We start from the raw sequence: 57,671 nt of genomic DNA, 5'->3' as shown, positions 1-57,671 counted from the left end.
TCGACGCGGGCGCCGAAGCGGGCCTCGTGCTCGACCTGCGCCTGCGCGCCGCGCACCGCTCCACCGGCGATGCGGTCACCACGGCCGACTCGCCCGTCGAGAACGACGTCCAGGCGAAGGTCGCCGACCTCGGCGGTACCGACGAGGACAAGCCGACCGCGACCGACGACGCCGCGATCGTCCTCACCGGCACCGACCTCACCGTCACCGCCGGGAAGTCCTTCAGCCCGCCGCAGGTCGTCGAGCCCTCCCACGGGCCCGTCACCATGACGATCACCGGCAGGCCCGGCGGCAGCACCCGCACGAACCTGATGACGCTCACCGACGACGAACCGCGGCTGTGGAACCAGTACGACTTCAACGGCTTCGGCTCGTTCGGCTTCACCGCCCCCATCGACCGCGTCCAGGTCGACGCCTTCACCGGCGGGACGTTCACCGACACCGGCTCCGGCGTCACCGTCACCGGCGGCTCCTGGACGAACGGCACGCCCGCCACCGCGCTCGCGCTGCCCGCCGGGGTCGCCGCCGCCGACGTGCAGGGCCTGCGGTTCACCTTCACCCGCGCCGACGGGAAGATCTGGGAGAACCCGGCGAACCCGCTCCAGGCCGTCAACGTCGCCCTCGTCCGCCGCGACGAGCTCCGCTCCGGCGGCGAAGTCCAGTCCGACCTGACGGGCAACGACCCGGCGCCCGGCGAGACCGCCGCGGGCATCGCCACCAACACCGTCGACGTCGTCGCCAAGGGCGCGGTCCTCGTCGGCGGCGAACCGGTGAGCGCCGAGGACAGCGCGACCGCCACGGTCCTGTACCAGCACGAGCGCAACGCCGTCAAGGTCGTCAAGCTCGCCGCAGGCGCCGTCGACGGCGGCGTCAAGGCCCCCTCCGCGGCCGTCCCTTACACGATCCAGATCACCAACACCGGCTCCCACGCGATCGTCGACCCCGTCGTCACCGACGTCCTCCCGACCGACGCCACAGGCGCGCAGCTCATCTGGGACCAGGACCAGCACCCGGACGGCGAGAACGCCTTCGCGTACGCGCTCGCGGGCGCCGCGCCGCAGCCGCCGAACGGCACGGCCCTGCCGACCGACCCCGACGAGGTCACCGCCGACGTCACCGGGAACGTCGAGCAGATCCGCTTCACGTTCCCCGCGGGCTCGGTCCTCGAAGCGGGCCAGACCTACACGATCACGATCCAGCTCACCGTGCGGCCCGGCGTCGCCGCCGGCACGGTCGTCGCCAACACCGCGGGCGTCACCGGCGACCGGCCCTGGGACGCCTGCGACGGCACCCTCGACCCGGACACCGGCGAGTGCCAGGCGAGCGCCTCGATCCGCGTGACCTCGGCCGCGTCGATGCGCTCGGTCAAGACCGTCCGGGCCGAGGACGACGAGCTCGGGAACCTCTCCACCGACCCGAACACCGACCCCGCCGACTGCGCACCCGACACGGCCGGGTTCTACAAGTCGCCGTGCGTGCCGGTCCTCAAGCCCGGCGGCGACCACTGGTGGCGCTTCGAGGCCACCAACACCGGCAACCTCGCGCTGAACCAGGTCACCGGCTTCGACCAGCTCCCCTCGCCCGGCGACACCGGCGCGATCAACCCGAACCAGCGCGGCTCGCAGTGGCGCCCGCTGTTCGAGGGCACCGCGCGCCTGACCACGCCGGTCCCGCCGGGCACGGTCCTGCGCCTGTACTGGGCCGACAGTACCGACCCGTGCACCTACACCCGCGTGGTCGCCTGCCCCGAAGGGAACTGGACGCTGTTCCCGCAGTTCGGCGGCCCCGCGTTCACCGAGGCGATCCTGGCGCGCATCACGGCGCTGCGGTACGAGGCGTTCTTCCCCGACGGACAGCGGTTCCAGCCGCTCGACAAGATCGGGTTCGAGTTCCGCATGACCGCGCCGCCCTTCTCGGCCACCGCCGGGCCCGACACGTTGGCGTGGAACTCCGCCTCGGTGGGCGGCACGACCGAAACGGGCACGAACCTGCCGCTCACCGAAGGCGAGCGCGTCGGCGTCGCCCTCGCCACCGGGCACCTCTCGCTCACGAAGGAGGTCGCCGGCGACGGCGCGGCGTTCGCGCCCGACGAGTTCGTCCTGAACCTGACGTGCCGCTCCGCGATCGGCACCCGCGTCGAAGGGGACGTGCCGCTCGGCGACGACGCCGTCCAGACCCTCAGACCCGGCGAGACCGTCACCGTCACCGACCTCCCGTACGGCGCCGAGTGCACCGTCACCGAGGACGACGCGAACGGCGCGACCTCCTTCGACGCCACCACCGTCACGGTGACCCGTGAGTCGGAGGACCCGCAGACGATCACCGCGGTCAACACGTACGACCTCGCCGGGATCGTCGTCCGCAAACAGGTCGACTCGACCGCCGTCGACCAGAACGGCGACCCGATCACTTACGGGCCCTTCGGCGTCCGCGTCGACTGCACGTTCCTCGGCGAGCCCGTCTACGCGACCGGGCACAGCGCCGACGACCCGATGACCGCGGTGCTCTCCGACGGCGGCAGCGCCGAGTTCACCGGCCTGCCCGCGGGCGCGGAGTGCACCGTCGCCGAGACCGACGGCAAGGGCGCCGACCTCTCGATCACCGTGGACGACGGCGGCAACTCGACCACCACGCACGGCCCCAGCGCCGACATCACGCTGTCCCCGGACGCGGACGGCACCGTCAACATCGCGACCATGTCGAACACGTTCGGCACCGGCTCGCTCCGGCTCCTGAAGAAGGTCTTCGGCTCCGGCGCCGGCCCGGTCACGCCCGGCCCCTTCACGATCGAGGTCACCTGCACGCTCGACGACGCCACCGGCAGCCGCACCGTCTACGAGGACACGCTCCTGCTCGGCGGCGCCCGGCCGCTCCAGGCGACCGTCCCGAACCTGCCCGCGGGCGCGGTGTGCAGCGCCGTCGAGACCGGCACGGGCGGCGCCACGTTCACGGCGATCCGGCCGGAGTCCGTCACGATCGGCGCCGGGACGACCTCGACCCTGTACGCGATCAACGTGGTCTCCTCCGGTTCGCTCCGGATCGTCAAGGAGGTCACCGGGGACGGCGCCGACGCCTACGGCGCCGGGCCCTTCACCGTCTCGCTCGCCTGCACCTTCGACACCGGTGAAGGCGTCCTCGACGTGACCGTGCCGGGCGGCCCGACCCGCGAGTTCGATGTGGACGAAGCCGCGCTCTACGAGGGCCTGCCGACCGGATCGGTCTGCACCGTAACGGAGACGGAGACCGGCGGCGCCACCGAGGTCACCGTCGCCGGCGACCACCCGGTCGCGATCCCGCGCCGCGACACCGCCGAACTCACGATCGTCAACCGCTTCGACCTCGGCGGCCTCGCCGTCGCCAAGCGCCTCGACGGCGAAGGCGCGCCCGGCCACGAGGACGACGTGTTCACCGTCGACCTCGCCTGCACCCTCGACGGGTCCGCAGTGGACATCCCCGGCGGACCGGAGCGCACCATCACCGGCGAGGGCACCGCCGCCTACACCGGGCTCCCCGCCGGAGCCGAGTGCACGCTCACCGAGACCGACGACGGCGGCGCCGACCGGACCGCGCTCGCCGTCAACGGCGCCGAGGGCGGCACGTTCACCGTCGCCGCCTGCGACACCGCGACCTGCGACGCCGCCGAAGTCGTCAACGCCTGGGACGGCGCGGTCCTGTCCGTCACCGGCGCCGACCTGCGCTCCGCCGCCGCCGCGGCCCTCGTGTTCCTCACCGCCGGAGCCGGACTCCTCCTGGCCGCCCGCCGACGCGCCTGACCCGAAGGAGCAAGCCATGGACGACCGCGCACCGGCCCTGCCGCCCTGGGTCGACCTCGTCCTCACCGTGGTGATGGCGCTCGCCGCCGTCGGCACCGCGTGGGCGGGGTTCCAGAGCGCGAAGTGGAGCGGCCTCCAGGCGATCTCGTTCGCCGACGCCGGGGCCGCCCGCACCGAGTCCGCGAAGGCCTCGACCGACGCCGGACAGGACCGGCTCAAGGACCTCGTGGCCTTCACCTCCTGGACCGGCGCCCTCCAGGAGGAGATCATCGCGGGCACCTCCCCGCGCCCGGCCGGGGACTACACGCCGAACCCCGCCGAGCTCTCCGGGTTCCTGTACGAGCGGTTCCGGCCCGAGTTCCGGCCCGCGTTCGACGCCTGGATCGCCACGCAGCCGCTGGTCAACCCCGACGCGCCCGCCACCCCGTTCGAGATGCCCGAGTACGAGCTCGAAGCCGACGCGCTCGCCGCCGACCTCGTCGCGCAGGCCGAGGCCGCCACCGCCGACGCCCACGAGGACAACCAGCGCTCCGACGACTACGTGTTCATGGCCGTGATCCTCGCGCTCGCCCTGTTCTTCGCGGGCGTCGCCACCCGCATGAAGACCGCCCGCTCGCAGTGGCTCCTCTCGGGCGCCGCGGTCGTCGTGTTCATCGGCGCGGCCGTCGTGATCCTCGCCCTCCCCAAGACGTTCTGACCGCCGCGAGCGTTCTTCGGAAACCGGCGCCCGGGGCGGCACCGCCGTGTAGCGTCCCCGGCAGGACGACGTCAAAAGGGGGCGGCATGGACGGGAAGGCTCCAGTGGACCTGGTGCTCGTCGAGTTCTCGGGGAACCGGTTCGACGGCAGCGTGCTCGCCGAGCTCGAACGGCTCAGCGAGCAGGGCACCATCACCGTCCTCGACGCGCTCGTCGTCAGCCGCGGCGCCGACGGCGCCGTCGCCTGGCTCGAAGCCTCCGGCGTCGACGACCGCCTGGCCGCGCTCGTCGGCGAACCCGCGGGCATCCTCGCCGCCGAGGACGCCGAAGCCGTCGCCGACGAACTCCAGCCCGACACCGCGCTCGGGATGCTCCTGTTCGAGCACACCTGGGCCGGGGCCCTCGCCGGGGCCGTCCGCGGCGTCGGCGGACGCCTCCTCGACTGGGAACGCGTCCCGGCCGCCGCCCTCACCGAACTCGCCGACCACTAGGAGGCCCGCCATGATCCGACGAGTCGGACGACCCGGCCTGCTCGGCACGATGGCACGCACCGCCGTCATCGCCGGGACCGCCGGAGCCGTCAACCGCTCCATGGAACGCGCCTCCCAGAACCGCGCGCAGACCAGGGCCGACGCCGAGGCCTACCGCCAGGCCCCGCCCGCACCCGCACCCGCACCCGCACCCGCAGGCGGCGACGACGTCATCGCCCAGATCGGCCGCCTCGTCGACCTCCACGACGCGGGCGCCCTCAGCGACGCCGAGTTCGCCGCGGCCAAAGCCAAACTGCTGGCCTGAACCGGCCGTGCCATGCGCTTCCTCGTCCGCACGCTCGTCACCGCCGCGGCCCTCGCGCTCGCCGCGGCGGTGGTCGACGGCATCGACGTCGGCGGCGCGGGCCCGCTGCGCAACACGCTCACCCTCATCGGCGTGGCCCTCGTCTTCGGCCTCGTCAACGCCACCCTCAAACCCCTGATCCGCAAAGCGGGCGGCTGCATCTACTGGGTCACCCTCGGCATCGCCGCCCTCGTCGTCAACGCCCTGCTGTTCCTGCTCACCTCCTGGATCACGTCGAAGCTCGGCCTGCCGTTCACCGTCGACGGCTTCTGGCCCGCGTTCTGGGGCGCGCTCCTCGTCGCCGTCGCCAGCTGGCTCATCGGCCTCGCCGTCCCCGACCGGAAACGCCGCGAATAACGCACTTGTGGACCCCGGGCCGGTGTGAAACCCGCGCCGCCGGGGAACAGAGCAGACAACCCGACACCGAGACCACAGGAGGTCGCCATGATCGGATTCATCATCGCCGGACTCGTCATCGGCGCGCTCGCGCGCCTCATCAAGCCCGGCAAGCAGTCGCTCGGCATCCTCGCCACCCTCGTGCTCGGCCTCGTCGGCTCCGTCATCGGCGGGACCATCGCGAACCTGCTCGGCACGGGAGACGTCTGGGAGTTGAACATCCTGGGCTTCATCGTCGCGGTGATCGCGTCGGTGCTGCTCATCGGCGTCGCCGAGGCCATCACCTCCGGCAGGCGCAAGACCGCGCACTGACACCCGCCGGACCGCGGCCGGGGCGGCGATGGGGGAGAATCCCCTCGTGCTGCACGTACGAGTCATCACCCCGGCCGCCCTGGCCCCAGAGGTCCTCAAGACCGCCGTCGACTGCCATGCCGTCGCGAACGTCGTCCGCCTGCCCGGCGCCGCCGTCGACCCGGCCGGCGACTGCATCGAGTTCGACGTCGCCCGCGAAGGCGCCAACGAGATCCTCGCCGACCTGCGGGCCATGGGCCTCAAGGAGACCGGGGCCATCACCATCGAGGAGATCGACCTGTCGATCTCCGACGGCGCCGACGAGGCCGAGGCCGCCGCGCCCGGCCACTCCGAGGACGCCGTCATCTGGGAGGAGCTGGCCGCCCGCACCTCCGCCGAGACCCGCCTGACCTGGTCCTACCTCGTATTCCTCGCGCTGGCCGTGCAGATCGCGGCCATCGGCGCGCTTCTGGACCAGCCGATCCTCATCGTCGGCGCCATGGTCCTCGGCCCCGACTTCGGGCCCGTCGCGGCCTTCTGCTTCGGCGTCATGCAGCGCGACCTGCCGCTCATCGGCCGGGCCGCCCGCACCCTCGCGGTCGGCTTCGCCGTCGCCATCGCCGTGACCCTCGCATGCGCGGCCGCCAGCCGCCTCGTCGGCTGGATCGAGCCGACCATGCTCGACGACCGGCCACTGACCAGCTTCATCATCCACCCCGACCGGTGGTCCTTCATCGTCGCCGTCCTCGCGGGCGTCGCCGGCATCCTCTCGATGACCGCCCGCAAGTCCCAGGCCCTCGTCGGCGTCTTCATCTCCGTCACCACCGTCCCCGCGGCCGGGAACATCGCCGTCGCCATCGCCTTGGCGCACTGGGACGAGGTGGGCGCGTCCCTCGTCCAGCTCGGCGTCAACCTCGCAGGGCTGGTCGTCGCCGGGATCGGCACGCTCCTGGTCCAGCGGTTCCTGTGGAGCCGCTTCGAACTGGGCCTCAACGCGAGCGCCATGTCCCGGGAGCCCTGAGCCGCGCTACGACGCGTCGCCTCCAGCAGGTTCGCATTCGGCGAGGATGCCGAGGGAGACGGCCTCGCCGGGGCCGTGCCCGGTCTCTCGGTGGATCAGCAGGGCCTCGCGGGCCCGCGCGGCGGCCGCGGCGGGCCGCCCCGCCTCCAGGTCGACCGCGGCGAGCACGTTGAGCGCGCGCCCTTCGAGGAACCGGTAGCCCGCGTCCCGCGCGGTCCGCAGCGCCTCCGCGGCGGCCTCCGCGGCGCCGGGGTCGCCGTTTCGGAGCATCGCGGACGCCCTGCCCGCCATGGCCTCCACTCGGTGGAACACCGTGGCGTCGTGCTCGGTCATCGCGAGCACGCGGTTGTAGAGGGCGACGGCCTCCGCTGAGTCGCATTCGGCGTCGCACACTGCGGCAAGCGTGACCATCGCGGCGGCCCTGATCCGGTGGTCGGCCTCGTCGGCCCGGTCCGCGACGACCTGGGCCGCCAGCTCCCGGGCCTCGCCGGTCCTTCCTTCTGCGAGGAGGAGCCGGGCGCGGACGCCGGGCAGGTCGCTGGTCCTGTCGATGCTGGCGGTCGCGCCGAGGAGCGCGACCGCCGCCTCCAAATGGGCGTTCGCGGCGTCGAGCCGCCCGCGGAAGCCCTCGATCTCGGCGAGGTGGCCCAGCAGGGTCACGCTGATCGTGGCGTTCCCCGCCGCGGTGGTGAGCTTCAGGGCTTGTTCGAGGAAGCCGACGCCGGTGTCGAGCTCGCCGAGCAGGGAGTGGAAGAGGCCGAGCCAGTGCAGGTTCGTGGACTCGGCGCGCTGCTCGCCGATCTCGCGGAAGGCGTGCAGGGCGGCGTAGGCGTGCTCCAGCCCCTCCCGCATCCGGCCGCGGTGGTAGCAGGCGACGGCCAGGTTGCCTTCCGCGGAGGCCACAGCTGCGGGCCAGTCTGCTTGCCGCGCAAGAGAGGCGGCGTCGCGGAGGTGCCCGATGGCCTCGTCGTAATCGGTGAGGCGCAGCAGCGAGCAGCCGAGCGCCATCGATGCGGCGGCTCGGCCGAGCGGGTCGCCTGCGGCGGTCGCCGCGGCCAGTGCGGTGCGGTCGAGCCGGGCGCTGTCGGCCCCGAGCATGTGCAGCCACGCGTATCCGCGGAGCACGTCGGACATAAGCCATGTGAACGGCGCCCGTCCTTGCGCCGCAGCGTATCCGACGATCGCGCAGAGGTTCTTCCACTCCGATGCGAGCCACTGCGCGGGGTCCTGCGGCGCGGGCCATTCGTGCAGTGCCGGAGGCAGCGCCAGTCCGACCATGGCCGGGTACAGGGCCGCACGGCAGGCCCCGGCGCTCTGGAGGTACCAGTCGAGGAGGCGGTCCAGGGCCGCGTCGCGCTCGGGTTGCGGCGCTTCGGCTTCGAGGAGTTCGGCGGCGTAGAGGCGGAGCAGGTCGTGGAGGCGGAAGCGGCCGCGGCCGTCGGGCTCGACCAGGTGGCCTTCGACGAGCGAGCGGAACGCCTTCGCCGCCGCGGGGCCGCCGTGCAGCGCGGCTGCCGCGTCGGGCTCGAAATCGGGTCCGGGGATGAGGCTCAGCAGCCGGAACAGCCGCGCCGCTTCGGGATCGAGGGCCCGGTACGACCAGGAGAACACCGCGCGGAGGTCCACCGAGTCCTCGTCCACCGCGAGCGCGTCGAGGCGCGAGCGCTCCAGCTCGTCCGCGACGGCGCTCAGTGTCAGGCCCGGCGCCGCCGCGGCCCTGGCGCCGGTGATGGCGAGCGCCAGCGGCAGGCCGGTGCACAGGTCCGCGATCCGCTGCGCCGCTTCGGGTTCGGCGGCGACCCTCGCAGCTCCGAGCTGCCGTTCGAGCAGCTCGGCCGCCTCGTCGGAGTCGAACGCCTCGACCTCGACGACCGCGGCCCCGTGCGAGGCGGCGAGCCCGACGAGCCTGCGGCGGCTGACGACCACCGTGCGGACCTGCGCGGGGTCGGGCAGGAGCGGGCGCACCTGGGCGGCGTCCCGCGCGTTGTCGAGGACGAGGAGCCGCCGCCCGGCGCCCATGACGCTGCGGTACAACGCGATCTGCGCCTCCGGGTCGGCCGGGAGGCGCCGCTGCTCCACGCCCAGCGAGGCGAGCAGGTGGCGGACGGCCTCGTCCGGTTCCATCGCGGTCCCGTCGGGGCCGAAGCCGCGCAGGTCGATGTAGAGGCGCCCGCCGGGGAACCGCTCGGCGGCCCGGTGTCCCCAGTGGAGCGCGAGCATGGTCTTGCCGACGCCGCCGACCCCGGAGAGGACGACCAGCGGCGGCGCCGCGTCGAGGGCCGCGAGCGCCGCGGTCCGGCCGGTGAACACGGCCGTCGCGGACGGGAGGGTCACCGGCGCCGGGGCCGCGGCCGCCGCGGGCTCCCCGTTCAGCTCGGCCAGGCCCGCCTCGTCCAGGCCCAGCGCGTCGGCGATGAGCCGCAGCGTCTTCGGCTGCGGCCGCACCCGACCCGACTCGATGTCCCGGACCGTGCGCGTGCCGACGCCCGCCTTCAGCGCCAGCTCCTCCTGCGACATCATCGCCCGCAGGCGCAGCGGCCGGAGATTGACGTGGGCTTCGGGCATGCGGCAATGATAGGCCGCCGCAGCCTGCGGTCCGCCCTCGTTCCGCCCCGCGGACGGGTGGCCCGCCCGCCATAGAATCCTTCGCAATCTGTTGGCCGCCGCTTCACGCCAGCGCTCGGTGAGCGGGGGAGCATCGGAGCCGGAGGTGGGAATGCTGCTCGTGATCGCCGACGACGAGGACGCCGTGTGCGACTCGCTGTCGCGGACCTTCCGCTTCGAGGGCTACGCGGTCCGCACCGCGAAGGACGGCCGCGAGGCGCTCGACGCCATCCGCGAGCACCGCCCCGACGGCGTCGTCCTCGACGTGACCATGCCCGTCCTCGACGGACTGGAGGCGTGCCGGATGCTCCGCGCCGAAGGGAACCTCGTGCCGGTCCTCATGCTCACCGCGCGCGACGACGTCAACGCCCGGGTCGCGGGCCTCGACTCCGGCGCGGACGACTACCTCGCCAAGCCGTTCGCCCTGCAGGAGCTCCTCGCGCGCGTGCGGGCCCTGGTGCGCCGCACCAGGTACGAGGCCCTCGCCGAGGAGCCCCCGGAGCACCGCTTCGACGACCTCACGCTCAACCCCCTCACTCGCGAGGTCGCCCGCGCGGGCCGCCAGGTGCGGCTCACGCGCACCGAGTTCGCGATCCTCGAACTGTTCATGCGCCACCCGCGGCAGGTGCTCACCAGGTCCGTCCTGTTCGAGCAGGTCTGGGGCTTCGACCACGGCGGCGGCTCCAACAGCCTCGACGTCTACCTGGGCTACCTCCGCAAGAAACTGGAGGCCGAGGGCGGGCGGCGCCTCCTGCACACCGTGCGCGGCGTCGGGTACGTGCTGCGCGAAGAAGCACTGTGAGGACGGCCCTCGTGAGGACCGCGCGGTGAGGCTCCGGCCGCGGCACCGCCCGGGCCGGCTCAGCATGCACGCGCGGGTCGCCCTGCTCACCGCGATCGGCGTCATGTTCGCCGTCGCCGTCGTGTCCCTCTCGGGCTGGTACATGATGCGCAAGCGCATGTACGAGAACCTCGACGCGCAGCTCCAGAGCGACGCCCAGACCGCCGCGCAGGCCGAGACCCCCGACGACGCCCTGCACGACATGTACGCCGCCGACCTGCCCGCGAGCGACTGGCGCGACGAGATGGACGACCTGCCCGCCGAGGCCCAGCGGCTCCTCGACGCCGACGGCCCGCCGCCGCCGATCATCGTCCGCTTCCTCGACGCCGACGGCGTCCCCGTCTCCAGCACCGAGGGCGCCGAATGGCTCGGCAGCGCGCACCCGCCCCCGATCCTCATCGCCGACCGCCGCATCGGCGTGGACCTCGACGACGCCGGGCCGGGGGAGCTGCGGGTCTACCGCGTCGCCACGGTCGCTACCGATGACGGCGCCGTGCAGGTCGCGCGCCTGGTCACCGGCATCGAAGGCGTCCTCGAAGACCTCCTGTTCCTCGTCGCGTACGTGGGCTTCCTCGGCGCGCTCCTGTCCGGCGTCGTCGGCTGGGGCGTCGCCCGCACCGGCCTGCGCCCCCTCCACCGGCTCACCGGCGCCGTCGAGGACGTCGCCCGCACCCAGGACCTCCACTCCGTCATCACCGTCGACGGACAAGACGAGATCGCAAGGCTCGCAACGGCCTTCAACCGCATGATGACCGCGCTCAACACCGCGAAGGCCGCGCAGCAGCAGCTCGTGCAGGACGCCGGGCACGAGCTGCGCACCCCGCTCACCAGCCTGCGCAACAACGTCGAACTCCTCACCTACGCCGAGACGCAGGCCGACTCCGGCCGCACCCTCGCCGCCGAGGACCGCGCCCGCCTCCTGCGCGACCTCGGCACCCAGGCCGAAGAACTCACCGCGCTCACCGCCGAACTCGTCGAACTCGCCATGGAGAACACCGACCCCGAACCGCTCGTGCCCCTCGACCTCGCCGACGTCGTCCACGGCGCCGTCACCCGCGCCCGCGCCCGCTGGCCCGGCATCGTCTTCGCCGTCACCATCGCGCACGCGGTCATGGACGGCCAGCCCGGCGGCCTCGCCCGCATGGTCCTCAACCTGCTCGACAACGCCGCGAAATGGAGCCCCCAGGGCGGCGTCGTCGAAGTGCGCCTCCGCATCTCGCCGAGCGGCGGCCGCGCCGTGCTCACCGTCGCCGACGAAGGCCCGGGCATCGGCGAACCCGACCGGCCCAAGGTCTTCGAGCGCTTCTACCGCGCCGCCGAAGCCCGGTCCATGCCCGGCTCCGGCCTCGGACTCGCAATCGTGGCACAGGTCGTCGCCACCCACGGCGGCGACGCCGAAGCGGGCGCGTCCCTTTCCGGCGGCGCGGAACTGCGCGTGAGCCTCCCGGTCAGCGGGCGCCAGCGCCAGTTCTTAGGGAAACCGGCGACCGCCTCTTAAGAAGTTTTCATCCGCGGACACGACAGTCGGATCACGGGTCGCCGACCCGCGCGCCCGCCGCCCAGCGCCGTGATCCGAGAGGACCCCATGCTGATCCTGGCCATCGTTCTCGCCGCCGCCGGAGCCGCCTGCATGGCCGGCGCCGCCTGCCTCCAGCACGGCGCCGTCCACCGGTCCGCCGCCGGCCCGGTCCTGCGCCTGTCCGCGCTCCGCACCATCCTGCGCACCCCCGAGTGGTACGCCGGGAACGGCCTCGTCGTCCTCGGCGCCGGACTCCACATCATCGCCCTGACGCTCGCCCCGATCACCGTCGTGCAGCCGATCGGCATGCTCGCCCTCGTGCTCACCGTCGCCTTCTCCGGCACCGCCCTCACTCGCACCGTCGCCGTCGCGCTGGCGATGAGCGTGGTCGGCGTCCTCGGCATGACCGCCCTGTCCGCCACGGGAACCGGCACGGTCGTCCCCGCCCCCGACATCGGCGCCGCCCAGTGGGTGCTGCTCGCCGCGGCCGCCGCCGCACTCGCCGCCCGCTTCGCCTCCGGCACGGGCCGCGCGCTGCTCCTCGCCGTCGCCGCGGCCGTCCTCTTCGGATTCACCTCCGCGCTCGTCCGCGCGGCCGCCGTCGCGCCGATCGCTCCGGAACTGCTCGTCGCGATCCTCGTCGAAGCGGCCGTCGCCGCGCTGGCCGGGGCGTGGCTGCTGCACAAGGCCTATGCGGCCGGGCCCGCGGCGACCGCCGTGGGCGCCGCCACGATCGTCGACCCGCTCGTCGCGGTCCTCATCGGCGGCCTCGCGTTCGCCGAGACCTCCGGCGCCGTGCTCGCCGCGATGGCCGCGCCCGCCGTCCTCGCCGTCGCCGGTCTCGTGGTCCTCGCCCGCGCCCTCCCCGCGCGCACCGCGCCCCAGGCTCCGCGACGTGAAGGGCCGCTGCGCATCGCGATCACCGCCGAGACGTACTGGCCCGACGTCAACGGCGCGGCCAACTTCGCGCACCGCCTCGCGACCGGCCTCGCCTCGCGCGGCCACGAAGTCCACGTCATCTGCCCCTCGACCAGGAACGAGCCGTTCACGGAGACCGTCGGCGGCGTCACGGTCCACCGGATCGCCTCGGTCCGCACCCCGTTCCACCCGACGTTCCGGTTCTGCCCGCCCTGGCGCGCGGGGAACGCCGTCCCGGCGCTGCTCGCCGAGATCGAACCCGACCTCGTCCACACCCAGGCGCACTTCCTGATCGGCCGCAGCGCCGTCCGGGCGGCGGTGTCCGCGGGCACGCCCCTGGTCGCCACCAACCACTTCATGCCCGAGAACCTCATGGGCTTCGGACCCGCGCCGCGCTGGACGCACCGCCTCATCGCGGCCGCCGCCTGGCGCGACCTCGCCCGCGTCTACGACCGGGCCACGGTCTGCACCACGCCGACGCCGCGCGCGGCGGAGCTGCTGGAGCGCAACGGACTCGACCGGCCCGTCATCGCGATCTCCTGCGGCATCGACCGCGGGCGCTACGCCGGGTCCACCGGGCCCGCCGCCGCGCCGACCGTGCTGTTCACGGGCCGTCTTGAAGCGGAGAAGAACGTCGACGAGCTGCTGACGGCCGCCGCGTCGCTCCCCGACGACGTTCGGATCGAACTCGTCGGCGACGGCAGCGCCCGCCCGCGCCTGGAGCGGCAGGCCGCCGATCTCGGCATCGCCGACCGGGTCATCTTCCACGGATTCATCACCGATGACGAAGTGGTGCAGGCGTACCAGCGCGCGCACGTGTTCTGCATGCCGGGGACGGCCGAGCTCCAGAGCATCGCGACCATGGAGGCGATGGCCGCGGGCAAGCCGGTCGTCGCCGCCGACGCGATGGCCCTCCCGCACCTGGTGCGCCCGGGGCGCAACGGCTGGCTCTACCCGCCCGGCGACACCGCCGAGCTGGCGCTGCGCCTCGGCGAGATCCTCGCCGACGAGGCGGTCCGCACCGCCATGGGCAAGGCGAGCCTCGACCTCATCGCCTCCCACGACCTCGACGCCACGTTGGACGAGTACGAGCGCGTCTACCGCGACATCGCGAACGTCCCGGTCCCGGCCCCCGAGCCGGTCGCGGTCTCGGTCGCGGTCTCGGTCGCATAGCGCCGCAACGCGAAAGGGCTCCGCGGTGGTCCGCGGAGCCCTCAACGCTCCATTCGGCGGCGGGGGAGGGCCCGCGCGCCGGGTCCGGTCACCAGTCCCATCGCTCACCGCGCGGGGAGCGGCCCCGGCCGCCCTCGCGTCCGTGTCCGCGCTCGCCGCCGCGCCCGCGTCCGCGGCCGCCGCGGTGCCCCGGGCCGTCGAAGCCCGGTCCGAACCCGCGCCCGAACCCGGGTCCGCCGCGGCTCTCGAATTCGAACGCGATCTGCTTGAACTTGCGCATGCGCGCGTCGGCGGCCCCGGTCAGCTGCGACTCCTTCGCCTCGATGACGCGGTCGAGGAGCCCGGCCAGCTGGTCCCGCTCCTCGTCGCTGAGCACGCTGAACGGGTCGTCGCTGGGAGTCTCCTCGCGCTGCTCGGCGGCGGCGCGGCCCGCGTCGGTCAGGTCGACCATGCTGGTGCGGCGGTCCTCCGGGCTCGGCTCGCGCCGCACGAGGCCGGCCTCTTCGAGCTTGCCCAGCAGCTCGCCCAGCGACTGCGAGCGAATGCCCAGCAGGTAGGCGAGGTCCTTCTGCGCGATCGGCGACTGGAGCGAGAGCAGGTGGAGCACCCGCCCCTGGCCCTGGAAGGCGCCCGCCCGCGGGCGGTCCCCGCGGCGCAGGTGCGCGTCGCCGCGCCGCAGCAGCAGGAACAGGTACGAGAGGCGCCAGCCCAGGTTGCGGCCGGTCTCCTCGTCGTCCCAGTCGGCTGCGTCGTCGCCCGTGCGCTCGTCGCGCTCCGGGCCTCTCTGATCATGTTCGTCGTACATGAGTGGATTCCTTTCGATCGGACCTCCGGGATTTCCGAAGGTTCCTTCGTAGATCATAAGCGAAGGAACCTGCAAACAACAACAGGTACCTTCGATTATTTTGCAGGACCCTTCGTTCCCTGCGTCACGTCGCGCCGCCGTAGGCTGACCGGATGGAGCAGGACGAGCGCGCACGCCACCGTTCATCGTTCGGCGGCGCGGCCGCCGCCTATGCCGAGCACCGCCCGGACTACGCGAAGGCGGCCGTCCGCTGGGCCCTCCACGCCGCGCCCGGGCCGCGGGTCCTCGACCTCGGCGCCGGGACAGGCAAGCTGGCCGCGGTCCTGGCCGCCGCGGGCGTCGACGTGGTCGCCGTCGAGCCCGACGAGTCGATGCTCGCGCAGTTGCGGCACGACCTGCCCGAGGTCCGCGCCCACCGCGGCAGCGCCGAAGCGGTCCCCTTGCCCGACGACTCGGTCGACGCCGTCCTCGCCGGGAACGCCATGCACTGGTTCGACATGGCCGCCGCCGGGCCCGAGATCGCCCGGGTCCTCGCCCCCGGCGGCGTCCTCGCCGGGCTCTGGAACGTCCTCGACGACGGCATCGACTGGGTCGCCGGGCTCGCCCGGACCGCCGGGCCCGCCGTCGTCGGCCCCCGCGACACGCCCGCGAGCTGGCGCACCGAGACCGCCGACATGCACCTCCCCGCCACGGGCGCGCCCTCCTTCGGCTCACCTGAACGGGCGCACTTCCCGCACCACCAGCGCCGCACCGCCGACACCCTCGTCGCCACCCTCGCCACGCGCGCGGGCGTCCTCGTCATGCCCGACCAGGAGCGCCGCGACCTGCTCGACCGCCTCCGCACCTACCTCGAATCCCGCCCCGAGACCGCCCGCGGCGAGTTCACGCTCCCGATGCAGAGCTGCGTCCTGCGGGCGAGGTCACTCAAGACCCGGGCTTGATTTAGACTCAATCCAAGGTAAGATCAAATCCAGTAAGGGACGCCGCCAGGCGTCCCACTGCGACGCCGGGCGCGTCGCGGGTCCCTAGAAAGAAGCCGCCGGGACCCGCGCACCGCCCGACCCGGCTCTGCCGCATCGGCCCCCCTGTCAAGGACCCGCCGATGGGAGCCGCAGCCGGACCGGGTTCACAGGGCTTTCCCGGGACGGCGAGACGAGGGCCCCATGCCGAACGGCATGGGGCCCTCGTCTGCGCTCGGGGCGCGCGTCAGATCGTGTTGGAGTACTGCTCGAACGTCTGGTTCGCCGCCAGGGCCAGGGTGACCGCCTCTTCGAGCTGCTCCTTCGCCTGCTGCCACTGGCCGAGGGCCTCGCCGGGGAGGGCGCTGGAGGTGTCCTGCGTGGCGGCGCTGCCCGCGCCGATCGCGGTCTCGATCTGGGTCTGCGCGGCGCCGATCTGGCCGATCGCCTCGTTCGCCTGCTCGATGGCGGACTGGATCTGCGCCTTGATCTCTGCGGTACTTGCCACGGGCGGTCCTCTTTCTGGAAGCAACATCGAGTCGCTACAACGGTAGCCGCGATGCGCGGCGCGCGGGCACCGGCGGACGCTCGTTTCGTTCAAGACCGGCGCCTCGAAGATCGGTAGGTTCGGAACCGGCCGCTCCTCAAGGGAGGCGGCGGATCGATTCGGGAAGGACACCGATCATGAAGGACGTCACGACGTTCCTGTGGTTCGACGGCAAGGCGATGGACGCGGCCGAGCACTACACCTCGATCTTCGAGGACGGGAAGATCCTGGAGGTCACCGAGAACGGCTCGGCGGGCCCCGGCGAGCCCGGGTCGGTGCTCACCGTCGACTTCGAACTGGCCGGGCGGCGGTACATCGCGCTCAACGGCGGCTCGGGCGACGCGTTCAACACCTCGGTCTCGCTCATGGTCCACTGCGACACCGCCGAGGAGGTCGACTACTTCTGGGAGCGGCTCTCCGAAGGCGGCGAGAAAGGTCCCTGCGGCTGGCTCAAGGACAAGTTCGGCCTGTCCTGGCAGGTCACCCCCACCCTCATGTTCGAACTCCAGAAGGACCCGAACCAGGTCAAAGCCCAGGCCGTCGTCGCAGCGATGCTCCGCATGGGCAAACTCGACCCGGCAGAACTCCAAGCCGCATTCGACGCCGCCTGACCGGCGCCCACAAGTCCGGGGGCCGGGCTGCGCATACTCGACTCCTGGGCCCCCGGAAAGGGCGGCCCACGGTGCCGTTGCGGCTCATTGGGATACGCGGTGTTCAAGGCGGGCTCGGGGAGTATTACGACGCTCGTCGAGGACGACTTCTACGGGAGCCGTGCCGTGGTGCGGCTGGGCGAGGTGGGGCATCTCGGCTCGGTCGGGTGAGGGTTTGCGCAGGCGGATCCAGTCGGGGGAGCGGCCGCTCGTGTAGGGGCTGGCGAGGCGTTTGGCGATGGAGCCGCGGGGGTCGGCGGGCGGGTCGGTGGTCCAGGGGCGGGTGCGCCAGGCTCCGGCGGTGAGGCCGAGGCCGTCGAGGGCGATGCGGCGGTAGATGTAGGGCTCGTGGCGGACGTCGACGGCGTTGAGGGCGAGGACGTCGAAGACGACCACGGTGGCGGGGAAGTCGTCGGCGAGGCGGGCCGCGTCCTCGGGGGACGTGTAGCGGCGGCGCATCCCGGCGGGGGAGAGGACCAGTTCGCCGTCGAGGACCGTGCCGTGGAAGTCGGTGATGCGGGCGAGTTCGGGGAAGCGGTCGGCGAGGTCGGTGCCGTAGCGGGTGAGCATGCGCCAGCACCCGTCCGCGGCGCCGCAGACGACGCGCAGGCCGTCCTGCTCGCGCTCGTAGGACCAGCCGCCGCGGGAGGGCGGCGGGCCGGGGATGGGCAGCATCGGTGCGGGCAGGTCCACGTCCTGAGACTAGGACGGATATCGAAAGAACTCTCAGGTTTCACTCCTGCCGCATGCGCATCGGTGCGATCCTGGGTCCATGGCGATCTGGAGCGGGGCGATAGCGTTCGGGCTGGTCAGCATCCCGATCAAGGTCACTGCGGCCACCGGCAGCCACGACCTGGGCCTGCACCAGTACCACGCGGCCGACGAGGGCCGGATCCGCTATTTGAAGGTGTGCGAGATCGACGACGAGCCGGTGGACCCCGACGAGATCGTCAAGGGCTTCGAGACCCCCGACGACGAGGTGGTCCTCCTCGACGAGGACGACCTCAAGGACCTCCCGGTGAGCACGTCGAAGACCATCGAGGTCCTGGAGTTCGTGCCCGCCGAGCAGATCGACCCGATCTACTACGACAAGAGCTACTACCTCGAACCGGACAAGACCGGAGGCCGCCCCTACGTGCTCCTGCGCGAGGCCCTGATCCAGCAGGACCGGATCGCGGTCGTGAAGGTGACGCTGCGCCGCCGCGAGAGCCTGGCCGCGCTGCGCCCCCGCGGCGAGGCCCTGGTCATGCACACGATGATGTGGCCCGACGAGATCCGCAAGCCCCAGACGAGCGGCCTCGACGCGGAGGTGCGCGACCAGGAGCTGGAGATGGCCGGGACGCTCATCGACGCGATGGCCGCCGACTTCCACCCCGAGGGCTACACCGACGCCTACCAGGAGGCCCTCGCCGACCTCATCGAGGCGAAGCACGAGGGCCGCAGCGCCCCGAAGTCGAAGCGGGAGCGGCCGAAGGCCAAGGTCATCGACCTGATGGACGCGCTCCAGCAGTCCGTCGACCAGCGCAAGCGCCCCGCCAAGAAGACGGCGCGCAAGGCCGCGAAGAAGACGGCCAAGAAGAGCGCCAAGAAGACCGCCCGCAAGGCCCCGGCCAAGAAGGCCGCGAAGAAGGCCGCCGCGTCGCGCCGCAAGAGCGCCTAACGCGCCAGGCGCCGGCGCTTCGCCGCGCTCCTCGCGGCCCGCCGCGGGCCGATGAGCGCGTCGAGCTTCGCGCGGGCCGGGCCCGCCGGGGCCGCGTATTCGTCGATGTCCGCCCACGGGTCCGCCTTGCGGGCCAAGCGCCTGCGGATCGTGCGGATGGTGTGGCCGCCGGGGACGGCGCGGCCGAGCTCGCTCCAGTCGAGGGGCACGGCCACGCCCGCGCCGGGCCGGGCGCGCAGCGTGTACGGGGACGCGAAGGTCTGCGACCGGCCGTTGCGGTTGACGTCGAGGAAGATCCGGCCCGCCCGCTTCTCGATGCGGTGCTGCACGGTGAGCACTTCCGGGTCGGCGCGGGCGAGGTGCCCGGCGAGGTCCCCCGCGAGCTCGCGCACGAACCGGAAGTCCTCGCTGCGGTCCAGGGGCGCGACGACGTGGAAGCCGCGGCCCCCGGTGGTCTGGAGGAACGGTGTGAACCCGAGGTCGGCGACGAGGTCGCGGACGCGCCGCGCGACGTCCCGCAGCACCTCCACGGGCGCGCCGTCCGGCGGGTCGAGGTCGACCACCATCCGGTCGGGGAAGTCGATCGCGTCGACGGTGCAGGGCCGGATGTGGAACTCGATCGCGCTGTGCGCCGCGAGGTAGACGAGCGTCGCCTCGTCGTCGCACACGACCGCGTCGGCCTGCGTCCCGTCGCGCTTGGGGACCGTCACCGTGCGCACCCAGTCGGGGAAGTAGTCCATGGCGTGCCGCTGGAAGAACCCCTCGGCGCCGATCCCGTCGGGGTGGCGCAGCAGCGTCAGCGCCCGCCCGGCGAGGTGGGGGAGCATCACGGGGGCGACGGCCCGGTAGTGGGCGAGGACGTCGGCCGCGGTGATCCCCTCGCCGGGGAACATCTCCTTGTCCGGGTGCGGGACCCTGATGGTGCGCCCGCCGACCTCGACGTGCTCCGGGCGGGCCATCAGGCGGTCTCCCTGACCACGTCCCGGGCGGGCTTGTCGGTGCGCTCGCCCTGGTAGCGCGGGTGGCGCAGCATCCCGTCGGCGGTCCACTCGGTGAACGCGACCTGGACGACCAGCTCGGGGCGGACCCAGTGGGCGCGCTCGCGGACCGGGTCCTTGAACGGGCTCTTCGGCTCCGCGAGGGCGTCCATGCGCTCGCGCAGGGCCCGCAGCGTGGCGTCGTCGTACCCGGTGCCCACCTTCCCGGCGTACCGCAGCGGGCCGCGCCCGTCGTGGTAGCCGACGAGGAGCGCCCCGAAGCCGGCGCGCGAGCCCTGCGGGTCGGTGAAGCCGCCGACGACGAACTCCTGGTCGCGCACGCATTTGAGCTTGAGCCAGTTCTTGGAGCGGCCGCTGTGGTACCGCGATGAGGCCCGCTTCGCGATGAGGCCCTCCCAGCCGCGGCCGCAGGCGTCCGCGAAGAGGGCCTCGCCGTCGGTGTTGCGGTGCACGGAGTACCGCAGCGGGTCCTGGAACGTGAAGGCCCTGCGCAGGAGCCGCTTGCGGTCGCGCAGCGGCAGGCGCGTGACGTCCTCGCCTTCCACCGAGAGCAGGTCGAACAGGTAGTAGTGGACGCGGATGCCGGTGGCGGCGATCCGGGCGGGGTCGGTGAGGTGGATGCGGCCCTGGAGGCGCGCGAAGCTCGTCTGCGCGCCGTCGAAGGCGACGATCTCGCCGTCGGCGGTGAACCGCGGCCCGCCGAGGTCGGCGAGCGCGTCGGCGACCTCGGGGAACCCGGCCTCGATGGGCCGCCCGGTGCGCGACCACAGGCGCACCGCGCCGCCGTCGCGTCCGGCGATGGCCCGCATGCCGTCGAGCTTGCGTTCGAACACCCAGTCGGGACTGGAGAACCGGCGCTCGGTGAGCGTGGCGAGCATCGGCTCCCGGAACCCGGTCACGACTCGTTCCCCCGTGTCATGCCCGCTCAATACCCGGCCGGGGACCTCGGCAAACGCTCCCCGGCCCGGGCCCGGTCAGCCGTGGAGCGTGGGCTTGTAGACGAACTCCTGGATGCGGCCGTCGTACGTGCTCGTCTCGATGAGCTCCAGGTCGAAGTCCTCGGCGCCCGCGAAGATCGGGGCCGCGCCGGACCGGCCGGTGACGACCGGGAACAGCGTGATCTGGAGGCGGTCGACCAGGCCCGCGGCGAGGAGCGACCGGTTGAGCGCGAGGCTGCCGTGCGAGCGCAGCGGCACTTCCGAGCGCTCCTTGAGGCGGCGGACGACGTCGACGCCGTCGCCGCGCACCAGGGTCGCGTCGTGCCAGTCGAGCGGTGTTTCGAGCGTGTCGGAGACGACCGTGGCGGGAGTCTCGATCATCCGCGTGACCCACGGGTCGCGGACCTCGAAGTCCTCGTCGGCGTTGGCCAGCATGCCTTGGAAACTGCGGAACGTGTTGCCTCCGAAGACCATCCGCTGGTCCTGCGAGTACTGGTCGAGGCGGTGGGCGAGGAACTCGGGGCCCTGCTTGCCCCAGTAGCCGCGCCACCCGCCGCCGGTGGCGGCGCCGAAGCCGTCGAGGCTGGTGAAGACGTCGAAGGTGTACTCGGTGGTCATGTGGAACTCCTAGCGGTCGGTGTGTACCAGTGCAGACTGGCACCGCCGCCGGAATTCATCGGCCGTTTCAGGCCCTCGGTATGTCCTTGCCGGTGGGCCGGTACTCGGTGAGGACGATGCGGCCGTCCAAGACGCGGTGGTCGGTCAGCTCCAGGTCGGCGGCGGCGACCGCCGAGAACGTCGAGTCCCGTCCCGCGTCGCCTGCGAACAGCGGGAACGTGAGGATGCGGACCCGGTCGACGAGCCCGGCCGCCAGCAGCTGGTCGGCGAGCGACAGGCTGCCCCAGGTGCGGATCGGGTCGCCGTCCCCGGCCTTCATCGCCGCGATCCCCGAAGCGAGGTCGGTCTCGATGCGCGTGTTCGGCCACGGGATCTCGGTGAGCGTGGTCGTGAAGACGGTCTTGTCGAGCGCCATCGTCGACTCGTACGTGTCGCCCCAGGCCTCGGCCGGGAGCGACGCGAACGCCTCGTATGTGCGCCGCCCCATGACGACCCGCTGCGGTTTCGCGGTCTCCTCGTCGATCCAGGCCCCCAGATCGGGCCCGTAGTACCCGAAGTAGCCGGGGAGCCCGTCGCTCCCGGCCCAGCCGTCGACCGAGACGAACAGGTCGACTGTGAGTGTGCTCGCCATGATGTACCTCCGTTGGTTCCGCCGGCGTCCGCCCATCCTAGGCGCGGGGACCGACAGTGCCCTCCAACGAGTACGCGCAGGGGAGGAGGACCTGCCGGTCGTGCTCCCCGGCCGGGTCGGTGAGCAGGGACGTCAGGAGGTGTACCGCGCGGCGGCCCATCTCGTGCCGGGGGACGCGCAGCGAGGCCCACTGGCGGGTGCCGACTTCGCCGACGGGGATGTCGACGAGGACCACGATCGACAGGTCCCGGGGGATCTCCAGGCCGCGGATGCTCGCCATGGCCGCGAGGACCCGCAGGAGGCTCACCGACTCCACGAGCAGCGCGGTGGCGCCGGAGGCGACCGCGGCGTCGAGCCACTGCGCGGTCAGGCCCTCGGGGTCGGTGAAGTGCGGCTCGGGGACGGGCAGGCCGAAGCGGCCCAACGCGGTCGCGAAGCCCTCCCAGCGGTCCACCTGCGGCTCGTGCCTGGAGGTCTCGCCGAGGTAGGCGAAGGACCGGTGGCCGATGCCCACGAGCTCGTCGACGATGCGGCCGGTCGCGGTGCGGTAGTCGCCGCCCACGTACGCGATCCCGTCGGCCACCTCGCGGTGCCCTATGTAGACGAACGGGTAGTGCTCGGCGGAGAGCCGGGCCAGGTCGTCGCGGTCGGCGTGGTGGCCGAGGAGGAGGCTCCCGGCGGCCTGCTGGAGCCCGTTCGCGCCGTCCTCGTAGATGCGGCGCACCCCGTCGTGGTGGCGCGCGGCGGTGAACAGCATGAGGTTGCAGCCCTCGGCGGCGGCCTGGTCCTCGATGCCGCGCATGAATTCGAAGTAGTAGTCCCCGGTGCTGGTGGGGAAGATCGGCTCGAAGGTGTGGACGCCGAGCAGCAGCGGCTGGGCCCGCGCGGCCGGGGCGCGCTGCGCGGAGGCGGGCACGTACTGGAGGCGCCGCGCGGTGCTGAGGACCCGCTTGCGGGTCTCCGCGGAGATCCGGCCGTTCTCGGCGGTCCCGTTGAGCACCATCGAGACCGTCGACTGCGAGACCCCCGCCTCCTTGGCGATGTCGGCCTGCCGTGACGTCCGCTTGGTCATCGTTCCATCCTCCTTCATCGATGCCCGTCCCCCGTGTCCAGAATCGCGCCGCCCGCGAGCAAGTCGCCGCGCAGCCGCCCGTAGTCCACGTCCTGGACGGCGGTCTTGTCGGCGGCCGCGAGCGCCGCGGCCGTCCCGGCCGCCTCGCCGAGCATCATGAACACCGGCTCCATGCGGACCGACGCGAACGCGACGTGCGACGCGGACACCGCCGACGCCACCAACAGGTTCTCGCACTCCCCGCGCGCGGGCACGAGCGCCCGGTAGGGAACGCCGAACGGCGTCGACAGTGGATGCTGCACATTGCCCTCGTTCACGGGCTGACCGTCCACGACGACGCGCTTGGCGTTGTGCGAGTCCATGACGTACGAGGCCAGGGCCACCGGGTCGGCGCAGCCGCGCCCGGCGGCGTCGTGCTGGGTGACGACCCGCTCGGCGACCATGCGGCGGGCCTCGCGCACGTACAGCTGGTGCGGCCAGTGCGACTGGGCCGCGAACTCCTGCGGGGCGAGCCCGAACAGGCGGGTGTCGGCCCGCACCCGCTCGGGCAGGCGCCGGTCGTTCGCGAGGAAGTGCAGCAGCCCGGCCTGGTAGCGCACGTGGTCCTGGAAGATCGCCTCGCGCTCGTCGTATCCGGCCTCGGGCCAGCGGTAGTTCGCTCCGATGTGGTCGGAGGAGACCGCGCCGTGGTTGTTCATGTCGTACACCTCGCCGCGCACGCGGGTGCAGCGCCCGTACAGCTCGTACACGCCCGCGTCGATGTAGCGGCGCAGCAGCTCGTACCGGTCGGGGTCGTACCCGTCGGGCTCGGGGAACGGGACGCGGTCGGCGCCGGTGGTGACGTGGAGCCGGAAGTTGTACGCCTGGAGCCGCCGGTCGCCGTCCCCGGTGGCGCCCATGGGGTCCGGGCTGATCCCCGGGAGCAGGCCGCTCTCGGGCCGGCCCGGTTCGACGTAGGGGTCGACGGGCCGCTGGAACTGGTGGTTCCCGCTGCGCTGCACGCCCGCCTGCGGCTCGCCGTACACCTCGGACGACTCGCGGCCGACGGTGTGCGAGACCCCGGCGCGGGCCATGAGGTCGCCCTCGTAGGAGGCGTCCACGAACACCCTTGCGGCGTAGGCGGAACCGTCGTCGGTGGTGATCGCGGCGATCCGCTGCCCGTCCATGACGACGCCGTCGAGGTGCCTGCGCCGCCGCAGCTGCACGCTCGAGTCGGCGAGCCACTCGGTGAGGATCGCCTCGGCCAGGCCCGCCTCGACGTCCCAGTGGGGGTCGGCGGCCCGGTAGCGGTGCGCCACGCGGCGGTAGAACTCGCGGGCGAGGCCGCCCACCGTGGCCGCGTCGCCCACGTCGGTGGTGCCGAGCCCGGAGGCGGTCATGCCGCCGACGTGGTCGCCGAAGGCGAGGAGCACCACGGACCGTCCCTTGCGGGCGGCGGCGATCGCGGCGGTGGCGCCGCCCGCGGTGGCGCCGTAGACGACGACGTCGGCGTCGAGCCGCTCGGGGGCGCCGATCGCGGGGAGGAGGTAGCGCACGCCGGGGAGGGCGGGCGCCGAAGTCATACGATCGTTCATCGCATCAGCATACAACGAATTCATATCAGCGCTATCGGCACGCATGGGCCACGCTTCCATGCGGGAAAAACTTCCGGATCGCTCTTGACATCTCCCGGCATCCTTGCGGTAACGTGGGCTCGACCTCATCGAATATCGACTGCATTGCTGATAATATCAGCAACCATCTTCGACCGGGAGACCCCCACATGCCTCCAGTGCACGAGACCGCGACCGACCTCCTCGTCGTCGGCGGCGGGCTCGGCGGCGTCGCCGCCGCCCGCACCGCCGCCCGCCTCGGCCTCCACGTGCTGCTCACCGAGGAGACCGACTGGCTCGGCGGGCAGCTCACCGCCCAGGCCGTGCCCTCCGACGAGCATCCCTGGATCGAGTCCGGCCTCACCTCCGCCGGATACCGCGAGCTGCGCGACCGCATCCGCGACTACTACCGCCGCAACTACCCGCTCACCGCCGCCGCGAAGGCCGAGCCCGCCCTCAACCCCGGCCTCGGGAACGTCTCGAAGCTCTGCTGCGAGCCGGCCGTCGGCGTCGCCGCCATCGACGAGATGCTCGCCCCCTACCGCTCCGCCGGGCGCATCACAGTCCTCTACGGCCACGTGCCGGTCGCCGCCCACGTCGAGGGCGACCGCATCGCGGCCGTGACCCTCCGCGGCCCGCAAGGCGACCGCACCGTCACCGCCCCGCTCGTCGTGGACGCCACCGAGCTCGGCGACCTCCTCGAACTCGCGGGCGTCGAGCACGTCGTGGGCGCCGAGTCCCACGCCCAGACCGGCGAGCCCTACGCCGCCCCCGAGCCCGACCCGACCGACCAGCAGTCGATCACCTGGACCTTCCCCCTCGAATACCGCCCCGGCGAGGAGCACGTGGTCGACCGGCCCGCCTCCTACGACCACTGGCGCACCCACGTGGACGACTTCTGGCCCGGACCCCAGCTGTCCTGGGAGAAGATCGACATCCACACCATGGGCGGGCGCACCAACCGCATCTTCGAGGGCGACATGGACGCCGTCATGCTCCCCGACCTGTGGCACTTCCGCCGCATCCGCGCCCGCACCCAGTTCGACCCCGACCTCATCGACACCGACATCACCCTGGTGAACTGGCCGAACATCGACTACTGGGAGGCCCCGCTCATCGGCGCCGACGTCGACGCGGCCGCCCGCGACCTCGCCTTGCAGCGCTGCAAGGAGCTCTCGCTGTCCTACCTCCACTGGATGCAGACCGAGGCCCCGCGCCCCGACGGCGGCACCGGCTACCCCGGCCTCAAGCTCCGCCCCGACCTCACCGGCACCGCCGACGGGCTCGCCAAGACCGCGTACATCCGCGAGTCCCGCCGCATCAAGGCCCGCTTCACCGTCCTGGAGCAGCACGTCGCCGTCGTCGACCGCCCCGAGGGGCAGGGCGCCGAGCAGTTCGCCGACTCGGTGGGCATCGGCCACTACAACATCGACCTCCACCCCAGCGCGGCCGGCGTCAACTACGTCAACCTGGAGACCTACCCGTTCCAGATCCCGCTCGGCGCGCTCCTGCCCGTGCGCGTGCGGAACCTCCTGCCCGCCAACAAGAACATCGGCACCACCCACATCACCAACGGCTGCTACCGCCTCCACCCCGTGGAGTGGTCCATCGGCGAAGCCGTCGGCGCCCTCGCGGCCCTGTGCGCCGCCGAGAAGACCGAGCCGCACGCCGTCGGCGACTCCCCGCGCCTCACCGAGGACCTCCAGCGGCTCCTCGCCTCCACCCTGGGAGCCCCCGTGGCCTGGCCCGAGGACGTGCAGCGGACCCGCCCCTCGCAGGCGTCCAAGAACGCGACCCCGGTGCTCGCCAAGCCGAAGAAGCGGGTGCCCGGTGCCTGACGTCCTCATCTACGGCGCCACGCCGGCCGGGATCATGGCCGCGCTCCGCCTCTCCCTGCGCGGCTACAGCGCCCTGGTCCTCGAACCCACCGGGCACGTCGGCGGCATCGTCGCGGGCGGCCTCGTCAAGACCGACACCCCCGACGTCCCCGAGGCCCTCGCCGGGCTCACGCGCACCCGGTTCTTCGCCGGGATCGGCGCCGAGTACGGCGAGGACGGCCCGAAGTACCTCTTCGAACCCAAAGCCGCCGAACGGGTCTCGTGGAACCTCCTAAACGAGGCCGGCGCGGAGGTCCGCACCGGCCAGCGCATCGAGTCGCCCGCCGACGTCGAGCGCACCGCCGACCGCATCACCGCCGTCCGCACCGGCGGCGAGTGGCACCGGGCCCGGTTCTTCATCGACGCCTCCTACGAAGGCGACCTCATGGCCCACGCCGGGGTGCCGTACACGACGGGCCGCGAAGCGGCCTCCCAGTACGACGAGTCCCTCGCCGGGTTCCAGCCCGCCCGCGCCTACCGCCGCGGCCCCTTCACGCCCAACACCGGCTACCCGGTCGGGTCCGTCCCCCTTGAGGCCGAAGGCGACGCCGACGGCAAGACCCAGGCGTACAACTTCCGCGGCGTCCTCACCCGCGAAGCCGACCGCCTCCCCTTCGAGCGGCCCCACGACTACGACCCCGCCCGCTACGGCCACCTCCTCCAGCACCTGCGCGAACGCGACGTCGCCGGGCTCTCCTCGATCGTCACCCGTACCGCCGCGCTCCCGAACGGCAAGTTCCAGACCAACCAGGCCCTGTTCTTCGGCTTCGACCTGCCCGGGGCCTCCTGGGACTACCCCGACGGGTCCTGGAAGCGCCGCGACGACATCGTCGCCGAGCAGGCCGCCTGGCACCAGGGGATGCTGTACTGGCTCGCCAACGACCCGGCCCTGCCCGAGGCCTTCCGCGCCGACGCCCGCACCTTCGGCCTCCCGCCCGACGAGTTCACCGACAGCCCCCTGGGCCGCGGCTTCCCGCACGCCCTCTACGTCCGCGAGGCCCGCCGCATGGTCGGCGCGCACGTCCTCACCCAGCACGACCTGCTGAAGCCGAACAACCGCAAGGCCACCGCCGTCGCCTGCTGGGCCTACGCGATGGACTCCCACGTCGTCCAGTACTACCCCGAAGGGGACGGCACCGTGGTCGGCGAGGGCACCCTCTCCGGCACGGTCCACAACCCGCCCGTGGACCTCTACGAGATCCCCGCCGAAGTCCTGTTCCCCTCGCACGGCACCGCGAACCTCACCGTCGCGGTCTGCTTCTCCGCCAGCCACATCGGGTTCTCCTCGCCGCGCATGGAACCGAACTTCGGGATGCTCGGCGAGGCCTGCGGCGAACTCGCCGCCCAGTCCCTCGCCACCGGACTCCCGGTGCAGGACTACGACTACCCGGCGCTGGCGGCGGCGCTCACCGAGCACGGCGCGGTCCTCGACCTCCCCGACAAGGGACGGCGCCCGTGAACGACGTGATCGAGTTCCCGATCGGCGGCCCGGACCTGCCCGCGTTCCAGCCCGGCCCGCTCGACGCCGCCGCAGGGTGGCGCGACCACCGCATCGAGCTGACAGCCGAAGTGCCCCACGGGCACTGGCTGCTGCGGCTCGAATTCGACGCCGGGCACGGGCCCTGCCCCGACCTGCTCGTGGACATCGACGGACGGGCCGGGCTGTTCCACCCCGACGTGGTCCGCGAGGACCGCTCCGAGGTGTACCGGCACGGGCCCATCGCGGGCGCGGCCGTCGTGGAGGTCCCGCTCGGGGCCCTCGCCGCGGGGGAGCACCGCATCGGCGTCACCACCACATTGGACGCCGAGGCCGCGACCGGCCCCGTCGCCGACCCCGGCGGGCCCACCCGCCACCGCGAGCAGTTCGGCCACCACTTCGGCTCGGGCCTCACCTGGCGGCGCCTCGCCCTGGTGCCCCACGACGGACCGGCCCGAGTCCACGTCTCGCTCGCATCGACGCCGCTGTTCATCGAAACCGAAGGGCTGCACCAGCTCGTCGACCTCACCGTCACCGCGCCCTTCGGCGCCGCCGCCCCCCGCACCGCCGAGGTCCGCATCGCGGACCGCACCTGGACCCACGACCTCGCGCGCCCCGGCCGCGACGCCGGCCAGGTCCGGGTCCGCTTCCCCGTCCCCGAACTCGCCGGCCCGACCGCGGCCGAGGTCCGCCTCGACGGCGGCGCGCCCGCCGCGTTCACCCTCGAACCGAAGCGCAAGTGGACCGTGCACCTCATCCCGCACGTCCACCTCGACGTCGGCTACACCGACGTCCAGGGCAAGGTCCTCGAACTCCACTCCCGCAACCTCGACCGCGCCCTGGCCGCCCTCGACCGCGACGACGGCTTCGCGTTCTCCGTGGACGGGTCCCTCGTCGTCGCCCAGTACCTCGCGACCCGCTCCGGCAAGCGCGCGGAGCGCGTCCTCGCCGCGCTCCGCTCGGGCCGCGTCTCCGTGAACGCCTTCCACTCCCTGTTCCTGTCCGGCGTCGCGAGTCTCGAAGAGGTCTACCGGGCCGCCTACCTCGCGGCGCGGCTGCGCGACGAGCACGGCGTCCCGATCGACTACGCCAACCTCACCGACGTCCCCTCCTACTCCGCGGCCGTCCCGTCCATGCTGCGCGCCTTGGGGATCGACGCCTTCGTGGGCATCGAGAACCACCACCGCGGCGGCGGCGCCGACTCCGACCTCCAGCACCTCGCCAGCCCCGTCATGTGGGAGGGGATCGACGGCTCCCGCGTCCTCACCCACTTCTCCGACACCTACTCCCAGCTGCGGTTCATGGCGGGCGACCCGCAGACCCTCGCGGGCGGCGCGTACGCGCTCACGCGCTTCCTCGCCCGCTACGAGCGCGAGGACTACCTCCCGCACGACCTGCCCGTCATCGGCACCCATGCCGACAACGAGGACCTCGCCGACGGCGACGCCGCGTTCGCGGCCCGCTGGAACGCCGCCTACGCCTGGCCGCGCATCGCAGTGTCCACGATGGCCGGCTACCTCGACGCGGTCCGCCCGCTCGCCGAACGGCTCCCGGTGTGGCGCGGCGACGGCGGCTCCTACTGGGAGGACGGCGTCGGCACCGGCGCGGCCGTCGCGGCCGAGCACCGCCGCACCCAGGCGCTCCTGCCCGTCGCCGAGGCCCTCGCGGCCCTCATCGCGCGCACCGACGACACGTACCGCCCCAACCGCGACGCCCTCGACGCCGCCTGGGAAGGCGCGCTCTTCGGCTGCGAGCACACCTGGACCTGGTCCCACGCCAACGCCCACCCGCACGGCGACCAGGTGGGGGACCAGCTCGACTGGAAGCGCCACCAGGTCCACACCGGACACCGGAACGCCCTGGACGAGACCCGCCGCGCCCTCTCGCAGCTCGGCGAGCTCGTCACCACCGCCGGCCCGACACTCCTGGCGCACAACCCGCTCGGCTGGGCCCGCGACCTCGACGTCGAGGTGGAGGCCCCCGCCGGGACCCCGTTCCTCCACGGCGGCGAACCCCTCCCGACCGAGGCGCTGGCCGACTGCGACGGCCTCGTCAAGCACCGCCTCACCGTCCCTGACGTGCCTCCCTTCGGCTACCGCGCCGTCCCCATGGGATCGGCCCGGACCCTCGCCCCCGGCGAGGAGGGCGGGGCCGCCGAGCGCACGGCCGCAGCGATCGACGACTGGCGGCCCGTCCCGGCGACGCTCACGACCGACCGCTGGGACCTCGCCCTCGACCCCGACACCGGCGCCGTCCGGTCCCTCACCCACCGCCCCACCGGCCGGGCTCTGCTCGACGCCGCCTCGCCGTGGCGGCTCGGCGAGGTGCTCTACGTCCTGAACGGACCTGACGCGCTGACCAGGGGCGACCACCCCGACGCGTTCGCGCACTCCGGTGCGCCCCATTCCCATCCGCATCCGCCGACGTCCACGATCTCCGGCCGCCGCCCGCTCGCCGACCCGCCCGACCTCACCGTCGCCGCCGCCGCGATGCGCCCGGTCGGCCTGCGCCGCACCTACGACGGCTGGCGCCTGCGCACCGTCGGCACCGCCCGCAACCTTCCGCACGTCGAGGTCGACCTGCTCCTGCGCGACGGCGACGACCGCGTCGACGTCCGCGTGCGCCTGGAGAAGGAGCGCGAACTCGCCAAAGAGGCCGTCTACGTCGCCTTCCCGTTCGCCGCAACCGAACCGCGCTTCCACTACGACCGCCAGCAGGGCTGGGTCGACCCCGCGGCCGACCACGCCCCCGGCGCCTGCAACGAGTGGTTCACCACCCAGTACGGCGTCGCCGTCGAGACCGCACCCGGCGGCCCGGCCGTGATCTGGACCAGCGCCGACGCGCCCCTGGTCGCCCTCGGCGACATCGTGCGCGGCGAATGGCCCGACCACTTCCGCCCGCGCAGCGGCGCGATCCTCTCGTGGGTCATGAACAACTACTGGCCCACCAACACCCCGCCCGAGCAGCACGGGACCCTCGACCTCCGCTACTCCTTCACGCCCGCGACCGGATTCGACCCCGCCGCGGCCGGAGTCTTCGGCCGCGAGACCCGCTTCCCCGGCGTCGCGAGCGAGGTCAACCGCCTCGACAAGTTCGACACCGACCCCCGGCCGCTCCCGGCCGACGCCGCCTCCCTCCTGGACCTCGACCTGCCGCCCGGCGTCCACGCCACCGTCGCCGAACCGCGCGACCGCGACGGCCTGCTCCTCCGGCTTCAGGACCTCACCGGGAACGGTGCCGAAGTGTCGCTCCCGCCCGGGACCGCCGTGCGCTGCCGCGCCGACGAGACCCCGCTCCACCCCCTCAACGGCCCCGCGGTCGCCTTGCGGCCCTGGGAAGTCGTGTCACTCCTCCTGAAAGGGGCCGCCTCGTGAAACGGCGAGTCCTCCTCGGCGCCGGAGCCGCGATCGGCGGCACGGCCCTCGGCGGTGCCTTCAGTGCCGCACCCGCCGCCGCCCAGACCGCCGCGGGCCTCCGCGTCGGCACCTGGGGCGCCGCCGCCTACCCCCTCGCCGACGTGACCTTCGGCGGCCGGACCGGCCGGTTCATCGTGCGCACCAGCGTCGCCGGAACGGCCCCGCGCCTGCGCCTGTCCAACGTCGGCGGCACCGCCCCGCTCACCGTCGGCACGGTCCGCTTCGGCCTCCACGCCGGGGGCGGCGCCGTCACCGCGGGCACCAACAAGGCCGTCACCTTCGGCGGCAGCGCCTCCGCGGTCATCGCCGCCGGGGCCGTGGTCCTCTCCGACCCCATCGACCTCGACCTCCCCGCCGAAGCCGATGTCGCCGTGAGCATCCACGTCCCCGACACGGTCGCGAACGTGACCGGCCACAGCATCGCCGCCCAGCGCTCCTACCTCACTCCCGACGGCGACCACGCCGCCGACGAGTCCGCCGACGCGTTCACCGAGTTCATCTCGAAGTGGTACCTCCTCGACGAGATCACCGTCGAACTCGACGGCCCCGGCGGCGCGGTCGTGTGCCTCGGCGACTCCATCACCGACGGCGTCGGCTCCACCTCGAACCTGAACCGGCGCTGGCCCGACTACCTCGCCCGCAGGCTCCTCGCCGCGGGCGCGAGCACCGGCGTCCTCAACGCGGGCGTCTCCGGCAACCGGGTCCTGTGGGACGGCGCGGCCCCCTCCGCGCAGGCCCGCCTCGACCGCGACGTCCTCTCCCACCCCGGCGTCCACGCCGTGATCCTCCTCGAAGCGATCAACGACATCGCCTCCGGGAAGGCCGCGGCCCCCGGCGACCTCCTCGCCGCGTACGCGCAGATCCGCGAGCGCCTCGCCGTCCACGGCGTGCTCCTCGTCCTCGGCACCGTCACCCCCTGGCTCGGCTCGGCGAGCTACACCGACGCCAAGGAGGCCATCCGCGTCGCCGTCAACACCGCGATCCGTGAGAGCGGCGACCCGTACATCGACTTCGAGGCCGCCGTCCGCGACCCCGACGACCCCAGGAAACTGCGCGCCGAATACGACTCCGGCGGCGGCGTCCACCCCTCGTGGGCCGGCTACGAGGCCATGGCGGCCGCCGTAGACCTGACGCTGCTGGAACCGAACCCTTCACTGTGACACCTGATCGGAGCTGATCATGAGCGACATCCACATCGGCAGGCGAGGCCTGCTCCGGGCGACCGGCGGCGCCGCGCTCCTCGCGGCGGCGGGCGGCACCGCCGCGTGCGGCGACGGCGCGGGCACCGGCGAGGCCCAGACCCTGAGCGAGACCGGCGTCGAACTGCCCTCCTACATTCCCAGCGAGATCGCCGCCCCGGACCTCGCCGCCACCGAGGACGGCGTCCTCGCCGGGTACTACTCCTTCCCGCGCGACCTCGTCGACGCCTTCGACGCGCCGCCCGCCGACGGCGCCGGGACGGTCTCCATCCTCACCAACATGTTCAACCCGGTCCCGCCCGGCATGGGCGACAACGCCTACTGGCAGGCCGTCAACGCCTCCGTCGGGGCCGAACTCGACATCACCATGACGCCCGCCGCCGACTACCTCGCGAAGCTCTCCACGATCATCGCGGGCGGCGACCTCCCCGACATGCTCCTGGTCTCCGCGAGCCTCGCCAACCGCTCCGACGTGCTCGCCAACCTGTGCGCCGACCTCTCCGGGCATATCTCGGGCGACAAGATCGCCGACTACCCGCACCTCGCGAACTTCCCCACGGACTCCTGGCTCCCCAGCGTCTACAACGGCGGCCTGTACGGCGTCCCGAACCCGCGCGCGATCGTCGGCACCATCATGTTCGCCCGCGGCGACCTCTTCGCCGCGCAGGGCCTCAACCTCGCGCCCGGCAGCTACGACGAGTTCCTGGAGGCCGCCACCGCCCTCACCGACCCCGCCGCCAACCGGTGGGCCTTCGGCAACCCGCGCGGCCTCATCACCTACGTGGGCAACATGCTCGGCGTCCCCAACGTGTGGCGCGAAGAGGGCGGCGAGTTCACCAACGAGTACGAGACCGAGGAGCGCCGCGAAGCCGTCGCCCGGGTCGCCGAGATGATGGCCGCCGGGCTCTTCCACCCCGACGCCGCCTCCGAGAACATCAACCTCCGCGACCTGTTCGGCAACGGCACCATCGCGATGGGCCCCGACGGCTACGCCGCCTGGGACATCCTCGCCGACACCTACGGCGTCGACGTCCAGGGCATCCCCGCGCCCTCCTACGACGGCAACGGCGAGGGCGTCCACCGCGCCGGAACCGCCAGCTTCGGCCTCATGGCCTTCAAGAAAGCCGACGACGACCGCATCGCGCAGCTCCTCAACGTCGCGAACTGGCTCGCCGCCCCCATCGGCTCCACCGAGTACATGCTCCGCAAGTTCGGCGTCGAAGGCCAGCACTTCGAATGGGACGGCGACACCCCCGTCAAGACCGCGCTGGGCACCAACGAGACCACCGTCCCGTTCGAGTACGTCACCGACGCCGCCCCGATCCTTGGCCCCCGCGCCCAGGCCCGCGTCGACGCCCAGCGGGCCTTCCAGGAGACCGCCGTCCCGCGGATCGTCCGAGACCCGTCCATCGGCCTCTACTCGAACACCGCGATCGACAACGCGGGGGAGCTGGCCGAGATCATCAAGGCCGCCGAACTCGACATCGTCTCCGGACGCAAGGGCATCGAGGCCTGGGACGAGGCCGTCGACGCCTGGCGCGCCGCGGGCGGCGACGCGATCCGCGCCGAGTTCGAGGCCGCCGTCGACACCGCCTCCCCGTCCCCGTCCGAGAGCGCCTGATGGGCGCCCCGCCGATGACCGGCACCAGGACCACCGCACCGGCGAGCGGACCCCAAGCGGGTCCGCCGCCGGGCGCGGCCCGGCCCCGCCGAACGCGCGCGCAGCGGTTCCGCAGGGACCGGTTCCTGCTGCTCCTCGCCCTGCCGGGGATCGCGGTCGTCCTGCTGTTCCACTACCTTCCCTTGGCCGGGAACGTCATCGCGTTCAAGGACTACCAGCCGTACATCGGCATCAGCGACTCCCCGTGGGTCGGGTTCGCGAACTTCTCGGTCATCTGGAACGGCGACCCCGAGTTCCTCAACGCGCTCACCAACACGCTCGTCATCTCGTTCGTGCAGGTCGCGTTCGTCTTCCCCATCCCGATCGCGCTGGCGCTGCTGCTCAACTCGCTCCTGTCCGAGCGCCTCAAGCGCCTCGTCCAGTCGGTGCTGTACCTGCCGCACTTCATGTCCTGGGTGGTCGTCGTCGCGATCTTCCAGCAGATGCTCGGCAACGCGGGCCTGCTCAACACGTTCCTGCGCACGCACGAGCTCGGCGACGTCTCGCTCCTGGGCAACCCCGACCTGTTCATCCCGCTCATCACCGCGCAGGTCATCTGGAAGGACGCGGGCTGGGGCACCATCATCTTCCTCGCCGCACTGTCGCGAGTGGACACCGAGCTGTACGAGGCGAGCGCCGTCGACGGCGCCTCGCGCTGGCGCCAGCTGTGGCACGTGACCCTGCCGAGCATCCGCGGCGTCGTGGTGCTCCTGCTCATCCTCAAACTGGGAGACGCGCTGACCGTGGGCTTCGAACAGATCATCCTGCAACGGGACTCGGTGGGCGCCGACGCCTCCGAAGTGCTCGACACGTACGTCTACTACAACGGCGTCATCGGCGGCGACTGGGGCGTCGCGGCCGCGGTGGGCCTCGTCAAGGGCCTGGTCGGCCTGGTCCTGGTGTACCTCGCGAACAAGTTCGCGCACCTCCTCGGCGAGAGCGGGGTGTACCAGAAATGACCGCCCTCGCCAACCGCAAGCCGGTGCGCCGCAACGTCAACGGCACGCCCCCGCCCGGGATCGCCGTGCGCGGCGCCAAAGGGGTGGTCCTCATCCTCGCGTGCGCGTTCGTGGTGATCCCGTTCCTCGCGGTCGTCTCCACGAGCCTCGCCGACCAGCAGCAGATCACCGAGGCCGGCGGCTACGTGCTGTGGCCCGAGCGGCCCAACCTCGACGCGTACCGCGCGATCCTCGCCGGGGGCGTCGTCACCAGGGCCCTGTTCGTCTCGGTCGGCGTGACGCTCGTCGGCACGCTGCTCTCCCTCGCATGCACCGCGCTCCTGGCGTACGCGCTGTCGCGGCCCGGGTCGTTCGCCCACAAGCCGCTGCTCATGACCGTCCTGTTCACGCTGTTCTTCACGCCCGGGATCATCCCGATGTACCTGCTGGTCAGGTCGATCGGCCTGCTCGACTCGTACTGGTCGCTCATCCTGCCGGTCCTGGTGAACGCCTTCCAGGTGCTCATCATGCGCGCGTTCTTCATGGAGATCCCGCGCGAGCTCACCGACGCCGCCCGCATCGACGGCGCGGGGGAGCTCCAGATCCTCACCCGGATCGTGCTGCCCCTGTCGAAGGCCGTGCTCGCCGTGATCGGCCTGTTCCAGGCCGTCGCGTTCTGGAACGCGTTCTTCAACGCCGTCCTCTACATCAACGACACCGCGAAATGGCCGCTGCAACTGGTCCTGCGCACCTACGTCGTCGACAACACCTCCCTCGGCGTGGACGGCACCGAACTCGCCGGGGCCGCCATGCCCGCCTCCCAGTCGATCCAGATGGCGATCCTCGTCGTCAGCCTCGTCCCGATCGCCCTCGTCTACCCGTTCCTCCAGCGCCACTTCGCCAAAGGCATCCTCATCGGCGCCGTCAAGGGCTGACTCCGACCACGGATCCCTGCTAGCACAGTCCCGCTCACTGAACCCCCGCCGTCACGAAGGAGTGACCACCATGAGCACCGACCACGCCCCCGAACCCCGCACCCTCACCCGCCGCGGCCTCACCGCCCTCGGCCTCGGCGGCCTCGCGGGCGCCGCCTTCGCCGCCCCCGCCAGCGCGAACAACGACCAAGGCGAGGACACGCTCGCCCAGCTCGCGGGCGCCGAACCCGTCGCCACCGTCGAGGACCTCCGCGACAAGGCCGGCACCGCCCCCGGCGAGACCGTCTACCTCCTCGGCTACCACCTCGACACCCCCGGCCGCGGCGGCGGCCTCCTGTTCTGGGACGCCGAGTCCACCGCCGACGACGACGGCGGCACCGTCTTCGCCGTCGCGGGCACCGCCACCGGCCGCTGGCGCCGCCAGGTCGAGTCCTACGCCGACCTCTCCTGGTTCGGCTGGCGCGGCGACGGCGAGGCCGATCCCGACGACGCCACCGCCGACTCCGGGCCCCTCCAAGCCGCGATCGACGCCCTCCCCGCCGGAGGCACCATCGCGATCGGCCCCGGCATCGTCCTCCTCCGCGCCACCGTCAACGTCCTGCGCGTCCCCATCACCTTCGCCGGGGCCGGGCACACCGACAGCCAGGTGACCGGCACCCAGATCCTCGTCGACACCGGCGCCGAGGACGGGTTCCTCCTCACCGGCATGCACGGCGGCGGCTTCCGCGACCTCCAGATCCGCGGCACCGGCCTCACCGGCGGCTCCCTCGTACGCACCGAGCGCGCCGGGTCCGAAAAGGACGACGGCAACTACATGATCGCCTTCTCCAACGTGCGCTTCCGCGACGGATACAACGGCACGACCCTCCGCGGCTGCAACACGATCCGCTTCCAGAACTGCGTGTGGAACACCTTCTCCGGCCAGCACGTGGTCCTCCTCAACGGCGTCGCCGACGACAACCGCGCCGACCCGATCGAGTTCGTGCAGTGCGGCATCGCCGCCGGGCCCGACAACACCACCACCGACAACGTCATCGTCGACGGCCTCGGCGGCTCCCTCAAGTTCATCGCCACCGCAGTCCTCTTCGGACGCCACGGCCTGTGGATGCGCAACACCACCGGCACCGCCGCGCTCCCCAAGTTCGTGTACTTCGAAGGCGGCGGCTTCGAGAACACCCACGGCGTCTCCGTACTCCTCGAACGCGGCGCCCAGGCCCAGTTCGCCAACACCTACATCTCCACCGACGGCGAAGACGACCTCGTCCGCGTCGGCCCCGACTTCACCGGATCCGTCACCTTCGCCGGCTGCGTCATCCGCGGCGCGGGCCGCAACGGCATCGACTTCGCCTCCAAGCGCCTCACCGTCTCCGGGTCCCTCATCGGCAACAACGGCCGCACCGCCCACGTCGACTTCGCCCGCACTATCGACGCCATCGCCGACAACGGCGACGGCACGTTCCGCGTCACCACCGCCGCGGCCCACGGCTGGGAGACCGGCGACCGCGTCACCGTCTACGACGCGGGCGGCACCACCGCGGCGAACGGCAAATGGACGATCACCGTCGTCGACGACGACACGTTCGACCTCCAGGGCTCCGAAGCCTCCGGCACCTACTCCGGCGGCGGCTCGGCCTACCGCCACGGCGCGGGCCTCAACATCCGCGAAGGCGCCACCCGCGTCGTCGTCACCGGCAACGCCGTCGGCGGCTTCGTCGGCGACGGCACCAACCGCCAGGACTACGCCCTCGTCACCGCCGCGCCCGACATCCTCGTGTCCGCCAACGACTTCAACGGCAACCACGCGGGCGGCCTGCTCATGAGGACCACCCCCACCGCCGAGACCCGCATCTCCGGCAACAAGGGCACCGGCGACGTCGACGGCTGGTTCGCCGCCCGCGTCGACGGCGCCGTCGCCAACGGCACCTACGACTTCCCCGGCGCCCTCTACATCGCGGGCGAACGCGTCACGATCGTCAAGACCGCACTCGCCGTCGCCGCGGGCGGCTGCTCCGTCCGCTTCGCCGTGAACGGCGAGGGCGCCACCGGAGCCGTCGCCGCCACCGCCGACCCCGCCGTCAAGACCATCACCACCGCGGCCGTCGTCGACGGCACCGCCGCGCCGAAACGCATCGGCCTCCTCGTCCAGAGCGCCACCGCCGACGCCGCGGACCTCACCGTGCAGTTCGGCTACCGCCGCGCCGGATGACCCCCGCGCCGTCCGCCGCCCCGGCCGCGGCGGACGGCGCCCTCGGGACCGCTGAATCCGCGGCCCCCGCCTCGTCTCTACCGGTAACGGCGCCGCATCGGCGCCCTTGAACCGGGAGACCCGTCCATGACCACCACCGAACCCGCCGTCCGCCCCAAGCGCACCCTGAACCCCCGCCTCGCGCTGGCCCTGCTCGCGCTCCCGTCGATGCTCATCGCCATCGACATCAGCGTCCTCAACGTGGCCCTGCCGCAGATGGCCGCCGACCTGCGGCCCACCCCGACCGAACTGCTGTGGATGAACGACATCTACGGCTTCATGGTCGGCGGCACCATGATCACCATGGGCGCCATCGGTGACCGAATCGGCAGGCGGCGCCTCATCGTGTGGTGCTCGGCGGTGTTCGCGCTCGCGTCGGCGCTGGCCGCGTTCGCGGTGGAGCCGTGGATGATCATCGCCACGCGGGCCGTGATGGGCGTCGCGGGGGCGGCGATCATGCCCGCGTCGATGGCGCTCATCGGACGGCTGTTCCCCGACCCGAAGCGGGCCGTAGCCGCCATGGGCGCCTACATGACGTGCTTCCTCACCGGCATGGCCGCCGCGCCGCTCATCGGCGGCGTCATGATGGCGCACTGGTGGTGGGGCTCGGTGTTCCTCCTCGGCGTCCCGGTCATGCTCGTGACGCTGGTCGCCGCGCCGCGCCTGCTCCCCGAATACAGGGCCGAGTCGGCCGGGCGCATCGACCTGCCCAGCGCCGCCCTGTGCCTCGCCTCGATCCTCCTCGTCGTCGCCGCCCTGAAGCTGCTCGTGAACGGCGGCTGGTCCTGGGAGCCCGCGCTCGCCGGGGCCGCCGGGCTGGGGCTCGGGGTCGTGTTCGTGCGCCGCCAGCGCGCCCTGGACGACCCGCTGGTGGACCTGGCGCTGCTGCGCCGCCCCGGCGTCGCCCGCGTCATGTGGGTGCTGTTCCTGACGGCCCTGCTCATGGGCGGGACCTCGCTGTTCTGGTCGTTCTACCTGCAAGACGTGCAAGGGTTCTCGCCGCTCTTCGCGGCCCTGTGGCTGCTGCCCTCCACGGTGGCGATGATGTGCGCCTCGAACCTGGGCCCGTGGCTCGGGCAGCGGATGGCGCCGACCAAGGTCGTCATGATGAGCCTCGCGGTGATGGCGGCCGGATTCGTCTGCTACGCGGCGGCCACGACCGGCCGGGCCGGGATCGCGGCGATGGTCGCCGGGAGCGTGCTCGCCACGGCCGGGATCGGGGCGGCGTTCCCGTTCCTGATGAACGACGTGATCTCCCGCGCCCCGCAGGAGCGGGCCGGTTCGGCGGCGTCGTTCGTGCAGACCGCCAACGAGATCGGGATCGCCACGGGCCTGGTCGTCCTCGGCAGCATCGGCACCGTCGTCTACCGCGCCGCCATGGGCGCGCAGTCCGGGTCCTGGGTGGACGGCTACCGCGACGCGGCCGAGAACACCGAAGTGCTGCACCGCGTCAGCGAGGCGTTCACCGCGGGCTTCCGCACGGTCGGCCTCGTCGGCGTCGCCGTCATGGCGGTCGTGCTGGTCCTCTACGCGGCCCGCGCCCGCATGGCCGACTAGCGGACCACGATCGAGAACGGCACCTCGTGGTGTCCCGGGTCGTCCTTGTCGGGCGCGGCGATGATGTCGAGCACGCGGTTGGCGAGGGCCTCGCGGCCCGGGGCCACGGTCGAGAACGCGGGGATCGAGTAGCGGCCGTCGGCGATGTCGTCGAACCCCATGACGCGCACCTGCTCCGGGACGGCGAGGCCCCGCACGCCGAGCGTGTACAGCGCCCCCAGCGCCAGGGAATCGTTGAAGCACAGGAGACCGTCGAACGAGGCGCCCGCGTCGAGGAGCCGCTGCGCCGCGCGGGCGCCCTCGGCGCGGTTGAACTCCTGGACGTGCCCGGTCAGCGCGTCGTCCGGTGCGATCCCGGCGCGGCGCAGGGCCAGCGCGTAGCCGTCGAAGCGGTCGCGGGAGGTCTCCATCGGACCCTCGTCCTGGACGCCGATGGTGGCGATCCTGGTGCAGCCCTGGGCGATCAGCTCGGCGGTGGCGGCGGCCGCGGCGGCGACGTTGTCGATGCCGACGTGATGCTCCCGCTCGCCCGCGATGCGCTCGCCGTGCTCGCCGACGAGGACGAGCGAGACGTCCCGGCGCCGCTGCTCCACATCGGCGGCGTCGAGTCCCAAGGGGCTCAAGATGAGTCCGTCGATGGCGGGCAGCCCGGTGCCGTCGAGGGCCTCCAGTTCGCGTTCGCGCGCGCCGCCGGTCTGGGAGACCAGGACGGTGAGGTTGCGGTCGCGGGCGACGTCGACGAAGACCGACGCCAGCTCGGCGAAGTACGGCTCGGCGAGCGTCGGCAGCGCGAGCGCGAGCACCCCGCTGGAGCCGCGGCGGAGCTGGCGCGCGGCGAGGTTCGGCCGGTAGCCCAGCTCCTCGATCGCGACCAGGACCTTCTCGCGGACCTCGGCGCCGACCCAGCCGGTGTTGTTGACGACGTTCGACACGGTCTTCGGGCTGACGCCCACGCGCGCGGCGATGTCGGCGAGGGTGACGCGAGGTTGGGCCATGGGAGTCTCTCTGTTATGACGGGGCGCGAAAACGCTCAGTCGATGATAGCGGCCCGGCTGGTACATTCAACGTTGAACTAGACCGATGAGGGAGTCGCGAACATGAAGAACCAGTCGCCGGTGTCCGGCATCCGCGCGAGCCGCCAGGAGGTCGCCCGCCCGCGCCCGCAGCTGCTGCGGGAGTCGTTCCTCGACCTGAGCGGGGAGTGGGGCTTCGCCCACGACGACGAGGACCGGGGCCTCGCGGAGGGGTGGTGCGACGGCCGGGCGCTGCCGCGGTCGATCACCGTCCCGTACCCGCCTGAGTCCGCGGCGTCCGGGGTCGGGGAGACCGGGTTCCACCCGGTCGTCTGGTACCGCCGCGAACTCGCCGCCGCGGACCTCGCCGCGGTCGGGCACGAGGCGGGCCGCCGCCTGATCGTCCACTTCGGCGCCGTCGACTACCGCGCGAGCGTGTGGCTCGACGGGCGCCTGGTCGGGTCCCACGAGGGCGGGCACACGCCGTTCGCGCTCGACCTCACCGACCACCTCGGCGAGGGGCCGGGCGTCCTGGTCGTGCGCGCCGAGGACGACCCGCTCGACATCGCGCAGCCGCGCGGCAAGCAGGACTGGCACGAGTCGCCGCACGCGATCTGGTACCACCGCACCACCGGCATCTGGCAGCCCGTGTGGCTCGAATCCGTTGCGGCACTGCACATCACCGGCATCCGCTGGACCTCCGACCTCACCCGCGGCACCGCCACCGCGCAGGTGACCCTGAACCGCCGCACTGACGCCGCCGTGCGCGTGCGGATCGCCCACGAGGGCGAGGTGATCGGCGAGGCCGAGGCCCGCGCCGGGGGCGCCCAGGTCGCCGTCACCGTCCCCCTCGCGGGGCAGGAGAACGGCCAGCACTACGAGCAGCTGCTGTGGCGGCCCGAGTCGCCGACGCTCCTCGACGCGTGGATCGCCGTGGGGGACGACGCCGTGGCGAGCTACCTCGGCCTCCGCTCGGTCGCCGTCGCCGACGGCCGGTTCCTCGTCAACGACCGGCCCGTGGTGCTGCGTTCCGTACTGAGCCAGGGCTACTGGCCCGACACGCACCTCGCCGCCCCCGAGCCGGCGCTGCGGCGGGAGGCGGAGCTCATCGCCGAGCTCGGCTTCAACTCCGTGCGCGTCCACCAGAAGATCGAGGACCCGCGCTTCCTGTACCACGCCGACCGGCTCGGGCTCCTCGTCTGGGGCGAGATGCCCGCGACCTACACGTTCTCCGACGAGGCCGTGGTCCGCACGACCCGCGAGTGGACCGAGGCGGTGCGCCGCGACGCCTCGCACCCGTCGATCGTGACCTGGGTGCCGCTCAACGAGTCCTGGGGCGTGCAGCACCTCGCGTCCCGCGCGGACCAGCGCGCGTTCGCCGAGGCGCTCTACCACCTGACGAAGGCCCTCGACCCGACGCGGCCGGTCATCTCCAACGACGGCTGGGAGCTCGGCACCTCCGACCTGTGGACCGTCCACGACTACGAGTCCGAGGGCGCGGTCCTCACCGCACGCTACGACGTGCCCGAAGCCGCCCTGCGGGCCTCCCTCGAAGGGATCGGCCCGTCGGGCCGGCGCATCCGCCTGGACGGCACCGAGGACCGCGGCGAGCCCGTGATGCTCACCGAGTTCGGCGGCGTCAAGTGGGCGCCCGGCGCCGCATCCGAGGAGGCGTGGGGCTACTCCGAGGCTTCGAGCGCCGAGGACTTCGACCGCCGCGTCGGCGACATCCTCCGCGCCGTCCAGGGCGCCTCGATCGGCCGCGGCCGCCGCGCCGGGCTCGCGGGCTGGTGCTGGACGCAGCTGACGGACACGCTCCAGGAGGTCAACGGCCTGCTCACGGCCGAGCGGGAGCCGAAGCTCCCCATGGAGCGGCTGCGCGCGCTCGTGCGCGGGGACTAGCCCGTTCCATATCGGCCGTTGCCCCTCGCGAGGGGTGTGTGATAGCGTTCGCCAAAATAGTTCAGCGTTGAACTGGATCCGCCTTAGTTCAACGCTGAACTACCCCGGCACGCCACCAGTCCAGCCACTGAGGAGGATCCATGTCAAGAACGAAGACGCTCGCGGCCCTCGGCGCCGCAGCGGCGCTCGGGCTCGCCGCGTGCTCGAACGGCGGCACCCACGAGGCCGCCACCTCGTTCGCCGCCGACACCGAAGCCGAGATCACCTTCACCTGGTGGGGCAACGAAGAGCGCGCCGACTGGATGAACCAGGCCCTCGACCTGTTCAACGAGGAGTACCCGAACGTCGAGGTCGTGCGCAACTTCAACGCCTGGGGCGACTACTGGACCGCCCGCAACACCGAGGCCGCCGGCCAGGCCCTCCCCGACGTCCTCATGATGGACGCCGGCTACCTCGGCGAGTACGCCGACAAGGGCCTGTTCCTCGACCTCGGCGCCTACCAGGGCGGCCTGCTCGACACCAGCGGCTACGCCGACACCCTCCTGGAGTCCGGCACCGTCGACGACCAGCTCGTGGGCGTCCCGATGGGCTACAACGCCTGGTCCATGATGTACAACAAGGACCTGCTCGACGAGCTCGGCGTCCCCTACCCGACCGACGACATGACCCTCGACGACCTCGAAGCCTATGTGCTCCAGGTGAACCAGGCCGGGGCCTCGCACGATCCCAGGATCTACGGCGCCTCCGACTACACCGGCGGCCTCCCCGGCTTCATCTACTCCCGCATGCAGGAGGGCGAGCCCGTCTTCACCGAGGACGGCCGCCCGGCCTTCGAGGAGCAGGACGTCGTCGACTACCTCGACTCCGTCGCCGACCTGCGCGACAACGGCGACTTCTACCCGATCGAGCGCACCGTCGCCCTCGACCCGCTCGGCGGCTTCCTCGGCGGCGAGGCCGCGCTCTGGTTCAACTTCTCCACCACCGTCGCCCAGGCCATGAGCGACATCGGCACCGAGAACATCGGCATGGTCCAGGCCCCCACCGAGAACGGCCAGCACGTGCTCGCCGACCACCCGAGCATGCTCCTGTCGGTCGCCGCGAACTCCGACCAGCCCGACGCCTCCGCCGTCCTCGTCGACTTCCTCGCGAACTCGCCCGAGGTCAAGGCCATCTTCGGCGCCTCCCTCGGCGCGCCGCCCACCGAGGAGGGCCGCGCCGCCGTCGAGCAGTCCGTCTCCGACTCCGTCGACTTCGGCTACCTCGACGCCGTCGCGGACGAGATCACCGAGAGCTACCCGCTCCTGCCCTCCGGCTACGGCTCCATCGAGGCCAAGTGGGGCGAGCTCCACGAGCAGCTCCTCTACGGCGACATCGACACCGAGCAGCTCGCCGAAGAGCTGTTCGCCGAAATGGACATGCTCCTCGGATGACCGCGACGCGCCAACGCGCCCGCGACCGCTCCACCCGCGCCGGATACGCGTTCCTCTCCCCTTGGCTCATCGGGTTCCTCGGCCTCACCGCCGGGCCGATGATCGCCTCCCTGTACCTCTCGTTCACCGACTACAACCTCTTCACCGCCCCCGAGTTCATCGGCATCGAGAACTACCAAAGGCTCCTGACGGACTCGAACTTCCACCAGGCCGCCAAGGTCACCGCCCTGTACGTCGTCTTCGGCACCCCGATCAAGCTCGCCGCCGCGCTGGGAGTCGCCATGCTCCTGCACAACTCCCGGCGCGGCCAGGGCTTCTACCGGTCGGCCTACTACCTGCCCTCGCTCATCGGCGGCAGCGTGTCGATCGCGATCGTCTGGAAGGCCATGTTCATCGACGAGGGCATCGTGGCGCAGATCGGCGCCGTCTTCGGCGGCCCCGACGCGTCGGCGGGCGGCTGGGTCGGCGACCCCGGCCGCACGCTCCCGATGCTCATCCTGCTCACCGTGTGGCAGTTCGGCGCCCCCATGGTCATCTTCCTCGCGGGCCTGAAGCAGGTCCCGACCGAGATGTACGAGGCCGCCGAAGTGGACGGCGCCGGACCCGTGCGCCGCTTCTGGAACATCACCATCCCGCTGCTGTCCCCGGTGCTGTTCTTCAACCTCCTGCTGGAGACGATCCACGCGTTCCAGATCTTCAACTCCGCGTTCATCATCTCCAACGGCTCGGGCGGCCCCGCCCAGTCGACCCTGTTCTACACGCTGTACCTCTACTTCCGCGGCTTCCGCGACTTCCAGATGGGGTACGCGTCCGCGATGGCCTGGGTGCTCGTGATCGTCGTCGGGCTCATCAGCCTCCTGCTGTTCCGCAGCTCGAAATCGTGGGTGCACTACTCGGGAGACGACCGATGAGCCGAACGAAGAACGCACGCCGCACCCGCGGCTCGATCCTGTTCCACGCCTTCGCGCTCGCGGTGCTCGTGGTCATCCTCTACCCCGCGGTGTGGATGCTCATGAGCTCCTTCAAGCCGAGCAGCGAGATCATCGGCGAAGTGAGCCTCCTGCCCGCGAACGGGGGCTTCCAGAACTACGCGAAGGCCCTCGAAGGCATCGGCGGGATCTCCTTCTGGACCTTCGTCCTCAACTCGCTGGTCCTCGCCGCGGGCTCAGTCGTCGGCATCCTGCTGTCGTGCTCGCTCGCGGCCTACGCGTTCGCGCGCGTGGCCTTCCGCGGCCGGAACCTCTTCTTCGTGTGCATGATCGCCACGATGCTCCTGCCGTTCCACGTCGTGATCATCCCGCAGTACATCGTGTTCAACAACCTCGGCATGATCAACACGTACTGGCCGCTGCTCCTCGGCAAGTTCCTCGCCACCGACGCGTTCTTCGTGTTCCTGATGATCCAGTTCATCCGCGGCCTGCCGCGCGAACTCGACGAGGCCGCCGTCATCGACGGCGCGGGCCACCCCCGGATCTTCTTCTCGATCATCCTGCCGCTCATGAAGCCCGCGCTCGTCACCTCCGCGATCTTCGCGTTCATCTGGTCGTGGAACGACTTCTTCGGGCCGCTGCTGTACCTCAAGGAGCCCGGTATGTACACGATGCCGCTCGCCCTGCGGCTCTACGTGGACCAGACCTCGACCTCCGACTACGGCGCGCAGATGGCGATGGCGATCCTGGCGCTCCTGCCGGTGCTGCTGTTCTTCTTCGCCTTCCAGCGCCAGCTCGTCGGCGGCGTCGCCACCCAGGGGCTCAAGGGATGAGCGCGCGCACCGCCCCGAAGCGCCGGGCCCCGGCGGAATACCTCGTCCGCTTCGGCGGCGGTGCGCTCGGCCTGTTCGGCGAGATGATCGTGGTCGGCCTCGTGGTCACCGCCCTGTCGCTCCCGCTGGCGACGGCCCTTGCGGCCGTCGCCGCGGGCACCCGCCACCTCGACCGCCACGCCGCCGACCACGGCGACGGCCTCGGCGACCTCCTGTCCGCCGCCTGGCGGGCCCTCCGGACCGGTTGGGCCGCAAGCGCACTGACCGCGCTCGCGGTGGGACTGCTCGGCCTGAACGTGGCGCTCGGCGTCCAGGGCCTCGTCCCCGGCGGGACGCCCCTCGCGGTCGTCAGCGCGGTCTTCGCCCTGGTCATTGCGACTGTCGCGGCGCGAGCGGCCTCCCTGTGGGAGCCGTCCGCGGACTGGCGCGACCTCTTCCACGAGGCCGCGGTACTCACGGCCGCCGACCCGGTCGGCACCGCCTACGTCCTCATCGGACTCGGCGTCGCCGCGGTCGTCGCCTGGATGTTCCTGCCGCTCATCGTCATCGCACCGGGCATGCTCGCCGTCGCGCTCATCGCGGCACGGCGTCGCGCCCGCGCCTAGCCCCTGCTCCGTCAACCGACGATCCCCGACACCTTGAGAAAGCGCATACCCTCACACGGGAGTTGACAATGACGTCACCACACGGGCCCGGTCGGCCGACGCGCCGCGGGCTGCTGCGGACCGGCACCCTGACCGCGGGCGCCCTCGCCTTCGCCACCGCCGTATCGCCCTGGGCCGCGCAGGCGCAGGAGACTCCGGGACCCGACGGGCCGCTCTGGCTCCGCTACCGCCCGCCGAGCGACCCCGGCCTCCTCGCCCAGTTCCGGGCCGCCTTCAAACGCGTCGCCGCCTTCGGCGACGACCCGCGCATCGCCAACGCCGAGGCCGAGGTCCGCCGTGCCCTCACCGGCCTCACCGGGACCGAGCCCGCGAGCGGCTGGTCGGGGGAGCACGGCACCCTCGTCATCGGCACCGCGGACGCGTCGCCGCATCTGCGGATCGACGACGCCGACGCCCTCGGACCCGAGGGCTTCGCGATCCGCGTCGAGCGCTCCGGCCGCCGCGTCAAGCGCGTCATCGTGGCCGCGAACGCCCCCGCGGGCGTCCTCTACGGCGTGTTCCACCTGATCCGCCTGCTCCAGAACGGCATCGCGCCCGCGGACCTCGACGCCACCGAGACCCCCGACCTGAAGCTGCGGATGCTGAACCACTGGGACAACCTCGACGGCTCGGTCGAACGCGGCTACGCCGGACGCTCCATATTCGACTGGGACGCGCTTCCCGAGATCTCCCAGCGCATGACGGACTACGCGCGGCTCACCGCCTCGATCGGGATCAACGCCGCGGTCCTCAACAACGTCAACGCCGACGCGGCGTTCATCGACGCGCCCATGCTCGCGAAGCTCGCTCCGCTGTGCGCGATGCTCGCGACCTGGGGGATCAGCCCGTGGCTGTCCCTGAACTACGCCAGCCCGATCGTCCTCACCGCGGACGACGAGGACCCGATCACCACCGCCGACCCCGCGGACCCGCAGGTCCAGGACTGGTGGGCCGCGAAGATCACCGAGGTCAAGGCGGCGATCCCCGCACTCGGCGGGTTCCTCGTCAAGGCCAACTCCGAGGGCCGCCCCGGCCCGCTCGACTACGGGCGCACGCACGCCGACGGCGCCAACATGCTCGCCCGCGCCGTCGCCCCGCACGAGGGCCTCATCGTGTGGCGGTCCTTCGTCCACGAGGACTTCGGCGACTGGGCCGAGTACCAGCACCGCGTGTTCGCGCCGCTCGACGGCGAGTTCGACGACAACGTCATCGTCCAGACCAAGAACGGCCCCATCGACTTCCAGGTCCGCGAACCCGTCCACCCCCTGTTCGGCACGCTCCGGAACACGAACCAGATGGCCGAACTCCAGATCACCCAGGAGTACACCGGCCAGGCCGGGCATGCGGTGTACCTCGCTCCGATGTGGCGTGAAGTCCTCGACTTCCCCACGGGCGGGCCCGGAACCGGCCCCACGGTCGCCGAGATCATGGCCGCCGACCGAGCCGGGCTCGCGGGCGTCTCCAACTTCGGCGCCGGCACCCCCGACGACCCTGGGAACTGGACCGGCTACGACCTCGGGGCCGCGAACAGCTACGCCTTCGGGCGCCTCGCCTGGTCCACCCGCGCCGACCCGGCCGACCTCGCCGCCGAGTGGATCCGCATGACCTTCGGCCTCGGCCCCGATGACACCGCCGCCGTCGCCGGTATCCTCCTGGACTCGTGGCGCACCTATGAGGACTACACGTCGCCGCTCGGCATGGGCTACTTGAGCAACCCCGGCGGCGCGCACTTCGACCCCGACCCGGTCGGCACCGTCACCCAGTCCCACCACAGCACCGGCGCGGGCACCGGCTTCGACCGGACCGTCACCACCGGCACCGGCTTCACAGGCCTGTACCCCGACGCGTGGACCGAGGTCTACGAGGACCTCGACACCGTGCCCGACGAACTGCTCCTGTTCATGCACTGGGTGCCTTACGACCATCGGCTCCGCTCCGGCGCCACCGTCATCCAGCACCTCTACGACACGCACTTCCTCGGGGTGGAACGCGTGCGCGAGTTCGCCGACGCCTGGGCCGGCCTCGCCGGACGCGTCGACCCCGAGCGCTTCGCGGCCGTGGCCGACGCCTTCGCCGCGCAGATCGGCCACGCCACGACCTGGCGCGACGCGATCGTGGCGTTCTTCTTCGACCTCGGCCGCGTCCTCGACGAGGACCGGTCCTGGACCCAGGTCGCCGTCCCCGGAGAACGGGTCCTCGTCGGCGGCTGGGGCAACCGCGTCGCCGTCGAGGTCACCAATGCGAGCGGCGAAGCGCGCGAACTGACCGCCCGCCTCGCGCCCGCCGAAGGCGACTGGGGCGCAGCGGTACTCGACGTCCCCTCGCGCGAGACCGCCACCGCGGTCCTCCCAGTCGAACCGCCCCTGAACGGCTGGGAAGGCCCGGTCGAAGTGGCGATCACGCCCGAAGGGACCGTGCTCGGCGGCCGCGGCCTCCGCTTCCTCGTCGCCCCCGCCGGGCAGCGCTGCCACCTCGCCCTCGACGCCGGGACCGACGGCTCACCGGTGCAGCCCGGCTACCGGCGCCTCACTCCCGCGACGACATGGTCTGAGGCCCAAGGCTTCGGCTGGATCTCAGGCCCGACCCCGAACGGGCGCGACCGGAACGTCCTCGAACCGCTCACCGCCGACCTCGTCGGCCACGCCAGCGCCTGCACGCTCCGGATCACCGTCCCGGCCGGGCGCCACACGGCCCAGCTGCTCATCGGCGACCGCGGCGCCCGCTGCCGGCCCTTCACGATCACCGCGGGCGACAGCGAGACCACCACCCCCGACCTCCCGTCCGGCTCGTTCGCCTGGGTGGACCTGGACCTCGACGGCGGCGGCCCGGTCGACCTGCGGTTCGAAGGCATCGACGACTGGTGGAAGCTCGCCGCGCTCGTCATCCCCGACCCGGACGCCCCGCTCCCGCCCGTGCGCGTCCACGCCGCCACCGCCGAACCGGTCTGGTGGACCGGCGGCACGTACGAGATCCTTGCGGCCGTCGCCAACAGCGGCGACGCCGACGCGGAGGTCAGGGTCGAGGTCGCCGTTCCCGACGGCTGGGCCAGCGAGCCGGTCACGGTCACCGTCGCCGCGGAGTCCGAACAGGACATCGCCGTCCCGGTGACCGCCGGACCGGACCCCGCCATCAAGCGCCTCGCGCTCACCGTCCACGCCGACGGCACCGAACTCGAAACCGGCAGGCTCGTGGAAGTCGTCGCCGCCCCCGACCCGTCCGGGGCCGCGCTCGCCCTCGACGCCGGGCCCGACGCCGAGTCCGTGCTCCCCGGCTACGCGGCCCTCACACCCGAGAGCGACTGGGACGCCGACCGCGGCTACGGCTGGAACGGCCCGCGCCCCGACGCCCGCGACCGCCGCAACACCGACCTGCTGCGCCGCGACCTCGTCGTCGCCACCGTCGAACGGACCCTGGACCTCGCGATTCCCGCAGGGCCGCACCGGGTCTGGATCCTCACCGGCGACCCGCTCACCGACTCGGCGGTCACCGTCGTGTCCGAGGGCGGCGCGGAACTGGGCCGCTCCGGCCCCGCCACCCTGCCGTCGCGGGCGATGACCTGGTTCTCCTTCGACCTCGACGGCGGCCGCACCGCGTCCCTGACCCTCACCGGCAGCGGACTCAACCAGATGTGGCGCATCGCCGCGCTCGCCGTCCTGCCCCAGTGAACCCGCTGAAAGAAAGGCACCCCCTGATGCGAAGATCCACCATGGCGGTCGCGACCGCGGCCGTGCTGAGCCTGCTCGCCGCCGGTCCGCCGGTCGCGGCCGACCCCGGCGACGCGCCGGGCACCTACGAGAACCACGTCATGGACGACCTGGCCGACGCGTTCTCGGACCCGTCGATCATCCAGGGCAAGGACGGCTACTGGTACGCGTACGCGACCCAGACGAGCCTGCGCAAGGACAACCGCGGCGGTCCCTGGGACGACCAGTACTTCATGCCGATCATGCGCTCCCAGAACCTGGTGGACTGGGAGTACGTGGGCGAGGTCTTCGGCCGCGACAACCACCCCGAGTGGCGCGACTTCGAGAAGACCTACTACTGGGCCCCCGACGTGCGCTACATCGACGGCCTCTACTACCTCTACTACGCCGCCGCGGGCGGCGGCGGGCCGCGGAACCAGATCGGGCTGGCGACCGCGCCGACCCCGGCCGGACCGTGGACCGACATCGGGCGCCCCGTCATCGAGGAGGACGACGGCGCCAACCAGATCGACCCGGCCCTGTTCGTGGACGACGACGGCACGAAGTACCTCTACTACGGCTCGTTCAAGGACGCGGGCGTGCGCGCGGTCGAGCTGAACGCCGACGGCACCGCGCCCGCGGGCGACTCGGTGCAGGTCGTCGGCAGCCGCCAAGGCGAGGCGCCCTACGTCGTCAAGCGCGACGGCTTCTACTACCTCTTCTACTCCGGTCTCGGCTGCTGCGAGCGCGAGAAGGGCGGCTACCCCGTCTTCGTCGGCCGCTCCGACAGCCCGCTCGGCCCGTTCACCGACCGCGACGGCGACAGCCTCACCGGCCTCTACCCTGGCGGCACGATCGTCAACTCGCCCAACGGGAACCGCTGGGTCGCCTCCGGGCACTCGGCGAACGTCGTGGACCATTCGGGCCAGGAGTGGATCCTCGTGAACGGCTTCGACCGCTTCGAGGAGGACCTCACCTGGGGCGGGCGCCCGACCCTCATGGACCGCCTGGACTGGATCGACGGCTGGCCGACGGTCAACGCCGGCGCCTGGTCCAGCGACGGCCCGCAGACCGCCCCGGTCGGCACCTGGGACGCGGGCAGCCGCTTCGAGGACGGCCTCGGCGGGTTCACCGCTGAGGGGCCCGGCCGCTGGACCACCGGCGAAGACGACCTCTCCGGCGGCTTCGCCGCCGGCGGTGCGAACTCGCCGACGCCGTCGTTCCTGCTCCCCGACGACGGACCCTCCGGCGACGTCCGCCTGGAGGCGGACGTGCGCGTCACCGACGACCGCGGCCGCGCCGGACTCGTCCTGGGCTACCAGGACTCCCGCAACAACGCCGTCGCCTGGATCGACGGCTCGGGCCTGCTCGCCGTCGAGGTGAAGCGGCACGGCCGGATCGTGGAACGCGTTGCGTCCCAAGCCTACGAGGGCCTCGACCTGTCGGCCTGGCATTCGCTGACCGCCGTCATCGACGGCGGCGCCGCGCATGTCGAACTCAGCGCCTCGCTCCTCGGAATGCCGCTCGCCGAACTCGACGTCGAGGTCCCCGACTGGACCCCCGGCGGCGCGGCTTCGACCCGCGGCGCCGCGCAGGTCGACAACCTCGGCGCGACCGCGCTCTACGAGCCCGTCACCGAGCGGATCGCGGACCCGGAGGTCGGCGACCTGCTCTTCGGCGAGGAGTTCGACGACGCGGACCTGGCGGGCTGGGAGTGGTTCGGCGCCCCCGACGGGCGGGTCCAGGACGGCTCGTACGTGTGGCCGACGCAGGACGCCGACCTGAGCGGCAAGGGCGCCATGGCGTCCGCGCTCCTCCACGACGCTCCTGAAGGGACGTACACGGTGGAGGCGAAGCTCCACCTGCCGATCTCCGAGGACCCGGCGACGGACGAGTCGCAGCGGCCGCAGGCCGGCCTCGTCGCGTTCCAGACCCCGTCCAGCTCGATCCACCTGGCGCCCGTCAGGAACGGCCCGTCCGGGCAGGTGCTCCTGTGGATCGGCCGCGACCGCAACCCGTGGCCGGAGATGCAGGTCGGCACCGCCGCGGACGACCTGTGGCTGCGCCTGCGCCACACCGTCGACCCGGACACCGGCGAGCACCTGTTCCAGGCGGCCACGAGCCGCGACGGCGCGGACTACACCTGGGGCGGCGTCTGGCACCTGCCGGAGGGCGCCGACCCGCAGATCGGCCTGGTGTCGATGGCCGGCGAGGGCCTGACCGCCACGTTCGACTACGTGCGCTTCTACGAGTAGGGAGCGGGCGGGGCGGGGGACCACCCCCGCCCCGCCCTCATTCCGTTGTCCGGCGGGCGCGCAGGACCGTGTCGTGGGTGTGGTGCGCGCCTTCGGGAGGCGGGGTGCGGCGCTCGCGGGTCTCGTCGGCTTCGATGCGCCAGCCGCCGCCGAGGCGGCGGGCAATGTCGGCGGGGTGCACGTACGAGTCGAAGTCGAACCCTTCGGGCTCGTGCCCCGGCGCGGGCCGGGCGTGGCCGACCACGAGGAGCGTCCCTCCAGGAGCGACGGCCGCCAGCAGCGCGTCGACCGCGGCCGGGCCGCTCGACCGGAGGATCGGGAAGTAGTGGGCCGTGACCAGGTCGAACGACCCGGGCGGCGGGGGAGCGGCGGCGAGGTCGCCGCGCGACCAGGCGATGCGGTCGGCCACGTGCGCCCCGGCCTCGGCGGCGCGTTCGAGGGCCACCCGCGAGACGTCGATGGCGGTGACCCGCCAGCCCCGCTCGGCGAGCCAGATCGCGTCCCCGCCCTCGCCGCACCCGGCGTCGAGCGCCTGCCCCGGCGCGAGGCCCGCGGTCTCGGCCACGAGCGCCTCGTTCGGCCTGCCGCTGAACAGCCGCTCCCGGCTCGCATACCGCTCGTCCCAGTCCGCCGCGCTCATTCCAGATCCCCTTCCGTTCACTCCCGCCCACGGTGCCGCACCAGACAAGGAGCCGGCAAGTCTTCTTGCGGGAACGGCAAACTCAGAGGCGCGGCGCCTCGGCCGGCAGCGGATGGGCCGCTTCGGGACGCAGGCCGTCGAAGATGATCGCGAGGTAGCGGCGCCACAGGTCGGGGGCGGCGCCGGGGACGGCTTCGGCGACGTAGACCGGCGCGCACATGAGCAGGAGCACGTCGGTGCCGGTGATGTCGGACCGGACCGCGCCCTGCTCCGCGGCGCGCGCGACGAGCGCGTCGATCGCCTTCAGGAGCCGGTCGCGGGCGCGGGCCACCTCGGGCATCGACTCGCTCGCCTCGGCGAGGAACGACAGGTCGCGCTCACGGCGCTGCTCGGCCGCGGCCGTGAGGAACTCGTACAGCGCGTCCCCGGCGTCCCCTGCGTCGAGGAGTCCTTCGCCCCGCTCGCTCAGGTCCGCCATGCGGTCGACGAGGATCGCGGCGATGAGGTCGTCCTTGGTCGCGAAGTGCCGGAAGACCGTGCCCTTGCCCACGCCTGCGCGGCGGGCGATGTCGGCGACGGACGCGCCGAGGCCGCGCTCGGCGAACTCGTCGGCGGCCGCGGCCAGAAGCAGGCGCCGGTTGCGGACGGCGTCGGCGCGCGGGAGGCGGGTCATGCCCCGAGCATAGCAAGTTGACCGCCCGGTCCGTTTAGTGCTAGCGTTCGACTTGACAGAACATGACCGCACGGTCCGTTTACCGGAGGAACCATGAAGGCAGTCGTCGCGAACGACTACGGCCCGCCCGAGACCTACACCGTCGCCGAGATCCCCGCGCCCCGCCCCGGCCCCGGCCAGATCCAGGTGCGCATCGCCGCCGCCTCGGTCAACCCCGCCGACACGGTGCTCCTCGCCGGGGCGTTCCGCGAGGACTTCCCGCTCGAATTCCCGCACGTGCCCGGCAACGACTTCGCGGGCACGGTCACCGAGACCGGGCCCGGCGTCGACGGCTTCCGCGTCGGCGACGAGGTCTTCGGCCACGCCGTCCCGCGCGCGATCCGCGTCCTCGGCGGCGTCGAGCGGCCCTCGGTCGGCACCGGCGCGCTCGCCCAGTACGCCGTCTTCGAGGCCGACACGCCGTTCATCGCGCACCGCCCGCCGGAGCTCGACGCCGAGGCCGCCGCCGCGCTCCCCACCGTCGGCCTCACCGCCCGCGCGACCATCGCGACCGCCCCGGCGAAGCCCGGCGAGACCGTCCTCGTCGTCGGCGCCACCGGCGGCGTCGGGACCGCGCTCCTCCCGCTCCTCGCCGCCGAGGCCACCGTGATCGCCACGGCCACAACCGAAGACGCCGACCTCGTGCGCGGCCTGGGCGCGAGCGAGGTGATCGGCTACGACCCCGCCGAGTACCCGGCCGGCGTCGACGCCGTCTACAACCTCGTCCTCCCGGGCGACCGGCTCGAAGGCGTGGCCGCGACTCTGCGCCCCGGCGGGCGCCTCGTTACCATCACCTACCCCGTCACGCAGCCCGAGCAGCTCGGCCGCGACGACGTCGACCTGCACTTCGTCCTCGACATGGACGGCCGCCTCGGCGGCATGGCCGAGGTCGCCGCCGACGCCGCCAAAGGTCTCCTCGCGGCACCGATCGGCCGCCGCTACACGCTCGACCAAGGGCCCCAGGCGATCATCGACTTCCAGCGCCGCCACACCTTCGGCAAACTCGTCGTCCGCGTCGCCGCCGACTGACCTGTCGGGCCGCACCGGGACCGGCGCTGGATAGCATCGGAGCGCCGGGCCCGGGCGGGCCCGAAGGGGGAGGGACACCATGAAGATCGTCGTCATCGGCGGCAGCGGGCACATCGGCACCTACCTGGTGCCGCGGCTCGTGCGCGCGGGCCACGAGGTCGTCAACATCAGCCGCGGCAAGCGCGCCGCCTACGCGGACGCGCCCGAGTGGGCCCAGGTCGAGCAGGTGACCGCCGACCGCGAGCAGCAGGACGCCGACGGCGTCTTCGGCGACACCGTCGCCGCGCTGCGGCCCGACGCCGTCGTGGACCTCGTGTGCTTCACGCTCGACTCCGCGACCGCGCTCGTCGAGCGCCTGCGCGGCGAGACCGGCCACCTGCTGCACTGCGGCACCGTCTGGCGCTACGGCGTCAGCCACCGCTCGCCGATCCGCGAAGGCGAGGGCACGCCGCCGTTCGGCGAGTACGGGATCCAGAAGGACCTCATCGCGCGGATGCTCAAGGCCGAGACCGCATCCGGGGGCCTCGCCACCACCACGCTCCACCCCGGCCACATCGTCGGCCCCGGCTGGCACCCCATCGGCCCGCTCGGCAACCTCGACCCCGAGGTGTGGCGCACCCTCTCGGCCGGGCGCACCCTCCGCATCCCCGGGATCGGCGCCGAGCACATGCACCACGTGCACGCCGACGACGTCGCCCAGGGCTTCGCGAACGCCGTCGAGCGCCCCGAGGCAGCATCGGGCGAGGACTTCCACATGGTCGCTCCCACCGCGATGAACGTGCGCGGCCTCGCCGAGGCCGCCGCCTCCTGGTTCAGCCAGGACGCCGACCTGGAGACCGTCACCTGGGACGAGTTCCGTGCGGGCGCCAAGGCCGAGCACGCCGACGCGAGCTGGGAGCACCTGTCCCGCAACCACGTCCTCAGCATCGAGAAGGCCCGCACCCTCATCGGCTACGCGCCCGCGTACCAGCCCGACGAAGCGATCCTGGAGGCCGTGCGCTGGCTGATCGACCACGACCGCCTCGAAGTGGAGCGGCCCCTCGCGGTGTGAACCCGGGACCGCCGCGCGCGAGCGGGGCCTCTGTACGATGACCCCGCTTGCGCGCCTTGGCAGGACCGAGCACACTCCCCGCACACCGTCGCCTTCGGCGACCGCTCAGAAGGACCCCCATGCCCCGACCCTTGCCCGGAACCGGAGCGCTCGTCACCTACATCCGGACCGGCGACCGCGACGCCCGCACCGCCTACCGGGACCTGGACGACCGCGACCGCCTCGCCTACGGCGACATCGTGCGCCGCGTGTACGCGACCGCGCTCGCCCACCACTTCGGCGACGCGGTCGAGGACGGCGCGTTCGAAGACGGCGCCTTCGAAAGCGGCACTGCCGAAGGCGATGCGCTGGAGGACTTCATCGAGCAGATCGCGGCCCGGCATCCGCACTACAGCGGCGGCGTCAAGCGCGTCCTCCGCTCGACCGCCCTGACCGGCAAAGGCCTGGCGCCGCGCCAGGTCCTCACCGCGCAGCACCTCATCATCCGCGAGATCGCCAAGCAGCACCCGGGCTTCCGCGCCAACGCCGAGCGGATGGTGGCGTCCAAGAGCCGCATCCGCGGCGTCTCCAGCGGCGCTGAGGAGCACTTCAGCACCTGGGAGTTCACCGGCACCGACGCGGACCAGGCCGTCTCGGTGGCCGTGGGCCTCGACGGCACGCTCCAGGACCTCGCGCTCCATCGCGGCGTGGAGCGCCTGGGCGGCAGGACGATCGCCGCGAGCCTCATCCGAGCCTGGGTCGCCGCCGAGAAGCGGCGCTGGGCCCGCGCCCAGGAGGTCCGCTGGCACGACGCCGTCCCGCGCATCGGCTCCGGCAAGGGCGGCGGGGACACCTCCCGCTGGGAGGCCTACTCCGGCAGCGGACTCAGCCGCGCCACAGTGGACCGGTACGGCCGCGTGCGCGACTTCGTGTTCATGCGCGCCGGCCTGTTCGGTGAAGGCGGCCGCCACGGCCTCGCCGCCGACGCCGCCGAGGCGGTCGCCGCCGCGCAGCACCGCCTCTACTCGTCATGGTGAGGAACGAACGGGCCGCCCATCCGGCAAGTAGAGCGGCCCGTTCGCGATCATGGGGGACTAGACGGGCTGCAGCTGCTTGTCCCTGGGCTGCTCCGGAATCTCCGGAGCCGCATGGTCGTCGACGAGGGTCGCCTCGTTGAACGGGTCGCGGCCCGCGAACACCCGGTTCGCCTGGTCGCGGTCGAACTCCTTCGTCCACGTGCCGATGAGGACCGTCGCCACCGCGTTGCCCGCGAAGTTGGTGACCGCCCGCGCCTCCGACATGAACCGGTCGATGCCGAGGATGAACCCGACGCCGTCGACCAGCTCCGGCCGGTGCGACTGGAGGCCCCCGGCGAGGGTCGCGATCCCGGCGCCCGAGACGCCCGCCGCGCCCTTCGAGGCGATGATCATGAACACCAGCAGGGAGACCTGCTCGCCGATGCTCAGCGAGTCCCCTTGCGCGGTGGCGATGAACAGCGTCGCCATCGTCAGGTAGATCGCGGTGCCGTCCAGGTTGAACGAGTACCCGGTCGGGACCGTGATGCCCACGACCGGCTTGCTCACCCCGAGGTGCTCCATCTTCGCGATGAGCCGCGGCAGCGCCGACTCCGACGACGAGGTGGAGACGATGAGCAGGAACTCCCGGCCCAGGTACCGCAGCAGCTGGAACAGGTTCACCCGGGCCGCCAGCCACAGCACCGACCCGAGCAC

Annotated in this window: 46 protein-coding genes (2 of these 46 cut by a window edge); 32 read left to right on the top strand and 14 right to left on the bottom strand. The window is 72.6% G+C overall.

Features of this window, described 5'->3' with window-relative positions:
- The 7 genes from B0I28_RS28250 to B0I28_RS10310 all read left to right on the top strand — a co-directional run.
- Positions 1–3,773 carry the 3' portion of a DUF5979 domain-containing protein gene (locus B0I28_RS28250; RefSeq protein WP_106363739.1) on the top strand. 3,175 nt of this gene lie to the left of the window's left edge, so the window shows 3,773 of its 6,948 coding nt (coding positions 3,176–6,948); its start codon lies off the left edge, out of view; the stop codon is at positions 3,771–3,773.
- 16 nt (positions 3,774–3,789) lie between these two features.
- Positions 3,790–4,470, top strand: a complete 681-nt coding sequence (locus tag B0I28_RS10335) for a hypothetical protein (RefSeq protein ID WP_106363738.1) — start codon at positions 3,790–3,792, stop codon at positions 4,468–4,470.
- An 86-nt stretch (positions 4,471–4,556) separates the two neighbouring features.
- Entirely contained in the window at positions 4,557–4,961 is a 405-nt protein-coding gene (locus tag B0I28_RS10330; RefSeq protein ID WP_146148039.1) for a DUF6325 family protein, read from the top strand.
- A gap of 10 nt (positions 4,962–4,971) precedes the next feature.
- Positions 4,972–5,265, top strand: a complete 294-nt coding sequence (locus B0I28_RS10325) for an SHOCT domain-containing protein (protein WP_106363736.1) — start codon at positions 4,972–4,974, stop codon at positions 5,263–5,265.
- A 12-nt stretch (positions 5,266–5,277) separates the two neighbouring features.
- Positions 5,278–5,661 (top strand): phage holin family protein, encoded by a 384-nt coding sequence (locus B0I28_RS10320; RefSeq protein ID WP_106363735.1) that lies wholly within the window; start codon positions 5,278–5,280, stop codon positions 5,659–5,661.
- Between the two features lie 87 nt (positions 5,662–5,748).
- Positions 5,749–6,012: a GlsB/YeaQ/YmgE family stress response membrane protein gene (locus B0I28_RS10315; RefSeq protein WP_106363734.1), complete on the top strand. Its 264-nt coding sequence runs from the start codon at positions 5,749–5,751 to the stop codon at positions 6,010–6,012.
- Between the two features lie 46 nt (positions 6,013–6,058).
- Positions 6,059–7,012: a DUF389 domain-containing protein gene (locus B0I28_RS10310; protein ID WP_106363952.1), complete on the top strand. Its 954-nt coding sequence runs from the start codon at positions 6,059–6,061 to the stop codon at positions 7,010–7,012.
- A 6-nt stretch (positions 7,013–7,018) separates the two neighbouring features.
- On the opposite strand, the gene B0I28_RS10305 is transcribed toward B0I28_RS10310, so the two are convergent.
- Positions 7,019–9,577: a helix-turn-helix domain-containing protein gene (locus tag B0I28_RS10305; protein WP_106363733.1), complete on the bottom strand. Its 2,559-nt coding sequence runs from the start codon at positions 9,575–9,577 to the stop codon at positions 7,019–7,021.
- A gap of 151 nt (positions 9,578–9,728) precedes the next feature.
- On the opposite strand from B0I28_RS10305, the gene B0I28_RS10300 reads away from it, so the two are divergent.
- From B0I28_RS10300 to B0I28_RS10290, 3 genes are all read left to right on the top strand, one after another.
- Positions 9,729–10,418 (top strand): response regulator transcription factor, encoded by a 690-nt coding sequence (locus B0I28_RS10300; protein ID WP_106363732.1) that lies wholly within the window; start codon positions 9,729–9,731, stop codon positions 10,416–10,418.
- Between the two features lie 64 nt (positions 10,419–10,482).
- The gene (locus B0I28_RS10295) at positions 10,483–11,955 is read left to right on the top strand and encodes a sensor histidine kinase (RefSeq protein WP_181245736.1); all 1,473 of its coding nucleotides are present in this window, start codon (positions 10,483–10,485) and stop codon (positions 11,953–11,955) included.
- An 87-nt stretch (positions 11,956–12,042) separates the two neighbouring features.
- Positions 12,043–14,067, top strand: coding sequence for a glycosyltransferase (locus tag B0I28_RS10290; RefSeq protein WP_106363730.1), 2,025 nt, complete (start codon positions 12,043–12,045; stop codon positions 14,065–14,067).
- An 88-nt stretch (positions 14,068–14,155) separates the two neighbouring features.
- Here the strand turns inward: B0I28_RS10290 and B0I28_RS10285 are convergent, their stop codons facing one another.
- The gene (locus B0I28_RS10285; RefSeq protein WP_181245735.1) at positions 14,156–14,872 is read right to left on the bottom strand and encodes a MarR family winged helix-turn-helix transcriptional regulator; all 717 of its coding nucleotides are present in this window, start codon (positions 14,870–14,872) and stop codon (positions 14,156–14,158) included.
- 152 nt (positions 14,873–15,024) lie between these two features.
- On the opposite strand from B0I28_RS10285, the gene B0I28_RS10280 reads away from it, so the two are divergent.
- Positions 15,025–15,813, top strand: a complete 789-nt coding sequence (locus B0I28_RS10280) for a class I SAM-dependent methyltransferase (protein ID WP_106363728.1) — start codon at positions 15,025–15,027, stop codon at positions 15,811–15,813.
- Positions 15,814–16,078: 265 nt separating this feature from the next.
- Here B0I28_RS10280 and B0I28_RS10275 read toward each other — a convergent pair whose 3' ends face one another.
- Complete coding sequence (locus B0I28_RS10275; protein ID WP_106363727.1) at positions 16,079–16,339, bottom strand: hypothetical protein; 261 nt, start codon at positions 16,337–16,339, stop codon at positions 16,079–16,081.
- Between the two features lie 176 nt (positions 16,340–16,515).
- Between B0I28_RS10275 and B0I28_RS10270 the strand changes: the two genes are divergently transcribed.
- On the top strand, positions 16,516–16,989 hold the full coding sequence (locus tag B0I28_RS10270) for a VOC family protein (protein ID WP_106363726.1): 474 nt from the start codon (positions 16,516–16,518) through the stop codon (positions 16,987–16,989).
- 84 nt (positions 16,990–17,073) lie between these two features.
- On the opposite strand, the gene B0I28_RS10265 is transcribed toward B0I28_RS10270, so the two are convergent.
- On the bottom strand, positions 17,074–17,721 hold the full coding sequence (locus B0I28_RS10265; protein WP_106363725.1) for an ATP-dependent DNA ligase: 648 nt from the start codon (positions 17,719–17,721) through the stop codon (positions 17,074–17,076).
- 79 nt (positions 17,722–17,800) lie between these two features.
- Here B0I28_RS10265 and ku point away from each other — a divergent pair, with 79 nt between their 5' ends.
- The gene (ku, locus tag B0I28_RS10260; RefSeq protein ID WP_106363724.1) at positions 17,801–18,688 is read left to right on the top strand and encodes a non-homologous end joining protein Ku; all 888 of its coding nucleotides are present in this window, start codon (positions 17,801–17,803) and stop codon (positions 18,686–18,688) included.
- Here ku and ligD (B0I28_RS10255) read toward each other — a convergent pair.
- The 6 genes from ligD (B0I28_RS10255) to B0I28_RS10230 all read right to left on the bottom strand — a co-directional run bounded on the left by ligD (B0I28_RS10255) (position 18,685) and on the right by B0I28_RS10230 (position 24,519).
- Positions 18,685–19,647: a non-homologous end-joining DNA ligase gene (gene ligD, locus B0I28_RS10255; RefSeq protein ID WP_219926684.1), complete on the bottom strand. Its 963-nt coding sequence runs from the start codon at positions 19,645–19,647 to the stop codon at positions 18,685–18,687. The two genes, ku and ligD (B0I28_RS10255), sit on opposite strands and share 4 nt — an antisense overlap.
- On the bottom strand, positions 19,647–20,564 hold the full coding sequence (gene ligD / locus B0I28_RS10250) for a non-homologous end-joining DNA ligase (protein ID WP_106363950.1): 918 nt from the start codon (positions 20,562–20,564) through the stop codon (positions 19,647–19,649). Before ligD (B0I28_RS10250) ends, ligD (B0I28_RS10255) begins: the two co-directional genes overlap by 1 nt.
- A gap of 96 nt (positions 20,565–20,660) precedes the next feature.
- Complete coding sequence (locus B0I28_RS10245) at positions 20,661–21,242, bottom strand: dihydrofolate reductase family protein (protein ID WP_106363723.1); 582 nt, start codon at positions 21,240–21,242, stop codon at positions 20,661–20,663.
- A 67-nt stretch (positions 21,243–21,309) separates the two neighbouring features.
- Complete coding sequence (locus B0I28_RS10240) at positions 21,310–21,873, bottom strand: dihydrofolate reductase family protein (protein WP_181245734.1); 564 nt, start codon at positions 21,871–21,873, stop codon at positions 21,310–21,312.
- A 37-nt stretch (positions 21,874–21,910) separates the two neighbouring features.
- The gene (locus B0I28_RS10235; RefSeq protein WP_181245733.1) at positions 21,911–22,945 is read right to left on the bottom strand and encodes a LacI family DNA-binding transcriptional regulator; all 1,035 of its coding nucleotides are present in this window, start codon (positions 22,943–22,945) and stop codon (positions 21,911–21,913) included.
- A 14-nt stretch (positions 22,946–22,959) separates the two neighbouring features.
- Positions 22,960–24,519: an FAD-dependent oxidoreductase gene (locus B0I28_RS10230; protein ID WP_181245732.1), complete on the bottom strand. Its 1,560-nt coding sequence runs from the start codon at positions 24,517–24,519 to the stop codon at positions 22,960–22,962.
- A gap of 188 nt (positions 24,520–24,707) precedes the next feature.
- Between B0I28_RS10230 and B0I28_RS10225 the strand changes: the two genes are divergently transcribed.
- The 9 genes from B0I28_RS10225 to B0I28_RS10185 all read left to right on the top strand — a co-directional run bounded on the left by B0I28_RS10225 (position 24,708) and on the right by B0I28_RS10185 (position 39,841).
- On the top strand, positions 24,708–26,375 hold the full coding sequence (locus B0I28_RS10225; protein ID WP_219926682.1) for an FAD-dependent oxidoreductase: 1,668 nt from the start codon (positions 24,708–24,710) through the stop codon (positions 26,373–26,375).
- A complete protein-coding gene (locus B0I28_RS10220) occupies positions 26,368–27,873 on the top strand; it encodes an FAD-dependent oxidoreductase (RefSeq protein WP_106363718.1) in 1,506 nt (501 codons plus the stop codon). Before B0I28_RS10225 ends, B0I28_RS10220 begins: the two co-directional genes overlap by 8 nt.
- Positions 27,870–31,265, top strand: coding sequence for a glycoside hydrolase family 38 N-terminal domain-containing protein (locus B0I28_RS10215; RefSeq protein ID WP_106363717.1), 3,396 nt, complete (start codon positions 27,870–27,872; stop codon positions 31,263–31,265). Before B0I28_RS10220 ends, B0I28_RS10215 begins: the two co-directional genes overlap by 4 nt.
- The gene (locus B0I28_RS10210) at positions 31,262–32,467 is read left to right on the top strand and encodes an SGNH/GDSL hydrolase family protein (protein ID WP_106363716.1); all 1,206 of its coding nucleotides are present in this window, start codon (positions 31,262–31,264) and stop codon (positions 32,465–32,467) included. The genes B0I28_RS10215 and B0I28_RS10210 overlap by 4 nt, the downstream gene beginning before the upstream one ends.
- 19 nt (positions 32,468–32,486) lie before the next feature.
- Positions 32,487–34,127, top strand: a complete 1,641-nt coding sequence (locus tag B0I28_RS10205; RefSeq protein WP_106363715.1) for an extracellular solute-binding protein — start codon at positions 32,487–32,489, stop codon at positions 34,125–34,127.
- A 14-nt stretch (positions 34,128–34,141) separates the two neighbouring features.
- On the top strand, positions 34,142–35,125 hold the full coding sequence (locus B0I28_RS10200; protein ID WP_219926681.1) for an ABC transporter permease: 984 nt from the start codon (positions 34,142–34,144) through the stop codon (positions 35,123–35,125).
- Positions 35,122–36,039 (top strand): carbohydrate ABC transporter permease, encoded by a 918-nt coding sequence (locus tag B0I28_RS10195; RefSeq protein ID WP_106363713.1) that lies wholly within the window; start codon positions 35,122–35,124, stop codon positions 36,037–36,039. The genes B0I28_RS10200 and B0I28_RS10195 overlap by 4 nt, the downstream gene beginning before the upstream one ends.
- Before the next feature lie 70 nt (positions 36,040–36,109).
- A complete protein-coding gene (locus B0I28_RS10190; RefSeq protein ID WP_106363712.1) occupies positions 36,110–38,245 on the top strand; it encodes a hypothetical protein in 2,136 nt (711 codons plus the stop codon).
- A gap of 126 nt (positions 38,246–38,371) precedes the next feature.
- Entirely contained in the window at positions 38,372–39,841 is a 1,470-nt protein-coding gene (locus B0I28_RS10185; protein ID WP_106363711.1) for an MFS transporter, read from the top strand.
- Here B0I28_RS10185 and B0I28_RS10180 read toward each other — a convergent pair.
- A complete protein-coding gene (locus tag B0I28_RS10180; protein ID WP_106363710.1) occupies positions 39,838–40,836 on the bottom strand; it encodes a LacI family DNA-binding transcriptional regulator in 999 nt (332 codons plus the stop codon). The genes B0I28_RS10185 and B0I28_RS10180 overlap by 4 nt on opposite strands.
- Positions 40,837–40,938: 102 nt before the next feature.
- Here B0I28_RS10180 and B0I28_RS10175 point away from each other — a divergent pair, with 102 nt between their 5' ends.
- The 7 genes from B0I28_RS10175 (at position 40,939) to B0I28_RS10145 (ending at position 52,530) form a co-directional block, all read left to right on the top strand.
- On the top strand, positions 40,939–42,756 hold the full coding sequence (locus B0I28_RS10175; RefSeq protein WP_106363709.1) for a glycoside hydrolase family 2 protein: 1,818 nt from the start codon (positions 40,939–40,941) through the stop codon (positions 42,754–42,756).
- A gap of 140 nt (positions 42,757–42,896) precedes the next feature.
- Positions 42,897–44,186: an ABC transporter substrate-binding protein gene (locus tag B0I28_RS10170; protein ID WP_106363708.1), complete on the top strand. Its 1,290-nt coding sequence runs from the start codon at positions 42,897–42,899 to the stop codon at positions 44,184–44,186.
- Positions 44,183–45,097, top strand: coding sequence for a carbohydrate ABC transporter permease (locus tag B0I28_RS10165; protein ID WP_106363707.1), 915 nt, complete (start codon positions 44,183–44,185; stop codon positions 45,095–45,097). Before B0I28_RS10170 ends, B0I28_RS10165 begins: the two co-directional genes overlap by 4 nt.
- Entirely contained in the window at positions 45,094–45,948 is an 855-nt protein-coding gene (locus B0I28_RS10160; protein WP_106363706.1) for a carbohydrate ABC transporter permease, read from the top strand. Before B0I28_RS10165 ends, B0I28_RS10160 begins: the two co-directional genes overlap by 4 nt.
- The gene (locus B0I28_RS10155) at positions 45,945–46,553 is read left to right on the top strand and encodes a hypothetical protein (RefSeq protein WP_106363705.1); all 609 of its coding nucleotides are present in this window, start codon (positions 45,945–45,947) and stop codon (positions 46,551–46,553) included. The genes B0I28_RS10160 and B0I28_RS10155 overlap by 4 nt, the downstream gene beginning before the upstream one ends.
- A gap of 68 nt (positions 46,554–46,621) precedes the next feature.
- The gene (locus B0I28_RS10150) at positions 46,622–50,257 is read left to right on the top strand and encodes an alpha-glucuronidase family glycosyl hydrolase (protein WP_106363704.1); all 3,636 of its coding nucleotides are present in this window, start codon (positions 46,622–46,624) and stop codon (positions 50,255–50,257) included.
- Between the two features lie 26 nt (positions 50,258–50,283).
- Positions 50,284–52,530 (top strand): glycoside hydrolase family 43 protein, encoded by a 2,247-nt coding sequence (locus tag B0I28_RS10145; protein ID WP_106363703.1) that lies wholly within the window; start codon positions 50,284–50,286, stop codon positions 52,528–52,530.
- 37 nt (positions 52,531–52,567) lie between these two features.
- Here the strand turns inward: B0I28_RS10145 and B0I28_RS10140 are convergent, their stop codons facing one another.
- Positions 52,568–53,170, bottom strand: a complete 603-nt coding sequence (locus B0I28_RS10140) for a class I SAM-dependent methyltransferase (RefSeq protein WP_106363702.1) — start codon at positions 53,168–53,170, stop codon at positions 52,568–52,570.
- A gap of 82 nt (positions 53,171–53,252) precedes the next feature.
- Positions 53,253–53,843 carry a TetR/AcrR family transcriptional regulator gene (locus B0I28_RS10135; RefSeq protein WP_106363701.1) on the bottom strand — a complete coding sequence of 197 codons (591 nt, stop codon included), beginning with the start codon at positions 53,841–53,843 and terminating at the stop codon, positions 53,253–53,255.
- 93 nt (positions 53,844–53,936) lie between these two features.
- Here B0I28_RS10135 and B0I28_RS10130 point away from each other — a divergent pair, with 93 nt between their 5' ends.
- The 3 genes from B0I28_RS10130 to B0I28_RS10120 all read left to right on the top strand — a co-directional run bounded on the left by B0I28_RS10130 (position 53,937) and on the right by B0I28_RS10120 (position 56,978).
- The gene (locus tag B0I28_RS10130; protein WP_106363700.1) at positions 53,937–54,911 is read left to right on the top strand and encodes an NADP-dependent oxidoreductase; all 975 of its coding nucleotides are present in this window, start codon (positions 53,937–53,939) and stop codon (positions 54,909–54,911) included.
- 79 nt (positions 54,912–54,990) lie between these two features.
- Positions 54,991–55,962 carry an NAD-dependent epimerase/dehydratase family protein gene (locus tag B0I28_RS10125; RefSeq protein WP_106363699.1) on the top strand — a complete coding sequence of 324 codons (972 nt, stop codon included), beginning with the start codon at positions 54,991–54,993 and terminating at the stop codon, positions 55,960–55,962.
- Positions 55,963–56,081: 119 nt separating this feature from the next.
- A complete protein-coding gene (locus B0I28_RS10120; protein WP_146148038.1) occupies positions 56,082–56,978 on the top strand; it encodes a hypothetical protein in 897 nt (298 codons plus the stop codon).
- A gap of 57 nt (positions 56,979–57,035) precedes the next feature.
- Here the strand turns inward: B0I28_RS10120 and B0I28_RS10115 are convergent, their stop codons facing one another.
- On the bottom strand, positions 57,036–57,671 hold the 3' portion of the coding sequence (locus B0I28_RS10115; protein ID WP_106363697.1) for a cation:dicarboxylate symporter family transporter. 723 nt of this gene lie beyond the right edge of the window; the window shows 636 of its 1,359 coding nt (coding positions 724–1,359); its start codon lies off the right edge, out of view; the stop codon is at positions 57,036–57,038.

This window comes from Glycomyces artemisiae, assembly GCF_003002955.1.
GTDB classification, from domain to species: domain Bacteria; phylum Actinomycetota; class Actinomycetes; order Mycobacteriales; family Micromonosporaceae; genus Glycomyces; species Glycomyces artemisiae.
Note: the sequence above shows the minus strand (reverse complement) of the source record. Positions and strands in the feature narration are given on the sequence as shown.

Bases quoted from the DNA above. Each gene is read 5' to 3' on its own strand.
- B0I28_RS10335 (WP_106363738.1), top strand. From the start codon at position 3,790: ATGGACGACCGCGCACCGGCCCTGCCGCCCTGGGTCGACCTCGTCCTC.
- B0I28_RS10330 (WP_146148039.1), top strand. From the start codon at position 4,557: ATGGACGGGAAGGCTCCAGTGGACCTGGTGCTCGTCGAGTTCTCGGGG.
- B0I28_RS10325 (WP_106363736.1), top strand. From the start codon at position 4,972: ATGATCCGACGAGTCGGACGACCCGGCCTGCTCGGCACGATGGCACGC.
- B0I28_RS10320 (WP_106363735.1), top strand. From the start codon at position 5,278: ATGCGCTTCCTCGTCCGCACGCTCGTCACCGCCGCGGCCCTCGCGCTC.
- B0I28_RS10315 (WP_106363734.1), top strand. From the start codon at position 5,749: ATGATCGGATTCATCATCGCCGGACTCGTCATCGGCGCGCTCGCGCGC.
- B0I28_RS10305 (WP_106363733.1), bottom strand. From the start codon at position 9,577: ATGCCCGAAGCCCACGTCAATCTCCGGCCGCTGCGCCTGCGGGCGATG.
- B0I28_RS10300 (WP_106363732.1), top strand. From the start codon at position 9,729: ATGCTGCTCGTGATCGCCGACGACGAGGACGCCGTGTGCGACTCGCTG.
- B0I28_RS10295 (WP_181245736.1), top strand. From the start codon at position 10,483: ATGCACGCGCGGGTCGCCCTGCTCACCGCGATCGGCGTCATGTTCGCC.
- B0I28_RS10290 (WP_106363730.1), top strand. From the start codon at position 12,043: ATGCTGATCCTGGCCATCGTTCTCGCCGCCGCCGGAGCCGCCTGCATG.
- B0I28_RS10285 (WP_181245735.1), bottom strand. From the start codon at position 14,872: ATGTACGACGAACATGATCAGAGAGGCCCGGAGCGCGACGAGCGCACG.
- B0I28_RS10280 (WP_106363728.1), top strand. From the start codon at position 15,025: ATGGAGCAGGACGAGCGCGCACGCCACCGTTCATCGTTCGGCGGCGCG.
- B0I28_RS10270 (WP_106363726.1), top strand. From the start codon at position 16,516: ATGAAGGACGTCACGACGTTCCTGTGGTTCGACGGCAAGGCGATGGAC.
- ku (WP_106363724.1), top strand. From the start codon at position 17,801: ATGGCGATCTGGAGCGGGGCGATAGCGTTCGGGCTGGTCAGCATCCCG.
- ligD (WP_219926684.1), bottom strand. From the start codon at position 19,647: ATGGCCCGCCCGGAGCACGTCGAGGTCGGCGGGCGCACCATCAGGGTC.
- ligD (WP_106363950.1), bottom strand. From the start codon at position 20,564: ATGCTCGCCACGCTCACCGAGCGCCGGTTCTCCAGTCCCGACTGGGTG.
- B0I28_RS10245 (WP_106363723.1), bottom strand. From the start codon at position 21,242: ATGACCACCGAGTACACCTTCGACGTCTTCACCAGCCTCGACGGCTTC.
- B0I28_RS10240 (WP_181245734.1), bottom strand. From the start codon at position 21,873: ATGGCGAGCACACTCACAGTCGACCTGTTCGTCTCGGTCGACGGCTGG.
- B0I28_RS10235 (WP_181245733.1), bottom strand. From the start codon at position 22,945: ATGACCAAGCGGACGTCACGGCAGGCCGACATCGCCAAGGAGGCGGGG.
- B0I28_RS10230 (WP_181245732.1), bottom strand. From the start codon at position 24,519: ATGAACGATCGTATGACTTCGGCGCCCGCCCTCCCCGGCGTGCGCTAC.
- B0I28_RS10225 (WP_219926682.1), top strand. From the start codon at position 24,708: ATGCCTCCAGTGCACGAGACCGCGACCGACCTCCTCGTCGTCGGCGGC.
- B0I28_RS10205 (WP_106363715.1), top strand. From the start codon at position 32,487: ATGAGCGACATCCACATCGGCAGGCGAGGCCTGCTCCGGGCGACCGGC.
- B0I28_RS10200 (WP_219926681.1), top strand. From the start codon at position 34,142: ATGACCGGCACCAGGACCACCGCACCGGCGAGCGGACCCCAAGCGGGT.
- B0I28_RS10195 (WP_106363713.1), top strand. From the start codon at position 35,122: ATGACCGCCCTCGCCAACCGCAAGCCGGTGCGCCGCAACGTCAACGGC.
- B0I28_RS10190 (WP_106363712.1), top strand. From the start codon at position 36,110: ATGAGCACCGACCACGCCCCCGAACCCCGCACCCTCACCCGCCGCGGC.
- B0I28_RS10185 (WP_106363711.1), top strand. From the start codon at position 38,372: ATGACCACCACCGAACCCGCCGTCCGCCCCAAGCGCACCCTGAACCCC.
- B0I28_RS10180 (WP_106363710.1), bottom strand. From the start codon at position 40,836: ATGGCCCAACCTCGCGTCACCCTCGCCGACATCGCCGCGCGCGTGGGC.
- B0I28_RS10175 (WP_106363709.1), top strand. From the start codon at position 40,939: ATGAAGAACCAGTCGCCGGTGTCCGGCATCCGCGCGAGCCGCCAGGAG.
- B0I28_RS10170 (WP_106363708.1), top strand. From the start codon at position 42,897: ATGTCAAGAACGAAGACGCTCGCGGCCCTCGGCGCCGCAGCGGCGCTC.
- B0I28_RS10165 (WP_106363707.1), top strand. From the start codon at position 44,183: ATGACCGCGACGCGCCAACGCGCCCGCGACCGCTCCACCCGCGCCGGA.
- B0I28_RS10160 (WP_106363706.1), top strand. From the start codon at position 45,094: ATGAGCCGAACGAAGAACGCACGCCGCACCCGCGGCTCGATCCTGTTC.
- B0I28_RS10155 (WP_106363705.1), top strand. From the start codon at position 45,945: ATGAGCGCGCGCACCGCCCCGAAGCGCCGGGCCCCGGCGGAATACCTC.
- B0I28_RS10150 (WP_106363704.1), top strand. From the start codon at position 46,622: ATGACGTCACCACACGGGCCCGGTCGGCCGACGCGCCGCGGGCTGCTG.
- B0I28_RS10145 (WP_106363703.1), top strand. From the start codon at position 50,284: ATGCGAAGATCCACCATGGCGGTCGCGACCGCGGCCGTGCTGAGCCTG.
- B0I28_RS10140 (WP_106363702.1), bottom strand. From the start codon at position 53,170: ATGAGCGCGGCGGACTGGGACGAGCGGTATGCGAGCCGGGAGCGGCTG.
- B0I28_RS10135 (WP_106363701.1), bottom strand. From the start codon at position 53,843: ATGACCCGCCTCCCGCGCGCCGACGCCGTCCGCAACCGGCGCCTGCTT.
- B0I28_RS10130 (WP_106363700.1), top strand. From the start codon at position 53,937: ATGAAGGCAGTCGTCGCGAACGACTACGGCCCGCCCGAGACCTACACC.
- B0I28_RS10125 (WP_106363699.1), top strand. From the start codon at position 54,991: ATGAAGATCGTCGTCATCGGCGGCAGCGGGCACATCGGCACCTACCTG.
- B0I28_RS10120 (WP_146148038.1), top strand. From the start codon at position 56,082: ATGCCCCGACCCTTGCCCGGAACCGGAGCGCTCGTCACCTACATCCGG.